Origin of the sequence: Lentibacillus populi (assembly GCA_014642895.1) — a bacterium.
Lineage (GTDB): Bacteria > Bacillota > Bacilli > Bacillales > Amphibacillaceae > Lentibacillus_C > Lentibacillus_C populi.
The window spans coordinates 1-56924 of sequence record BMJD01000025.1 but is presented as its reverse complement, the minus strand read 5'-3'; the positions used below and the strand labels follow the sequence as shown (position 1 = coordinate 56924).

Genomic DNA, 56924 nt, shown 5'->3' with positions numbered 1-56924 from the left:
CTGTCCAACAAACGTAGGAACAGGAATGCGAGCTTCGGTCATGATGCACTTGCCGTCATTAACCATTACGAGGCAGATTAACCGGATGATCCCGGCAATTAATCAGCTTGGGCTTGTTGTCCGGGGGATTTACGGTGAGGGTAGTGAAGCGTTAGGTAACATTTTTCAAATTTCCAATCAGATAACACTTGGTAAGTCTGAGCAGGATATTGTCGGAGATTTGCAAGGTGTTGTTAAACAATTGATTGAGCAGGAACGAAATGCAAGAGCCCGATTAATGGAACAATCAGGAAAACGGCTCGAGGATCGGATTTATCGTTCGTATGGTGTTTTGAAATATAGCCGGATTATGGAATCAAAAGAAGCAGCAGGCTGTTTATCAAATGTCCGATTGGGAATTGATTTAGGCTTAATCAAAAATGTTTCCAGAAATATCCTGAACGAGCTAATAATCCTTACACAGCCAGGGTTCCTTCAACAATATGCAAAGAAGAATCTGACTGCTGACGAACGGGATGTATTGCGGGCATCACTTATTCGAGAACGCTTAAAATTGGAAAAATAATAGTGGGAGGAAACTTGCTTATGATGTTTGGACGTTTTACAGAACGAGCGCAAAAGGTTTTGGCGCTATCACAGGAGGAAGCGGTCAGACTTGGCCACAACAATATTGGAACAGAGCATATTTTATTAGGCCTCGTTCGCGAAGGCGATGGAATTGCAGCAAAGGCATTGCAATCATTAGGTCTTGAAGTTGAAAAAATTCAGCAGGAGGTAGAGCAGCTCATCGGGGTAGGGAAACAGGCCATGCAGACGATTCACTATACCCCTCGTGCTAAAAAAGTAGTGGAATTATCACAAGATGAGGCTAGAAAACTAGGGCACTCCTATGTTGGAACAGAACATATATTACTAGGATTAATCCGTGAAGGCGAGGGTGTTGCTGCCCGGGTGTTAAATAACCTTGGTGTCAGTTTGAATAAAGCGCGCCAGCAAGTATTACAGCTGCTTGGCAGTAACGAATCACAAGCTGGGCGGCAGGGAAGAGGTCAATCAGCAAGTGCAAATACACCAACACTGGATTCCTTGGCAAGGGATCTGACAGCGACTGCTAAAGAAGGAAATATTGACCCTGTTATTGGCAGAACGAAAGAAATCGAACGTGTTATTCAAGTATTAAGCCGCCGGACCAAAAATAACCCGGTATTAATCGGGGAGCCCGGTGTCGGAAAAACAGCTGTGGCAGAAGGGCTGGCACAGCAAATAATCAATAATGAGGTTCCGGAAACATTACGCGATAAACGGGTCATGACCCTTGATATGGGGACCGTTGTTGCCGGCACAAAATACCGTGGTGAATTTGAAGATCGTCTAAAAAAGGTGATGGAAGAAATCCGGCAAGCAGGCAATATTATTTTGTTCATCGATGAATTGCATACATTAATTGGGGCAGGTGGGGCTGAAGGTGCAATTGATGCCTCCAATATTTTAAAACCATCACTCTCTCGTGGTGAATTACAATGTATTGGTGCGACGACACTGGATGAATACCGTAAATACATTGAAAAAGACGCAGCGCTTGAGCGCAGGTTTCAGCCGATTCAGGTTGATGAACCGACACTCGAGGAAACCATTCAGATTCTAAAAGGGCTCCGGGATCGTTATGAGGCACATCATCGAGTAACCATTACCGATGAGGCGATCGATGCAGCAGCGAATTTATCCGACCGTTATATAACGGATCGCTTTTTACCCGACAAGGCAATTGATCTAATTGATGAAGCTGGTTCAAAGGTTCGCTTGCGTTCGTATACGGTGCCGCCTAATTTAAAGGAATTAGAGCAAAATCTGGAAGAGATACGCAAGGAAAAAGACGCTGCTGTACAAAGCCAGGAATTTGAAAAAGCTGCATCGTTACGCGATTCGGAACAACGACTAAGGGAAGAGTTGGAGACAACCAAAAATCAGTGGAAAGAAAAACAAGGTCAGGAAAGTTCAGAAGTGACAGTTGAGGATATTGCCAAAGTCGTCTCCACCTGGACTGGGGTACCTGTTTCGAAATTAACGAAGGATGAAAGTGAACGGTTATTGAACATGGAAGCGATTTTGCATAATCGTGTAATTGGTCAGGAAGAGGCGGTTAAAGCAGTGGCAAAAGCAATTCGCAGGGCTCGTGCAGGATTAAAAGATCCAAAACGCCCAATCGGCTCATTTATTTTCCTTGGGCCTACAGGAGTTGGCAAAACCGAACTTGCTCGTGCCTTAGCGGAAGTAATGTTTGCTGATGAAGATGCCATGATTCGGATTGACATGTCGGAGTATATGGAAAAACATGCTACCTCCCGGCTTGTTGGCTCTCCTCCTGGCTATGTCGGCTATGAAGAGGGCGGGCAGCTGACCGAGAAAGTACGCAGGAAGCCATATTCGGTTGTCTTGCTTGATGAAATAGAAAAAGCGCACCCCGAAGTCTTTAATATTTTATTGCAAGTATTAGAGGATGGACGGTTGACCGATTCAAAGGGCCGGGTTGTTGATTTTCGCAATACCGTATTAATTATGACGTCTAACGTTGGTGCAAGTGAACTTAAACGCAATAAATACGTTGGCTTTAACCTCGGTGAAGAAGGCCAGGAATATAAGGACATGAAGTCTAAAGTAATGGAAGAATTGAAAAAGGCATTTCGCCCAGAGTTTTTAAACCGGATTGATGAGACTATTGTATTCCACTCATTAGAGAAAAAACATATGAAAAATATTGTTACTTTAATGGTACAGCAATTGCAGCGCCGGTTAAAGGACCAGGAAATTGACTTTTCTCTTACCGATAAGGCGTTAGAGAAAATAGCAAATGAAGGGTTTGATCCGGAATATGGTGCACGTCCATTACGCCGATCCATTCAAAAAAATGTCGAGGATTTGCTTTCTGAAGAATTACTAAAAGAAACAATTGCGAAAGGCCAAAAAGTAAAAATCGGATTAAACAATAAAGGTGATTTTATCGTTTTAGCTTAGTAAAACAGCCAGCAGGACCCCTCCTTGCTGGCTTATTCTTTAACCTCTGACATCCGGCTTCCGACATCCGACCTCTGTTATGTGGCATAGTTATGAAAAAAAGTTTATAAAATTGATAGATTGCTGTAACTTTGATGTTACGCAATTCGTATATAATATAGGTTAAGCTGAAAGGAATGGATCCCAGTGGCAAAACGCAAGACGAAATTTGTATGCCAGGATTGCGGCTATGAATCGGCAAAATGGATGGGAAAATGCCCAGGCTGCAATCGATGGAACACGTTAGTTGAAGAAGTGGAAGCAACGGGTAACAGAAGTAGTCATGGACTAGCAAGGGATATAAGACAAGCTAGTAAACCGGAAAAGATAACAGCAATTGAGTCACAGAAGGAACCACGTATTACAACCACGATGAAGGAGTTTAACCGGGTGCTTGGCGGCGGAATTGTCCCAGGCTCGCTTGTATTAATTGGCGGTGATCCGGGTATTGGCAAATCTACATTACTGCTGCAAATCTCCTCACAGCTTGCTGAGAAACAACTGCAGGTACTTTATATTTCCGGAGAGGAATCCGGCAGACAAACGAAACTTCGGGCAGATCGTCTAGGAATAACCGCTGATTCATTGTATGTTTTGTCGGAAACAAATTTGTACGACATTGCCAATCACATTGAGAAGATTAACCCGTCGTTTGTTGTAATTGATTCTATCCAGACCATTTTTCGTGAAGAAGTTACGAGTGCACCTGGAAGTGTATCGCAGGTTCGGGAGTGTACAAGTGAGTTAATGAAAATTGCCAAAACAAACGGGGTTCCGATATTTATTGTTGGTCATGTGACCAAAGAAGGAGCGATAGCCGGACCAAGGATGCTTGAGCATATGGTTGACGCGGTTCTTTACTTTGAAGGGGAGAGGCATCATACGTATCGCATATTACGTGGAGTAAAAAACCGCTTCGGCAGTACAAATGAAATGGGAATTTTTGAAATGAAGGAAGCTGGTCTTCGCGAGGTATTAAACCCTTCTGAAATATTTCTGGAGGAACGGTCACATGGTGCTGCTGGCTCTACGGTTGTTGCGTCCATGGAAGGGACAAGACCTGTACTAGTGGAAATTCAGGCGTTAATTTCTCCTTCGAGCTTTGGAAACCCGCGCAGGATGGCCACAGGGGTTGATGCAAATCGTGTCCCTTTATTAATGGCTGTATTAGAAAAGCGTGTTGGATTAATGTTACAGAACCAAGATGCATATATTAAGGTTGCGGGTGGTGTTAAATTGGATGAACCTGCTATCGACTTGGCGATTGCTGTTGCCATTGCTTCCAGTTTCCGTGATCAGCCCACAAAACCGGATGATATTTTTATTGGAGAGGTCGGTTTAACTGGTGAAGTTAGACGTGTTTCCCGCATCGAACAACGTGTACAGGAGGCAGCTAAACTGGGATTTAAACGTGTCATCTGTCCGGAAAATAACTTGGATGGCTGGACGGTACCTAAATCAATTCAAGTTGTTGGCGTCAAAACAGTGCAGGAAGCATTAGAGGAGGGGATGGGGAGGTAGAATTTTCTGAAACTAAAGCAGAATTTAGTAAAATTAAATTGACACTGTCATTTTATTGTGATAAAATTTTATGTTTACCTAATTGACTAGATTTTACAGCTATGCTATTCTTTATTTATTGTTAGTAGCTATAATTCCATTTTTTAGACTAATTTTTTTAAAAGTAGGTAATACTGAGTGGTGGGAGGTGACAGTGGTGCTGAAAAAAATTGTACATTTATTCTTTCTGATTACAGGTGGTACCATTGGGTATTTATATATACCAGATATCATTAAATTATTAGATTTTACGCAAATGGAATGGGTTCTATCACCATACCTGGGGTTAATAACTGGGGCAATTATTTTGTTTCTATTTTCGTTCTTGGTTGCAGATTACATTGTTGACTTTCTAAGGTGGATTGAGGAAGCGCTGGTGAAGATTCCGGTTGATGATTTGTTTTTTGGCAGTCTGGGATTAATAGTTGGTCTGGTAATTGCGTTTTTAATTAATATTCCGTTGACTGATATTAAAATTGATATTGTGTCACAGGTGCTGCCGCTCTTTATAACCATTCTGTTAGGCTACTTTGGGTTTCAGGTTGGTTTTAGGCGCAGGGATGAATTAAAGAATTTATTTAACTATAATCGCAAAGAACGGGACAAAAAACGGGTTGCAGAAGGCGAAGGAACGGAGCAAAGCCAGCCAAAAGCTAAAATATTGGATACAAGTGTGATTATCGATGGACGGATTGCGGATATTTGTCAAACGAGCTTTTTAGAAGGAACGATTGTAATCCCACAGTTTGTTTTAGGTGAACTGCAGCATATTGCGGACTCATCTGATGCCTTGAAACGTAATCGGGGACGCCGTGGTTTAGACGTATTAAATCGTATTCAAAAGGAATTACCGGTAAAAGTTGAAATTTACGAAGGTGATTTTGAAGAAATTCAAGAGGTAGACAGCAAACTGATTAAACTGGCAAAAGTAATCAACGGAATTGTTGTTACGAATGATTTTAATTTAAATAAGGTATGTGATTTGCAAGGTGTTCACGTATTAAATATTAACGATTTGGCAAATGCAGTGAAGCCGGTTGTTCTTCCTGGTGAAGAATTAATGGTGCAAGTGATCAAGGATGGTAAGGAACAGAATCAGGGGATTGCCTATCTGGATGACGGAACAATGATTGTTGTGGAGGAAGGCCGTGATTATATCGGCAAAACGATTGAGGTACTGATCACAAGCGTTTTACAAACTTCCGCAGGCCGAATGATTTTTGCAAAACCAAAATTACTTGAAAAAGCATTATAAAAGAGGTATAACTTATTAAGAATGGAAAAGTGATAACAGTATATGTTATCGCTTTTTGCATTAAAGCGCGTGTTCAAAAAATCGTGTTTATCGTTTGGTGACTTTTTGAACATCCTCTTAAAGCGAAAGTGTTTCATTAAAATAGAATAATCGTAAAACAAGGAAGGGGTCACACTATGACTAATCAAGTTCGTGTTCGTTATGCGCCGAGCCCAACAGGCCATTTACATATTGGGAATGCTAGAACGGCATTATTTAATTATTTATATGCAAAACATTTTGATGGGAAGTTCATTCTTCGTACCGAGGATACAGATCAGAAGCGGAATGTAGCTGGCGGGGAGGAAAGTCAGTTTTATTATTTGAAATGGCTTGGGATCGAATGGGATGAAGGTGCGGATATTGGCGGAGAATACGGACCATACCGGCAAATGGAGCGGCTGGATATATATCAAAAATATATTGATGATTTGCTGGAAAGGGGATTGGCGTATAAATGCTATATGACGGAAGAAGAACTGGAAGCAGAGCGCGAAGAACAACGCGCGAAAGGCCAGGCACCGAAATATTCCGGTGCACATCGTCATTTAACAGCTGAACAGATGGCAGCTTTTGAACAAGCGGGTCGTAAGCCAAGCATTCGTTTTCGTGTTCCGGATAACACAACATATACCTTCCCGGACATGGTTCGCGGTAACATTACCTTTGAATCAAGCGATTTTGGCGATTGGGTTATTGTCAAGAAGAATGGTATCCCGACATACAATTTTGCCGTTGCAATCGATGACCATCTGATGGAAATCACCCATATTTTACGTGGCGAAGAGCATATTTCCAACACACCGAAACAAATGATGATTTATGAAGCATTTGGCTGGGAAGCCCCAAAGTTCGGGCATATGACGCTTATTTTAAATGAAGAGCGGAAAAAACTAAGCAAGCGTGATGAACACATTTTGCAATTTATTGAGCAGTATCGTAATTTAGGTTATTTACCAGAAACATTGTTCAATTTCATTACGTTGCTTGGCTGGTCTCCAGTTGGTGAGGAAGAAATTTTTTCGAAGGATAAGCTGATTGAGATATTTGATCCAGAACGATTGTCGACATCAGCAGCCATTTTTGATCCACAGAAGCTTAAGTGGATGAATAATGAGTATATTAAAGCGTTGGATCTGGAACAGGTTATTGCGTTAACGATGCCATACCTGATTGAGGCTGGCAAGCTGCCTGAAAATATGGATCAGGAAACGCGTATCTGGGCAGAAAAAGTAATTGCGCTATATAAAGAACAGCTTCGGTATGGTGCGGAAATCGTAGAATTGACAGAGCTATTTTTCAAAGAGCATATTGAATACGACGAAGCATCAATGGAAGTTTTACGTGAGGAACAGGTTCCGGAAGTGTTGCAGGTGTTTGCTGATAAGCTGATTCATTTGGATGAATTTAATAAAGACACGATTAAAGCTGAAATCAAGGCTACGCAAAAAGAAACAAAGCATCGCGGGAAAAAGCTGTTTATGCCAATTCGCGTGGCAACAACTGGTCAAATGCATGGCCCGGAGCTGCCAATGGCAATTGAACTGTTAGGAAAAGACGTTGTGTTGGCTCGTCTGGATAAAATTCTTACACAACTTGGAGCTTAATATGTTCACATTCCGCCCAAAATATAATATAGTAATAATACAATATTGAACGTTGATAAGGAGAAGTAAAAAACGTGCTTTTTACCCAGAGAGAATCACCACCGGCTGCGAGTGATTTTAAAAAGTGTTTTTGAAATGCACCTTGGAGTCCGTTATGGAATTAAATGTACATAACGGCGGTACCCTGCCGTTATCAGAAGCTGAAGTTGGGAGAATATATCTTCAAACAGGGTGGAACCGCGCAAGGTGATGCGTCTCTGTGTAATTCATACACAGAGACGCTTTTTTTAATTTGGCAAGGTGTAGGCGGTATTTAACCAGTTGGAAGTAAATTGATATGTCAATCAAGGAGGTGTTTGAATGGGGATATTCAAACGCATGAAAGAGGATATGGATGTCGTTTTTGAACAGGATCCTGCTGCACGGACTTATTTTGAAGTATTTTTAACTTATTCAGGTTTGCATGCAATATGGTCACACCGAATTGCGCATGTTTTTTATAAACGGAGGATGTTTTTTATTGCCCGGGTTATTTCGCAGGTCAGCCGTTTTTTTACGGGGATCGAAATTCACCCGGGAGCCAAAATTGGCCGGCGGTTCTTCATTGACCATGGGATGGGGGTCGTTATTGGAGAGACCTGTGAAATAGGAGATAATGTTACCGTCTTTCAAGGTGTAACGTTAGGTGGAACTGGAAAAGAGAAAGGGAAACGGCATCCGACGGTTAAGGATAATGCATTAATATCAACAGGCGCAAAAGTGTTAGGATCCATTACAATCGGTGAAAGTGCTAAAGTAGGTGGTGGATCTGTTGTGCTGCATGATGTCCCAGACCATTCGACGGTTGTTGGTATTCCGGGAAGGGTTGTTGTGCAAAATGGAGAGAGGGTCCGTCGTGATTTGGACCACCATAAGCTGCCTGACCCTGTCTTGGGACAATGTGAGCATTTGCAGGCGGAGATCGATTCATTGAGAGAAGAAATAGCCAGGTTGAAGGAAGGGAAGCAAAATGCCGATAACTCTTTATAATACGCTGACGCGAAAAAAGGAAGTCTTTAAACCGCTTCAAGCAGGAAAAGTAAGTATGTATGTTTGTGGCCCAACGGTTTATAACTATATTCATATTGGAAATGCAAGACCAGCCATTGTGTTTGACACGGTCAGAAGGTATTTTGAATATCGCGGATTCGATGTTGACTATGTTTTAAATTTCACGGATGTTGATGACAAAATTATTAAAGCAGCAAAAGAAGCTGGTGAAGATGTTCCTGAACTGGCGAATCGTTTTATTGCTGCCTATTTGGAGGATGTTGGTGCACTAGGTGTGAAGCAAGCAACATTAAATCCGCGGGTAACGGAAACAATGGATGATATCATCGATTTTATCGCAACTCTAATAGATAAAGGATACGCCTATAGTGTTGACGGGGATGTGTATTTTAAACCCCGGGCATTTGACGGATACGGGAAATTGTCTCATCAATCGATCGATGAGCTCAGGTCTGGTGCTCGTATTCAGATTGGCGAGAAAAAGACGGATCCACTTGATTTTGCCCTTTGGAAAAAAGCAAAGCCTGGTGAAATCGCCTGGGACGCACCATGGGGAGAAGGGCGCCCGGGCTGGCATATTGAATGCTCAGCAATGGTAAGAAAATACCTTGGGGATACGATCGATATTCATGCGGGTGGGCAAGATCTGGCGTTTCCGCATCACGAAAATGAAATTGCCCAATCAGAGGCGATGACAGGCGAAACATTTGCCAACTATTGGATGCATAATGGGTATATTAATATTAATAACGAAAAAATGTCCAAATCTCTTGGGAATTTTGTTTTAGCAAGGGAATTAATCGAGGCGCATGATCCACAGGTTGTCCGGTTCTTTATGCTTAGTGTCCATTACCGCAATCCGATTAATTTTAGTGAAGAGCTTTTAAAAGGTGCGGAAAATAGTTTGGATCGTATTAGAACTGCCTATCTTAATTTAGGACACCGAAAACAAACAAGTATGAACCTGGAAAAAAATAATGATCAGTGGCTGGCAAAAATCAGTGAGCTAAGAAAAAGCTTTGAAGCGGAAATGGATGATGATTTTAATACAGCAAATGCAATTTCCGTATTATTTGACTTAACGAAAGAGGCAAATCTCTATTTGGAATCGAACCACACGGCAACGAATGTCATCGAAGCATTCCAAACGTCGATTTCCGATTTACTCGGTATCCTTGGGTTGAGAGTTGAGCAAGAAGAGGAACTATTGGACGAAGCTGTCGAGGCCTTAATTCAAGAACGGATTGAAGCAAGAAGGAACCGCGATTTCGAACGAGCAGATGAAATACGCGATACATTGAAGGAAAAGAAGATTATCCTGGAAGATACGCCGCAAGGGACGCGCTGGAAAAGGGGTAGCAATGGAAATTGATGTAAAGCAGCTTAAGAGTTTAGCCCTTGCCTATATGGGGGACGCCGTTTATGAGTTGCATGTCAGGGAGCACCTGATTCGTTCAGGTCAGGTGCGGCCCAATCAGCTGCATCAGCTGGCGGTCACGTTTGTAGCGGCAAAGTCACAGGCTGATGTCATTTTACATTGGCTGGACAATACATTTTTAACGGAAACAGAAAAACAAGTAGTATCCCGGGGGCGAAATGCCAAATCAGCATCAGTCCCGAAAAACACAAGTGTACAAACGTATCGATACAGTACTGCATTTGAGGCGTTAATTGGGTATCATTATTTATTGGGAAACAACGAACGATTAACTGAATTACTTACAAAAGCCGTTTTGTTTGTAGAAGAAAGGGGCACTTAGGATGGATCAGGAAATGATTATTGGGAAAAACCCTGTTATCGAGGCATTAAAGTCTGGCCGATCCGTGAACAAACTATTGATTTCCGAGCAATTAAACCCAAATACACAGGGGAAGTTACGGCAGCTTGCCAAACATGCAGATACCATTGTGCAAAAGGTCCCCAAAACAAAACTGGACAAGCTTGTAAACGGAAACCATCAAGGTGTTATAGCCTACGTTGCTTCCTATCAATATGCGACAATTGACGATTTGTTTACGGTAGCCAGTACGCGGGGGGAAGCCCCTTTTTTCATTATTTTGGACGAGTTGGAGGACCCGCATAACTTAGGGTCGATTTTACGAACGGCGGATGCTGCCGGTGCACATGGTGTCATTATTCCAAAGCGGCGCTCGGTTGGTCTAACTGCTACCGTTGCCAAAACGGCTGCAGGAGCTTTGGAACATATTCCAGTCGCCCGTGTAACCAATATTGCACAGGCAATGGATGGGTTAAAAGCAAAAAATATCTGGGTCGTTGGTACAGAAGCAGAAGGAACAGAGGACTATCGTTCGCTTGACGGTACGTTGCCAATCGCGGTGGTCATCGGCAACGAGGGGAAAGGGATGAGCCGGCTGGTAAAAGATAAATGTGACTGGACTGTCAGCCTGCCAATGAAAGGGTATGTCTCTTCACTAAACGCCTCCGTTGCCTGCAGTTTGCTTCTATACGAGGTATTTCGGAAAAGGCATCCGCTTGGAGAATGACAGATGGATGTAATCGTTGTTGATGGGTATAACATTATTGGTGCATGGGAAGAACTTCAGCGTCTAAAAGAAAGGGATATGGCGCAAGCGAGAGACCGTTTAATCGAACGGATGGCTGAATATAAAGCATTCACAGGAAACCGGGTTATTATTGTGTTTGATGCTTATTTTGTGAAAGGCATCGCCAGCAAGCTAAATGAATATCAGGTAGAGATCATCTATACAAAGGAAAAGGAAACCGCTGACGAATGTATTGAAAAACTTGTTAAAGATTTAAAAAATGTAGACAACCAGGTATATGTTGCAACCTCTGATTATGCGGAGCAGCAAACCATTTTCGGGCGTGGTGCCTTACGTAAATCAGCCAGGGAGTTAGCTATTGAATTAAAAAATATCGAGGTAGAGATTGAAGAGAGTATTGACCAATATGCAAACGACAAACCACAACTAAAAATACCACTCAAAAAGAATGTCCTGGAAACATTTGAAAAATGGCGGCGAGGGGATAAATAATAGGAATTTGCGTATCGGTTACCCGTAGCCTGTCCAGTCCAGCCGCTTCCGACTCCTGAAAATTCCCTGTTGATGTTTGCAAACGGTTGCGGTATACTGGTTCTATATATGGACTGTTCAGAGTCGGGGGGTCATACTTGGTGAGTGTCAAGCAGATAGAGACAGATCATAAAAGCTTGCAAATGCTTGATGATGATGCGATCATCCAATTGATCCAGAACGGTAATAGTCATGCGCTTGATTTTTTGATTAACAAATACCGAAGTTTTGTCCAAGCAAAGGCACGTACGTATTTTTTAATCGGTGCGGATAAAGAGGATATTGTTCAAGAAGGAATGATTGGTCTATACAAAGCAATACGGGATTTTGATGAGGACAAGCTATCATCATTCAAAGTATTTGCTGAGCTTTGCATAACTCGTCAAATTATCACAGCGATTAAAACAGCTACCAGGCAAAAGCATATCCCGCTCAACTCCTATGTTTCTTTGGACAAGCCAATCTATGACGAGGAATCAGATCGTACATTGCTGGATGTCATCGCGGGGTCGAAAGCAATCGACCCACAGGAACTGTTAGTAAACAGGGAACGGTTTGGTGATATGGAAGATAAGCTATCTGAATTATTGAGCGAATTGGAGAAGCAGGTATTGAATTTATATTTGGATGGACAAACGTACCAGGAAATTTCGGTGGAATTGAAACGTCACGTCAAGTCCATAGACAATGCGCTGCAGCGTGTGAAACGGAAACTCGAACAGCTGATTAATTCGAGCGAAGTCAGCTTGTAGAAGGCGTTGACATTGACTGGCAACAGTGCTACATTAAGTTAGTAACAAAAGCATGCTTCCCTGATAGTAATGCTTTAACGTTATGCTTCACTGCTTTTAAATTTTATAAATGCCTAAGGAGAAAGGCGCTGGAGCCGGACGTTGCCTACTCTGACATGAGCAGAAAGAGTCAGGATTCTTATACTTTCTTACCTAACGAAAAAAACCCGCCAATGGGGTGGTGAAATGAATAAAAAGGTAACATTAGCGTGTACAATATGTTCAAGTCGAAATTATACTACTACTAAAAATGTATCCACTCAACCGACACGCTTGGAAGTACGGAAATATTGCAAAACATGCGGAAAACATACACCGCACCGTGAAACGAAATAAGATAGAACGGCAGGGAGTTTGGGGGTACAAGCATGAAAGTTATTAAGTTTTTTAAAAATGTGTCTCGGGAAATGAAAAAGGTTAGCTGGCCAAAAGGTAAAGAGTTAACAAGTTATACGATAACGGTAATAACAACGGTCGTATTTGTTGCAATTTTTTTCACTTTGGTTGATCTTGGGATTACACAGATATTAGAATTGTTTTAACTGAATAATAATGCTATATTTATGCTATAATGAAAAATAAATAAAACTTTTTTTGAAAACCCGGGTTAACGGGTTTTTTAATATTGTTTTAATATAGGTTGCAAAAAATCCAGCCTGGTTTAGGGTAAGGAATCTATCCGAGCTCCTGCCTCTAACCTCTGGCATTTGAAAAGGGAGGGAAGGGCAAGCGGCTTTGTCCTGTTCTAATGGAGAAAAATTGGTATGTTGTTCATACGTATTCAGGGTATGAAAACAAGGTGAAAACAAATTTGGAGAAACGTGTTGAATCAATGGGCATGGAAGACAAGATTTTTCGTGTAATCGTCCCGGAAGATGAAGAAACAGAAATTAAAAATGGGAAGAAAAAAGTTTCCAAGAAGAAATTCTTCCCTGGCTATGTATTAACAGAAATGATTATGACCGATGATTCATGGTATGTGGTAAGGAATACCCCTGGCGTAACTGGTTTTGTGGGCTCGAGCGGCCATGGATCAAAGCCAACCCCTCTACTGGCTGATGAGGTGGACACTGTTTTGAAACGGATGGGTATGGCTGATCCGGTTACCCAGATTGACTTTGCATTAAAAGAAAATGTAACGGTTAAAGAAGGGCCTTTCGCAAATTTCACAGGAACCATTGAACACATTGACGTCGATAAACAAAAAGTGAAAGTGCATGTTAATATGTTTGGCCGGGAAACACCAGTCGAATTAGACTTCTCGCAAATTGAAAAACTATAACAGCGGCTTCGGGACCTAAGCTGGTGCTTTCAATTTCTGGTCGGCTTAACGTATTGGATTCCAGTGTACTCCAACAAAAAATATGAGACGAGACCTTGCATTATTTGTTGATTCATGCTAAAATTCTTTTGTTATTTATGTCCTCAGTTACTAGAGGAAAATGGCTAATTATGAGTGGGAGGGGCAACCCCTATTACCACATCACGGACTTTAAGGAGGTGTGTCTCGTGGCTAAAAAAGTAATCAAGTTAGTAAAATTGCAAATCCCGGCTGGAAAGGCAACCCCAGCACCGCCAGTAGGACCGGCATTAGGTCAAGCGCAAATTAACATTATGGGATTTTGTAAAGAATTTAATGCGCGTACGCAAGATCAAGCTGGTATGATTATTCCGGTTGAAATCTCGGTTTTTGAAGACCGTTCATTTACATTTATTACAAAAACTCCACCTGCAGCCGTTCTGTTGAAAAAAGCAGCTGGTATTGATACTGCATCAGGTGAGCCGAACCGTAATAAAGTTGCAACAGTAAAACGCGACAAAGTAAAAGAAATTGCGGAAACAAAAATGCCTGATTTAAATGCCGCTGATGTAGAAGCAGCGATGCGCATGGTTGAAGGAACAGCGAAAAGCATGGGTATTGCAATAGAGGACTAATCTTAAAGGCAGAAGTGGCCGTTTAGCAGCCGCTTTAGCCAGACTAATCTGAAAAGCGGAAGCGGCTGTTTAGCGACGTATGGACTGGACTGAGCCGTAGGAGATAAAGGAAACACGGTGAGCTGGAAGCGAGCCGATGTTGACTTATCGTACGGAGGTGAGGGAAGTCCACTAGTCGCTGGCCGCTGGAGCTAGACTAATGCTCATCCGTTTTTACGGTACAGGTTGCGATAATGGGCTTCCACCCTTCGCAGCCTTTTTCGTGAATGGGTGCTTGCGTTAGAATAAAAGTGAGGCAGAGTCAGATTGGTATTTTATGAGCAATCTGACCTCTAACCTCTGGCATCTGGAAAGACACATTCAGCTGTTTTTCCAAGTGGGAGGTCTAACCGCTATAAACCACAAACCATAGGAGGAAATAAAATGGCTAAAAAAGGTAAAAGATATCAAGAAGCAGCAAAGCTTGTTGATCGCTCAAAAGCGTATGAAGTTGATGAAGCTATTGCATTAGTAAAACAAACCGCTAAAGCGAAATTTGATGAAACAGTTGAAGCTGCATTTCGTTTGGGCGTGGATCCGAAAAAAGCGGACCAGCAAATCCGCGGTGCTATGGTGTTACCACATGGTACGGGTAAAACACAACGCGTTCTGGTTTTTGCTAAAGGCGACAAAGTTAAAGAGGCAGAAGCGGCCGGAGCAGATTATGTAGGTGACCAGGACTTGATTAATAAAATTAACCAAGGCTGGTTTGAATTTGATGTCATCGTGGCAACACCAGACATGATGGCTGAAGTTGGTAAACTCGGTCGAGTACTAGGACCTAAAGGGTTGATGCCAAATCCTAAAACGGGAACAGTTACATTTGAAGTGGAAAAAGCTGTTAACGAAATTAAGGCCGGGAAAGTGGAATATCGTGTCGATAAATCTGCTAACATTCATGTCCCTATTGGAAAAATTTCATTTGATAATGAAAAACTGGCTGAAAACTTTGTAGCAGTAATTGAACAGCTTGTAAAAGTAAAGCCTCAAGCAGCAAAAGGCGTTTATATGCGCAATGTATCGGTAACTTCAACAATGGGTCCTGGAATTAAAGTAGATGTTTCTAATTATCGTTAATTATAAAATGATAATTATTGACTTTTAAATTGTGATCAGCTATACTGAATACCGTTATAAAATTGAATACGTTGTACCGTAGACAGCAGGTGCGAGACATTCGCTTAATTTCCCGCCGAGGTCTTTAAGAACAAATACGATCATAATTGATAAAGATTTGTTATACAAAGCCTTCATGTCTGCATGAAGGCTTTTCTATGTCCGGTATGATGAATAATAACAGGAGGTGGAACAATGGCAAATAGCAATATTGTTGCGCAAAAACAACAGGTTGTACAAGATATCGCTGACAAATTTAATGCAAGTCAATCTACACTATTAGTGGATTACCGTGGTCTCGATGTTGCTGAAGTTACGGAATTGCGTAAACAGCTTCGTGAAGCAAATGTTGAATTCAAAGTTTATAAGAACTCCATGGCTCGACGTGCTGTCGATTCAGTTGAACTAGGGGAATTAGGTGAAAAATTGGTTGGCCCAACAGCAATTGCGTTCAGTAATGAGGATGTTATAGCACCGGCTAAAATTCTGAACAAATTCGCCAAAGATCATGATGCATTAGAAATTAAAGGCGGCGTAATTGAAGGGAAAATCGCAACACTTGACCAAATTAAAGAGCTTGCTGATCTGCCAAATTACGAAGGTATGGTTTCGATGCTGCTTAGTGTGCTTCAAGCACCTATACGTAATCTTGCGTATGCTGCGAAACAGGTTGCAGAACAAAAAGAAGAACAAGGCGCGTAATTTTGTGTCTATCGATAGGAAAATACAAATCAATTAAAATGAAATCAGGAGGAAATAAATTATGACTAAAGAGCAAATTATTGATGCTATTAAAGAAATGTCAGTTTTAGATTTAAACGATCTTGTTAAAGCGATCGAAGAAGAATTTGGCGTTACAGCTGCAGCACCAGTTGCAGTAGCAGGTGGAGCAGGTGGCGGAGAAGCTGCTGAAGAACAAACTGAATTTGATGTAGTACTTGAAGGTGCTGGAGCAGCAAAAATTAAAGTTGTTAAAGCAGTTCGTGAAATTACCGGGCTTGGTCTTAAAGATGCAAAAGACTTGGTTGATAACGCTCCAAAAGCTATTAAAGAAGGCGTATCAAAAGAGGAAGCCGAAGAAGTTAAAGGTAAACTTGAAGAAGCTGGAGCAACTGTTGAAGTCAAGTAATACTGGAAAAGGATGTTCAAAAAATCTCCAAATGATAGCGGCGACTTTTGAACACGTACTGAAAGAAAGCTCGTCGAATTAGCGACGGGCTTTCCATATATCTTCTCTGATCTATACATTATAACAAAGTAGGTGCCCGGATGGCTGAGCATTACTTTACACAAAAACCTCAATCTAAAAGTTCACCCGAGACATGGAGTTATCAACTAAAAGGAAGATTATATACATTCACGAGCGATCATGGTGTATTTTCAAGAAATGAAGTCGACTTTGGTTCGCGTTTACTGATCGAGGAATTCATTGAACCGGCTGTTAGTGGCGATTTTCTGGACCTTGGTTGTGGATATGGCCCGATCGGAATTGTCTTGGCAGATCATTTTAAACGAAATGTTAAGCTAGCTGACGTCAATGAACGGGCACTGAAGCTGGCGCAACAAAATGCAGCAATGAATCACGTTGAGAATGTCTCGTTTATAGCAAGTGACCGGTTTGCCAATTTGACAACGTACAAGTTTGCAGCAATCATAACCAATCCACCAATCAGGGCTGGTAAGAAAATAGTTCATGCTATGTTTGAAGAAAGTAAACGTCAACTAGTAGATCATGGTGAATTATGGGTTGTCATTCAAAAGAAACAAGGTGCACCATCAGCTAAAGCGAAATTGCAAACGTTATTTGGCAATGTCGAGGTAGTAGCTCGATCCAAAGGGTATTTTATTTTGCGAGCTGAGAAGTTATAAAATCAAAGCGGAACAGGACTGGTTGGCAAGGTATGCCACGTCCAGCTCCAGTACCCAGCGACTAGTGGACTTCCTTCACCTCCGTACGATAAGTCAACATCGACTCCCTCTGGTCGTCGTGTTTCCTTTATCTCCTACGGTTCAGTCCAGTCCATACGTCGCTAAACGGGCACTTCCGCTTTTGGGTTGACCTTATAATTCCCTTATGTTATTATAATAAAATGCTAACATGGGACTTCCTTTGTCAAGGGAAATTTTCATGAAAAATGAAACGTATATTTCATCGGTAATCGGAGACAATGGTAAAATGTTTGGAAAATCTGCTCCATAACAGACTTTCTGTTAAATGAACATCCTGTATAAGGTTTTTTTATGAAAAGCCTTTTTTCTATTTTATAACTATAAATAATTGCTTTCCCGCCGATGAAAGAGATACAATATCATTCCATCTATACGAAGGAAGGTGTGTGTTTATTCTTTATGATTACCCTTGTGCGGTTTGTCCGGCATGTTTAGTAGTTGGATAATTTGGCAGGATTTATTCACAATTTATGATCCGAAAAACGGGACTGAAGAATAGTATTTGTTTCAGTTTGTGTTTTTCTAATATAAATAGTTATTTTTCAGGAACACTCATGAAAAATGCTTGATTTGAGAGGTGAAGCAGTTGACAGGTCAACTAGTTCAATATGGACGGCACCGCCAACGCAGGAGCTATGCGCGCATCAGTGAAGTATTGGAATTACCAAATCTGATTGAAATCCAAACCGCTTCTTATCAATGGTTTTTAGAAGAGGGGTTGCGTGAAATGTTTCAGGACATTTCACCGATTGAAGATTTCACAGGAAACCTATCATTGGAATTTGTTGACTACAGTTTAGGTGAGCCTAAATACCCTGTTGATGAATCGAAAGAAAGAGATGTGACGTATAATGCTCCGCTTCGTGTGAAGGTTCGTTTAATTAATAATGAAACCGGTGAAGTAAAAGAGCAGGAAGTATTTATGGGAGACTTTCCGTTGATGACGGACACAGGTACATTTATTATCAACGGGGCAGAGCGTGTTATTGTATCACAGCTTGTTCGTTCTCCTAGTGTCTATTATAACGAAAAAATTGATAAGAACGGAAAAAGAGGCATCACAGCAACAGTGATTCCGAACCGTGGCGCATGGCTTGAATTTGAAACAGATGCCAAAGATGTCGCTTATGTCCGAATTGACCGAACACGCAAATTGCCAATTACCGTGTTATTACGTGCGCTTGGATTTGGTACAGATCAGGAAATCGTGGATCTGATAGGTGAAAACGAATATCTTAAAAACACCTTGGATAAAGACAATACGGAAACAACGGAAAAAGCGTTACTGGAAATCTACGAGCGGTTGCGTCCAGGTGAACCACCTACCGTTGATAATGCGAAAAGTCTATTGGTCTCCCGTTTCTTTGACCCTAAGCGTTACGACTTGGCAAATGTTGGCCGGTATAAGATGAACAAAAAGCTGCACATCAAAAATCGTCTATTTAACCAAGTACTTGCCGAGACAGTTGTTGATCAAGAAACTGGTGAAGTTTTGGCACAAAAAGGTGATAGATTAGAACGCAAATTACTAAACAAGCTAATTCCCCATCTGGAAAAAGAAGAGGGAATGCTTGGTGAACAGACGCTGGAGCCGCATGATGGTGTGCTGGAGGATCCAATCCGTGTTCAATCAGTAAAAATTGTGGATCCGACAGACCCGAGTGGTGAACGGGAATTACATGTTATTGGGAATGCAGGAATTGAAAAAGCGGTAAAAAATATCATGCCAGCTGATATTTTATCAGCTATCAGCTATTTCTTTAATTTATTGCATCAGGTAGGCGATACAGACGATATTGATCACTTGGGCAACCGCAGATTACGTTCTGTTGGTGAATTGCTGCAAAACCAATTCCGCATTGGTTTGTCACGGATGGAACGTGTTGTCCGGGAGCGGATGTCCATTCAGGACACATCAAGTATTACACCACAGCAATTAATTAATATACGCCCGGTTATTGCATCGATCAAGGAGTTTTTTGGCAGCTCGCAGCTATCACAATTTATGGATCAAACCAATCCGTTAGCTGAGCTGACACATAAGCGTCGTTTGTCAGCACTTGGTCCTGGTGGTTTAACCCGTGAACGTGCAGGCATGGAAGTGCGTGACGTGCATTATTCCCACTACGGCCGTATGTGCCCGATTGAAACGCCAGAAGGACCGAATATCGGGTTAATTAACTCGTTGTCAAGTTATGCAAGAGTAAATACATTTGGATTTATTGAGACACCATATCGCCGTGTTGATCCTGATACAGGGAGAGTAACGTCGCAAATTGATTATTTGACTGCAGATGAAGAGGATAACTATGTTGTTGCACAGGCAAACGCCCAGTTAACCGATAACGGAAGCTTTGCGGATGAGGAAGTTATTGCTCGTTTCCGCGGGGAAAACACTGCCGTACCAAGGGACCGTATCGATTATATGGACGTATCGCCAAAACAAGTAGTCTCAGCCGCAACAGCGTGCATTCCGTTTTTGGAAAATGATGATTCAAACCGTGCGCTAATGGGTGCTAACATGCAGCGACAAGCAGTACCATTGATGAATCCGGAAGCACCGATTGTCGGAACTGGAATGGAATATGTTTCAGGGAAGGACTCTGGCGCTGCGATCATCTGCCGCCATTCCGGAATTGTCGAACATGTGGAGGCGAAAGAGGTACATGTCCGCCGCGTATCAGACGTAGACGGGAAGGAAGTTAAAGGTGATTTAGACCGGTATAAACTACAGAAGTACATCCGTTCCAACCAGGGAACATGCTATAACCAGCGTCCGATTGTTCGTGCCGGAGACCGCGTGACAAAAGGCGAGATCCTGGCAGACGGTCCGTCAATGGAAGACGGGGAACTGGCTCTTGGTCGTAATCCGTTGGTTGCCTTTATGACGTGGGAAGGCTACAACTATGAAGATGCGATCATTATGAGTGAACGCCTTGTTAAAGATGATGTATATACATCCATCCATATTGAAGAATATGAATCGGAGGCTCGTGATACGAAGCTGGGACCGGAGGAGATCACCCGGGATATCCCCAATGTTGGGGAAGAAGCATTAAAGAACCTTAACGAACAAGGCATTATCCGAATCGGTGCAGAAGTCACTGACGGTGATATTTTGGTTGGGAAAGTAACACCAAAGGGCGTGACTGAATTATCCGCTGAGGAACGTTTGCTTCACGCAATTTTCGGAGAAAAAGCTCGAGAAGTCCGTGACACATCATTAAGAGTACCACATGGAGCCGGCGGAATTGTGCTGGATGTGAAGATTTTCAACCGTGAAGACGGTGATGAATTACCACCGGGCGTTAATCAGCTTGTTCGTGCCTATATTGTCCAAAAACGTAAAATTCACGAAGGCGACAAAATGGCTGGACGTCACGGTAATAAAGGGGTTATTTCCAAAATATTACCAGAAGAAGATATGCCATTTTTACCTGACGGAACTCCGGTTGACATCATGCTTAACCCATTAGGTGTCCCATCGCGAATGAATATTGGACAGGTGTTTGAATTGCATCTGGGTATTGCTGCCAGAAGATTAGGGATTCATGTAGCAACACCGGTATTTGATGGCGCGACAGAAGAGGATGTCTGGGAAACACTGGAAGAAGCAGGGATGCCCAAGGATGCCAAAACAGTTTTGTATGACGGAAGAACAGGCGAACCGTTTGATAATCGGGTTTCCGTCGGAGTCATGTATATGATTAAACTGGCACATATGGTTGACGACAAACTGCATGCCCGTTCAACAGGTCCATACTCGCTTGTTACGCAGCAGCCGCTTGGTGGAAAGGCGCAATTCGGTGGACAGCGTTTCGGTGAGATGGAGGTCTGGGCACTTGAAGCGTATGGTGCCGCATATACCCTTCAGGAAATTTTAACGGTTAAATCTGATGATGTTGTCGGGCGTGTGAAAACATACGAAGCGATTGTCAAAGGTGACAATGTGCCTGAGCCCGGTGTGCCTGAGTCATTCAAAGTACTAATTAAAGAACTTCAAAGTCTCGGGTTGGATGTCAAGATTCTCTCCAGTGACGAAAAGGAAATTGAAATGCGTGAAATTGAGGAAGAAGACACACAAGCAGCAAGCAAGCTTAACCTGGAAGTCGAACAAAATTAAGAACGGAGTGTTGGCTCCTAACTCGAGCCGGCATCTCCTGTTTTACTATAGAATGTGTTCAAAAGGAGAAAAAATGGCCGGGACTGGCAACTGTCGTAATGTCAACAGCCATAGCCAACAGTAGCTCGTCCTGTCACGTTAAAGTTCGAGGCGGTGGGGTTTCGATTGTGGTGAAACAAGCCGACGAGCTTCCATAGGATGTGGTGACTTCAGCTCAGCGCTGACACAGGACATGTCGGTACTTAGTCGAAGATCCCCTATCCTGGTGTGTCATTTTTACCGGACTTTTTGAACATCCTCTATAAATGGCAAATTCGGACACGAAAAGGGAGGTAGACCCCTTGCTAGATGTAAATAACTTTGAGTATATGAAAATCGGTTTAGCTTCATCGGAGAAAATACGTTCTTGGTCATACGGTGAGGTCAAAAAGCCGGAGACAATTAACTACCGTACATTAAAGCCAGAAAAGGATGGGCTTTTTTGTGAGCGGATCTTCGGGCCAACAAAAGACTGGGAATGTCATTGTGGAAAATATAAGCGAGTACGCTATAAAGGTGTGGTCTGTGACCGTTGTGGTGTTGAAGTTACAAAAGCCAAGGTACGTCGTGAACGGATGGGGCACATAGAACTTGCTGCGCCGGTATCACATATTTGGTATTTCAAAGGAATTCCAAGCAGAATGGGACTTGTGCTGGATATGTCACCTCGTGCGCTGGAAGAAGTTATCTATTTTGCTGCGTATATTGTAACCGAACCAGGCAGTACACCGTTGGAAAAGAAACAACTATTGTCGGAGAAAGAATACCGTACTTATTACGATAAATATGGCAAATCTTTCAAGGCGCAAATGGGTGCTGAAGCAATTCGCAAGCTTCTTGAAGATATCGATCTTGAGAAGGAAGCAGATATGTTAAAAGAAGAGCTTAAAACTGCACACGGACAGCGACGGACGCGTGCAATCAAGCGTTTAGAAGTGATTGAGGCATTCCGTAATTCAGGTAATGAACCTTCATGGATGGTAATGGATGTATTACCTGTAATACCACCGGAAATCAGACCAATGGTTCAACTTGACGGAGGTCGTTTCGCCACCTCTGATCTAAATGATTTGTATCGTCGTGTCATTAATCGTAACAACCGGCTGAAACGGTTATTGGATCTGGGTGCTCCAAGCATTATTGTACAGAATGAAAAAAGAATGCTTCAGGAGGCAGTTGATGCATTAATCGATAACGGGCGCCGTGGTCGTCCGGTTACAGGCCCAGGTAACAGACCATTAAAATCGCTATCCCATATGTTAAAAGGAAAACAAGGACGTTTCCGTCAAAACCTGTTAGGAAAAAGGGTTGATTATTCCGGCCGTTCCGTTATCGTTGTTGGTCCGCATCTAAAAATGTATCAATGTGGTCTCCCTAAGGAGATGGCAGTGGAATTATTTAAGCCTTTCATCATGAAAGAGCTTGTTGAAAAAGGATTAGCACATAACATTAAATCAGCGAAGCGAAAAATTGAACGTGTCCATCCAGAAGTGTGGGATGTACTGGAAGATGTGATTAAAGAACATCCAGTATTGCTTAACCGTGCACCAACACTGCACCGTCTGGGTATTCAAGCATTTGAACCGACATTGGTCGAAGGGCGGGCTATTCGTTTACATCCGCTTGTATGTACAGCATACAATGCCGACTTTGACGGTGACCAGATGGCGGTACACGTACCATTATCTGCTGAAGCACAAGCAGAGGCACGTATTTTAATGCTCGCTGCACAGAATATTTTAAATCCAAAAGATGGGAAACCAGTCGTTACACCATCACAGGATATGGTTTTAGGTAACTATTATCTAACGCTTGAACGCGAAAATGCGATTGGTGAGGGTACTGTATTCCGAGACATTAATGAAGCACTGCTATCCTACCAAAATGGTTTTGTGCATTTGCATACGAGGATTGCTGTGCATGCATCAAGTGTAAACAATAAAACCTTTACAGAAAAACAACAAAATCAGTTGCTCCTAACAACAGTAGGCAAATTGATTTTTAATGAAATTTTATCCGATTCGTTTCCGTATATAAACGAACCAACCAAAACGAATTTGGAAATTCGTACTCCGGAGAAATATTTCGTGGAAAGCGGAACGGATATCAAGGAAGAGATTAAAAAACGTGATCTTATCAAACCATTTAAAAAAGGATTCCTTGGTGATATTATTGCGGAAGTATTTAAGAAATTTAAAATCAGTGAAACATCGAAAATGCTTGACCGCATGAAGGATCTTGGTTTCAGTTACTCCACAAAGGCAGGAATGACCGTTGGTGTATCGGATATTGTGGTGTTAAAAGAAAAAGAAGAAATTCTTGAAGAAGCACAGAATAAGGTAGATAACGTGTTAAAACAGTTCCGCAGAGGGTTAATTACGGAAGAGGAGCGGTATGATCGTGTTATCGCCATTTGGTCACAAGCGAAGGATAACATTCAGGATAGATTAATGGAGTCATTGGATAATCGAAACCCTATCTTCATGATGAGTGATTCCGGGGCTCGGGGTAATGCTTCCAACTTCACACAGCTTGCAGGTATGCGCGGTCTGATGGCTAACCCGGCCGGCCGTATTATCGAATTGCCGATCAAATCAAGCTTCCGTGAAGGACTAACGGTGCTGGAATACTTTATTTCGACGCACGGAGCAAGAAAAGGCTTGGCTGATACAGCATTGAAAACAGCCGACTCCGGATACCTGACACGCCGTCTTGTCGATGTAGCGCAAGATGTCATTGTCCGTGAAAATGACTGTGGAACCGATCGTGGCTTAACGGTAACAGCATTAATGGATGGTACCGAAATGATCGAGCCACTTATTGACCGCCTAATTGGCCGAACCGCATTCGAAACAGTTCGCCATCCGGAAACAAATGAGGTCATTGTTGAGTATGATACAGTGATGTCAGAGGATCAGGCCAAACAAATTGTGGAAGCGGGTATCGAGCAAGTAACGATACGAACAGCATTTACATGTAATACAAAGCATGGTGTATGTAAAAAATGCTACGGTCGTAACCTGGCAACCGGGGCTGAAGTTGAGGTTGGGGAAGCGGTAGGAATTATCGCTGCACAATCCATTGGTGAGCCTGGTACCCAGCTAACGATGCGTACATTCCATACTGGTGGGGTTGCCGGAGACGATATCACCCAAGGTCTTCCGCGTATCCAGGAACTTTTTGAAGCCCGTAATCCAAAAGGGCAGGCAGTCATTACAGAAATTTTTGGAACGGTTAAAGAAATTAAAGAAGTGAAAGACAAACAGGAAATTGTTATTCAAGGTGAAGTAGAAGAAAAGTCTTATGCAGTACCGTACAATGCGCGACTTAAAGTGTCTCTCGATGATGAAGTTATTGCCGGACAGGAGCTGACAGAAGGTTCTGTTGATCCGAAAGAGCTTCTTCGTGTTCAAGGAGTTGAAGGTGTACAGGATTATCTATTACGTGAAGTTCAACGCGTATACCGCATGCAAGGGGTAGAAATTGGTGATAAGCATGTAGAGGTAATGGTACGGCAAATGCTTCGTAAAATTCGTATTATGGATAATGGAGATACCGACGTATTGCCTGGTTCATTACTTGAATTCCATCAGTTTAAAGATGCGAACTATCAGGTCTTAAAAGAGGGCAAGCAACCTGCTGTAGGCAAACCTGTTTTACTCGGAATTACGAAAGCTTCATTAGAAACTGACTCGTTCCTATCTGCCGCGTCCTTCCAGGAAACAACTCGTGTCCTGACAGATGCTGCAATAAAAGGAAAACGTGATGAACTTCTGGGACTGAAGGAGAACGTCATTATTGGCAAACTTGTTCCAGCTGGGACAGGAATTGACCGGTACCGCAAAATTGAAGCGGCTCTGGATGAACCACAAGAGGAAGTACAAGAAGAGGAAGCAGTACAGTAAATATTAATGGATGAAGAACAAGTGATGGAGTAATCGGAAGCACAAAAGTTTGTTAATGTTGTTGACATTAAAAAAAGACAATGATAATATATTCAAGGTGCTTCCGATTATACTTGTTTGCTTTGGAGGATATATGGATGTCTTATGAAAAAGTAACTCAGGTTCGATCACGCTTAATAATCGGTGTAAAGCAGACGCTTAAAGCCATGAGAAATGGCACCATAAGTGAAGTGCTTATTGCAAATGATGCAGATCAGCACATGACACAAAATGTGGTGAATGTTGCTGAGGAACTTGGTATTCCCGTCGAGCGTGTAGATTCGATGAAAAAACTTGGGACAGCTTGCGGAATAGATGTCGGTGCATCGACCGTAGCAATTAAACGAGATTAGTTTTGGTGAGGGGCCCCTCACGAAAGCTTTGTTTTTTGCTAAAAAATGAACCACCTGGATATGTGGTATTACGGAATACACGAACATTGGTGGTTTTCATGATCTATTTTTACTCAGATCGTACTTGGAAAGGAGGAAAAAATATGCCAACAATTAATCAGCTTGTACGCAAAGGCCGTGTGAGCAAGACAAAACAATCTGACTCACCAGCACTTAACAAAGGATATAATAGCTTTAAAAAATCTTTGACAGATCAATCATCTCCACAAAAACGTGGTGTATGCACTCGTGTTGGTACATTAACACCAAAGAAACCGAACTCGGCGCTTCGTAAATATGCACGTGTTCGTTTATCAAACAACATTGAAGTAACTGCATACATTCCAGGAATTGGGCACAACCTGCAAGAGCATAGTGTTGTACTAATTCGTGGTGGTCGTGTAAAAGACTTGCCAGGTGTTCGTTACCATATTGTTCGTGGTGCACTTGATACTGCAGGTGTTGAAGGACGTGCACAAGGACGTTCTAAATACGGCACGAAAAAACCGAAAAAATAAACAGCATGATAGAGAGATGCAGATTCAGGAAAGGAGGGGGACATATGCCACGTAAAGGACCAGTACCTAAACGCGATGTCTTGCCGGATCCACTATACAAATCAAAATTAGTAACTCGTTTAATCAATCAAATTATGGTTGACGGAAAACGGGGGAAAGCACAAAAGATTCTTTATAATGCATTTGAACTTGTTGGTGAACGAAGCGGGCAAAATGCAATGGAAGTATTTGAACAAGCGATGAAAAACGTTATGCCGGTACTTGAAGTACGTGCACGCCGTGTTGGTGGCTCAAACTACCAGGTACCAATGGAAGTACGTCCGGAACGCCGTCAAGCATTGGGGCTGCGTTATATCGTTAACTACTCACGCCTGCGCGGAGAGAAAACAATGGAAGAACGTCTTGCAAATGAAATTTTGGATGCATCAAACAATACTGGTGCATCTGTTAAAAAACGTGAAGAAATGCATAAGATGGCAGAAGCAAACAGAGCATTTGCTCACTATCGCTGGTAAAACCTTACTAAAAGTTTTAGACAGGAAGGAGAAGAATACATGGCAAGAGAGTTCTCCTTGGAAAAGACACGCAATATTGGTATTATGGCTCATATCGATGCAGGAAAAACCACAACGACAGAGCGTATTCTTTTCTACACAGGACGTATTCATAAAATTGGTGAAACACATGAAGGTGCTTCCCAAATGGACTGGATGGAACAGGAGCAGGAACGCGGAATTACCATTACTTCCGCGGCAACAACTGCCCAATGGAAAAACCATCGTATCAACATTATCGATACACCGGGGCACGTAGACTTTACAGTTGAAGTTGAGCGTTCATTGCGTGTACTTGATGGTGCAGTAACAGTTCTTGATGCACAATCAGGTGTTGAGCCACAAACAGAAACAGTGTGGCGCCAAGCTACAACATACGGTGTACCACGTATTGTGTTTATTAATAAAATGGATAAAATCGGTGCAGATTTCTTGTACTCTACAGGCACACTAAAGGACAGATTGGGTGCAAATGCCCATCCGGTTCAGCTGCCAATTGGTGCAGAGGACGATTTTGAAGGGATTATCGACCTTATTGCAATGGAAGCCTATTATTATGAAGATGATTTAGGTACACGTGCTGAGTCGCGTGAGATTCCTGCGGAGTATAAGGATAAGGCGGAAGAGCTTCGCGATTCATTAGTTGAGGCTGTATCAGAAATTGATGAAGACTTAATGATGAAATATCTTGAAGGCGAAGAAATCTCTAATGATGAATTAAAAACCGCAATTCGTAAAGCAACATTAGCTGTTGAATTTTACCCGGTATTCTGTGGTTCAGCATTTAAGAATAAAGGTGTTCAATTAATGCTTGATGGTGTGCTTGATTACCTGCCAGCACCAACAGATGTACCGCCGATTGAAGGGATCCTTCCAGATTCAGAGGAAAAAGTAACTCGTCCATCAGACGATAATGCGCCATTCTCAGCATTGGCATTTAAAGTCATGACAGATCCATACGTTGGTAAGTTAACATTCTTCCGCGTATACTCGGGTACATTGGATTCGGGCTCATATGTGAAAAACTCTGTAAAAGACAAACGTGAACGCGTGGGACGTATTCTACAAATGCACGCCAATTCACGTCAAGAGATCTCAACGGTCTATTCCGGTGAAATTGCTGCAGCAGTTGGTTTGAAAGATACTGGAACAGGGGATACGCTTTGTGACGAAAAAGATTTGGTAATCCTAGAATCAATGGAATTCCCGGAACCGGTTATCTCCGTCGCCATCGAACCTAAAACAAAGGCTGACCAGGATAAAATGGGAATTGCACTTGGAAAACTAGCTGAGGAAGATCCAACATTTAAAACGGAAACAAACGCTGAAACCGGTCAAACAATTATTTCCGGTATGGGTGAACTTCACCTTGATATCATCGTTGACCGTTTGAAACGGGAATTCAAGGTTGAAGCAAATGTTGGTGCTCCGCAAGTTGCGTACCGTGAAACTTTCCGTGCTGGCGCTGATGTTGAAGGTAAGTTCATCCGGCAATCAGGTGGTCGTGGACAATACGGACATGTTTGGATCAAATTTGAGCCAAACGAAGAGGGAGCAGGCTTTGAATTTGAGAATAAAATTGTTGGTGGGGTCGTTCCGCGAGAATACATTCCAGCCGTTGAGGCGGGAGTTAAAGAAGCGATGGAGAACGGTGTGCTGGCTGGCTATCCGTTAATTGATGTAAAAGCATCATTGTTTGACGGAAGCTATCATGATGTTGACTCTAACGAAATGGCATTTAAAATTGCTGCCTCAATGGCACTGAAAGCAGCAAAAAACAAATGTCAGCCAGTTCTTCTTGAGCCGATTGAGAAGGTTGAAATTACGATTCCTGAAGAATACATGGGTGACATCATGGGTGACGTCACATCCCGCCGTGGACGCGTGGAAGGTATGGAAGCGCGTGGACCTGTCCAAATGATTAAAGCATTTGTACCACTTTCCGAAATGTTTGGTTATGCAACAGCATTACGTTCAAACACACAAGGCCGTGGACAATACACCATGCATTTTGATCATTATGAAGAGGTACCAAAAAGCATCTCGGAAGAAATTATCAAAAAAAATGCTGGTGAATAATTGATTTTTTGATAAATCTAAAGTATAACTTTAGTGAAGGCTAGGAAATAACGATACAATGTTATTTCCCGGCTGTAAAAATACTTAAAAACGTTCACTTAATTAAAGGAGGAAATATAAATGGCTAAAGAAAAATTCGATCGCTCGAAAAGTCATGTAAACATTGGAACAATCGGTCACGTTGACCATGGTAAAACGACGTTAACTGCTGCAATCACTACTACATTGCACAAAAAATCTGGTAAAGGTACTGCAATGGCTTATGATCAAATCGACGGTGCGCCAGAAGAAAAAGAACGTGGAATTACAATCGCAACATCTCACGTTGAATATGAAACAGATACTCGTCACTATGCGCACGTTGACTGCCCAGGACACGCTGACTATGTTAAAAACATGATCACTGGTGCTGCACAAATGGACGGTGCTATTCTAGTAGTATCTGCTGCTGATGGCCCAATGCCACAAACTCGTGAACATATCCTCTTGTCACGTAATGTTGGGGTACCTGCAATCGTAGTATTCCTTAACAAATGTGACATGGTTGACGATGAAGAACTATTAGAATTGGTTGAAATGGAAGTTCGTGATCTATTAACTGAATATGACTTCCCTGGTGATGATGTACCGGTAATTAAAGGTTCTGCACTAAAAGCGCTTGAAGGCGATGCAGACTATGAAGCTAAAATTTTTGAATTAATGGATGCTGTTGATGAATACATCCCAACACCAGAACGTGACAATGACAAACCATTCATGATGCCTGTTGAGGACGTATTCTCAATCACTGGACGTGGTACGGTTGCAACTGGTCGTGTAGAACGCGGTCAAGTTAAAGTCGGTGACGAAGTTGAAATTATCGGACTTAACGAAGCACCAGGAAAAACAACGGTAACTGGTGTAGAAATGTTCCGTAAGCTGCTTGACTATGCTGAAGCTGGTGACAACATTGGTGCACTTTTACGTGGTGTATCCCGTGAAGACATCAATCGTGGCCAAGTGTTAGCTAAACCAGGTTCGATTACACCGCATACTAACTTTAAAGCAGAAGTTTATGTATTATCAAAAGAAGAAGGTGGACGTCATACACCATTCTTCGCAAACTATCGTCCACAATTCTACTTCCGTACAACAGATGTAACTGGAGTAATCCAACTTCCAGAAGGAGTAGAAATGGTAATGCCTGGTGACAACATCGAAATGACTGTTGAGCTTATTTCACCAATCGCTATTGAAGACGGTACTCGTTTCTCTATCCGTGAAGGCGGACGTACTGTTGGATCAGGCGTAGTAACAACAATTGAAAAATAATCGTGTTAGTAAAATGCAGGTAGCGTGACGACGCTGCCTGCATTATTTTTTGCTGGAATTATCCTAAACATACAATATTTGATCTTTGGTTGTCCTCTAAAAGATTATTGCTTTTCTCAAGAAATGAATATTAATTTGTAGTTGATATAAACTGCGACGTAATGAAATTTTCGAGTGCCTCATACGGCCGCTCCGGAAAAACACTGCGCTTTCCGTGGGGGCTGATGAGCCTTGAGCCTCCTCGTGCTGACGCACTGCGGGGTCTCATCTAGGCCTCTGCTCCCACAGGAGTCTCCGTGTTTTTCCTCCGCTGGGATAGTATTTGTTCATCAATAATTAGCGATTGTAATAAATGAAATTCTTGTGTGAACAGCTAAAACAGTCCGGGTGAGCGGAGGGCGGTGACTCCTGCGGAAACAGCACGAGTCCGAAGACCCCGCAGAGTGGTTTTCTCTAGGAGGCTGAGGCCGTGCCCGCGGAAAGCATCCGCCCGGAGTGATCCCGGACGGCGGCAACAGCACATACCTAATCGGAAATCACCCTCCCTTACGTCGCAATATATCAATAACAACAAACTGCACCAAATGAGTCCTAATTTCCAATCGTCAAATTTCCCAACAAAAAAATCCTCTGATCCCTTGCAATCACTAGAAAAAGTTTGTATAATACATAAATGTGCAATCTGATAGTATATTACCAAAAAAGGTTGCATTGGCCGCGTTTTTTCTATATAATAAGAACGTTGGTCACAAAAGGCGATGATGTGAAAGGTTGTTGACACACCCGGCCCCTTTGCCATGGCGAGTGGGTTAAGAAATTTTCACGGAGAATGTCTATTATAAAATGGGCGTAAAGGAGGGAAAATAATGGCAAAAGAGAAGATAAGAATCCGTTTAAAGGCGTATGATCACCGTATTTTGGATCAGTCCGCAGAAAAAATTGTAGATACTGCGAAACGTTCTGGAGCAGCTGTTTCCGGTCCAGTTCCTTTACCTACAGAAAAATCTGTTTATACGGTGTTGCGTGCGGTGCATAAATACAAAGATTCACGTGAGCAATTTGAAATGCGCACACATAAACGGTTAATCGACATTGTTAATCCAACACCACAAACGGTTGATTCGTTAATGCGACTTGACTTACCATCCGGTGTGGATATTGAAATTAAACTATAATAAAGGATGTACAAATAGGAGGTGTAACGGATGGCGAAAGGAATCTTAGGTCGTAAAATCGGCATGACTCAGCTTTTTTCTGAGGACGGAGAATTGATCCCTGTAACAGTAATTCAGGCTGAGCCAAACGTAGTCTTACAAAAGAAAACATTAGAAAATGATGGATATAAAGCACTGCAGATCGGTTTTGCTGATGAAAAGGAATCACGTACAAATAAAGCGGAAAAAGGTCATGCTGAAAAAGCAAACACAACCCCTAAGCGCTACGTTCGTGAAATCCGTAACGCGGATCCTGATGAATATGAAGTAGGTCAGGAAATTAGCGTAGAAGTATTTCAGTCCGGCGATAAAATTGATGTAACTGGAACTTCAAAAGGGAAAGGGTTCCAAGGCGTAATTAAACGCCACAACCAACAACGCGGACCAATGAGCCACGGATCTCATTTCCATAGAGCCCCGGGTGCAATGGGTGATATTGATCCAATGCGAGTTTTTAAAGGGAAAAAACTGCCAGGCCAAATGGGTGGCGAACAAGTAACGATCCAAAACCTTGAAGTAGTTAAAGTAGATGCAGAACGCAATCTATTATTAATTAAAGGAAATGTTCCTGGTGCAAAAAAATCATTCGTAAAAGTCACGAGTGCAATAAAGGCTAACTAATCATAGATACGAAGGGAGGATATGTCATGCCTAAAGTAGCACTATTTAAACAAGACGGTACTCAAGCGGGAGATATGGAATTAAATGATTCTGTTTTTGGTATTGAACCAAACACTCACGTATTACACGAAGCCGTCGTCATGCAGCGTGCATCAATAAGACAAGGTACGCACGATGTGAAAAATCGGTCTGAAGTACGCGGCGGTGGTCGCAAACCGTGGCGTCAAAAAGGAACTGGCCGTGCCCGTCAAGGTTCGATTCGTTCACCACAATGGGTAGGCGGCGGAACAGTCTTTGGCCCGACACCACGCAGCTACAGTTATAAATTACCGAAAAAGGTTCGTCGCTTGGCACTTAAGTCTGCATTGTCTTCTAAAGTTAAAGAAGAAAATCTGGTAGTTCTGGACAGCATTGCAATCAATGCACCTAAAACAAAAGAAGTAGTTAAAATGTTAGATGCACTAAATGTTGGCACAAAAGCATTAATTGTTACTGCTGAAAAAGATGAAACAGTAATCCGTTCAGCTAATAATCTTCAGTCAGTAAAAGTAATTACTGTAGAAGAAGTGAATGTATTAGACTTGCTTATGCATGACAAGCTGATTCTGACGAAGGATGCGGCTGAAAAAGCAGGGGAGGTGCTTGCATAATGAAAGATCCACGTGATATTATTAAGCGCCCTGTCATTACGGAGAATTCTGCCGACTTAATGGCTGAGAAAAAATATACATTCGAGGTAAGCCCCAAAGCAAACAAAACAGAGATCAAAGATGCTGTTGAACTTGTTTTTGGAGTGAAGGTCGAAAAGGTAAATACAATGAATCAAAAAGGTAAATTCAAGCGAATGGGCAGATATGGCGGATACCGTCCGAATCGCAAAAAAGCTATCGTACAGCTTTCAGAGGATAGTAAAGAACTAGACTTCTTTGAAGGCTAAGAAAGTTAAGTGAAGGAGGGAAAACAAGATGGCGATTAAAAAATTCAGACCAACTTCAAATGGTCGACGTAATATGTCAGTATCGGATTTTGCCGAGATCACGACAGACAAACCAGAGAAATCCCTGTTAAGCCCGTTGTACAAACGTGGTGGCCGTAATAACCAAGGGAAATTGACTGTTCGTCATCAAGGCGGTGGTCACAAGCGTCAGTACCGGATTATTGACTTCAAACGTGATAAAGATGGAATACCAGGACGCGTTGCTACTGTTGAGTATGATCCAAACCGCACTGCAAATATTGCATTAATTCATTATGCTGATGGGGAAAAACGTTATATTTTAGCTCCGAAAGGACTTAAAGTAGGACAACAAGTGGAATCAGGTAAAAATGCTGATATTAAACTTGGAAATGCACTCGCATTACAAGATATTCCCGTTGGTACCGTAATTCACAATATTGAATTAAAGCCAGGAAACGGTGGGCAATTAGCTAGATCTGCTGGTGCTGAGGCACAAATTCTTGGTCGTGAGGGTAAGTATAGCCTGGTTCGTTTAGCTTCCGGAGAAGTTCGTTTAGTCCTTTCAACTTGCCGTGCAACAATTGGTCAAGTCGGCAACTTGGAACATGAGCTTATCCGTGTTGGTAAAGCAGGTCGTGCGCGCTGGTTAGGCAAGCGCCCAACTGTACGCGGATCTGTTATGAATCCAAACGATCACCCGCATGGTGGTGGTGAAGGACGCGCGCCAATCGGCCGTAAATCACCAATGTCACCTTGGGGTAAACCTACACTTGGATATAAAACGCGTAAACGCAATAAGCCGACAGATAAATTTATCGTTCGTAAGCGTAAAAAATAACGGAATAATGGACGGGAACTACAGCCCCGTCTCTTAATTGCGAAAGGAGGTTTATCCATGGGTCGCAGCTTAAAAAAAGGACCTTTTGCAGATGACCATCTAATGAAAAAGATTGAGAAGTTAAATGAGGATGACAAAAAACAAGTAATAAAAACTTGGTCTCGTCGTTCCACAATATTCCCTACTTTTGTTGGGCATACAGTTGCTGTTTATGACGGACGTAAACATGTTCCAGTTTATATAACAGAAGATATGGTCGGACATAAATTAGGTGAATTCGCGCCAACCCGTACGTATAAAGGGCACGCTGGCGATGATAAGAAAACAAAACGCTAATGAGAGGAGGCACTCTACATGCAAGCTAAAGCCGTTGCGAAATCCGTTCGTATTGCTCCTCGTAAAGTACGTTTAGTCATAGATTTAATTCGAGGAAAAAATGTTGGTGAGGCAATTGCAATTTTGCGTCACACCAGGCGCGGTGCTTCTCCAGTCGTAGAAAAGGTTCTTAACTCTGCAATTGCAAACGCAGAACACAACTACGAGATGGACACTGATAATTTAGTGGTATCGGAAGCATTTGTAAACGAAGGTGCTACATTGAAACGTTTCCGTCCACGTGCACAAGGACGCGCAAGCAAAATTAACAAACGCACAAGCCACATTACAGTGGTTCTAACAGAAAAGAAGGAGGGATAGTCAGTGGGTCAAAAAGTAAATCCAACCGGTCTTCGTGTCGGTATCATTCGTGACTGGGAGTCAAAATGGTATGCTGGCAAAGACTATGCAGACTTACTACATGAAGATATTAAAATCAGAGAATATCTTGAAAATCGATTGCGTACAGCTGCTGTTTCTTCTATCGAAATTGAACGTGCAGCAAACCGTGTAAATATTACAATTCATACTGGTAAACCTGGTATGGTAATTGGAAAAGGCGGTTCAGAAGTAGAAGCTCTGCGCAAATCATTAAACAGCTTGACTGGCAAACGTGTTCATATTAACATTGTTGAAATTAAAAAAGTCGATTTGAATGCAACATTGGTTGCTGAAAATATTGCTCGTCAATTAGAAAACCGTATCTCTTTCCGCCGTGCGCAAAAACAAGCAATTCAACGTGCGATACGTGGAGGAGCAAAAGGAATCAAAACTCAAGTTTCTGGACGTCTAGGCGGTGCAGATATCGCTCGTGCGGAACATTACAGTGAAGGAACCGTACCACTGCACACATTGCGTGCTGATATCGATTATGGTACAGCGGAAGCAGACACTACTTATGGAAAACTAGGTGTCAAAGTGTGGATTTATCGTGGAGAGGTCCTTCCAACAAAAACGAATAAATAAGGAAGGGGGCAGATGCATTATGTTAATGCCTAAACGTGTAAAATATCGCAGACAACATACCGGTCGTATGAAAGGCCGTGCAAAAGGTGGAACATCAGTAACATTCGGTGAATATGGTTTGCAAGCACTTGATGCTTCTTGGATTACAAGCCGTCAAATCGAGGCAGCCCGTATTGCTATGACACGTTACATGAAACGTGGTGGTAAAGTTTGGATCAAAATTTTCCCAGACAAACCATACACGAAAAAGCCACTTGAAGTTAGAATGGGTTCCGGTAAAGGTGCTCCTGAAGGCTGGGTAGCTGTAGTGAAGCCAGGAAAGATCATGTTTGAAATCGCTGGTGTACCTGAAGAAGTGGCACGTGAAGCATTGCGTCTTGCTTCTCATAAACTGCCGGTTAGAACAAAATTCGTAAAACGTGAAGAAATTGGTGGTGAAATCAATGAAGGCTAACGAAATCAGAGAACTAACCACTGCCGAAATTGAACAAAAAGTGAAAGCTTTAAAAGAGGAATTATTTAATTTACGCTTTCAACTAGCAACCGGACAATTGGAAAACACTGCACGAATCCGTGAAGTTAAAAAGTCTATTGCGCGTATGAAAACAGTTGTACGCCAACGTGAAATCAGCGTAAATAACTAACTGAAACAAGAGAGGAGGCAGCCTAAAGCATGACAGAACGTAATAATCGTAAAGTATACACAGGCCGTGTTGTATCAGATAAGATGGATAAAACAATAACTGTTTTAGTTGAAACGTATAAATTTCACAAATTATACGGTAAGCGTGTTAAATACTCGAAGAAATTCAAAACACATGATGAAAATAACCAGGCAAAAACGGGTGACATTGTTCGCATCATGGAAACTCGTCCGCTTTCAGCTACGAAACGTTTTCGTTTAGTTGAAGTCGTAGAAGAAGCGGTTATTATCTAATTAAAGTTCGCTCGGAAGGTATTCCGAAGGGAGGTCTAAAAGCGTATGATTCAACAAGAAACTCGCTTAAAAGTTGCAGATAACTCTGGTGCACGTGAAGTTTTAGCAATTAAAGTATTAGGCGGTTCAGGACGTAAAACGGCTAATATTGGTGATGTTATTGTTTGCTCGGTCAAACAAGCAACACCAGGAGGCGTTGTTAAAAAAGGCGAAGTGGTTAAAGCTGTTATTGTTCGCAGTAAATCAGGTATGCGCCGCAAAGATGGATCGTATATTCGTTTTGATGAAAATGCTGCCGTAATCATCCGTGATGACAAAAGTCCAAGAGGTACACGTATCTTCGGACCAGTTGCTCGTGAATTACGTGATGCAAAATTCATGAAAATCGTATCTCTAGCTCCAGAAGTTTTATAAAGCGAAAATGTTAAGCCTTGTCAAGGAGGTGCGTCAAGCATGCATGTAAAAAAAGGTGATAAAGTAAAAGTCATTTCCGGTAAAGACCGCGGAAAACAAGGTACTATATTAGAAGCATATCCGAAAAAAGAACGTGTACTTGTTGAAGGAATTAACATGATTAAAAAACACGCCAAGCCTTCTCAAGATAATCCACAAGGTGGGATCCTCAATCAGGAAGCACCAATTCATGTTTCTAATGTAATGCCAATCGACCCTAAATCCGGTGAACCAACTCGAGTTGGCTATGAAGAACGTGACGGCAAAAAGATCCGCATCGCTAAAAAATCCGGTGAAGCGTTAGATAAGTAATTTGCAGGCGAAAGGAGGGCGCTCGTGATGAATCAACTTAAACAAAAATATCAGGATGAAGTATTACCATCCTTGATGAATAAATTCAATTATGAATCCGTCATGCAAGTACCAGCAATCGAAAAAATCGTTATTAATATGGGTGTTGGTGATGCAGTTGCAAACTCAAAAGCATTGGATAGTGCAGTTGAAGAACTAGCTTTAATTTCTGGGCAAAAGCCGGTGGTAACCCGTGCCAAGAAATCAATCGCTGGCTTCCGTCTCCGTGAAGGAATGCCAATCGGTACAAAAGTTACGCTTCGTGGTGAACGGATGTATGAATTCCTGCAAAAGCTTATTGCGGTTTCATTACCACGTGTACGTGACTTCCGAGGAATCTCAAAAAAAGCTTTTGATGGCCGCGGTAACTACACATTAGGTGTAAAAGAACAGCTGATTTTCCCAGAAATTAATTATGACAAAGTAAACAAAGTGCGTGGTATGGATATTGTTATCGTAACAACATCCAATACCGATGAAGAAGCGCGTGAACTGTTGGCTCAGCTAGGCATGCCTTTCCAAAAATAGTCTTTAAGAGCTAATAAAAGGAGGGAAAATGGTGGCTAAAAAATCAATGATTGCGAAACAAAAACGTCCACAAAAATATCAAGTACGTGAATACACACGTTGTGAGCGCTGTGGCCGTCCACATTCTGTAATTCGTAAATTTAAATTATGCCGTATTTGTTTCCGTGAACTTGCCTATAAAGGTCAAATTCCTGGTGTCAAAAAAGCAAGCTGGTAAACCCCGTTTCGGGAAGGAGGTAATGAGTAATGGTTATGACAGATCCAATCGCAGATATGCTAACTCGTATTCGTAATGCTAACATGGTAAAACATGAAAAGTTGGAGCTTCCAGCATCCAAAATAAAAAAAGAGATCGCTGATATCCTGAAACGTGAAGGATTCGTGCGTGATTATGAATTCATTGAAGATAACAAACAAGGTCTATTGCGTATTTTCCTTAAATACGGTGCAAATAGCGAACGAGTAATTACAGGTATCAAACGTATCAGTAAACCAGGGCTGCGTGTTTATGCAAAAGCAGACGAAGTGCCACGTGTACTAAACGGTTTAGGCATCGCAATCGTATCAACATCCAAAGGTGTGCTATCTGACAAAGAAGCACGCACGCAAGCTGTTGGTGGCGAAGTTATTGCCTATGTCTGGTAATGAACATTTTTGAATTAAGGAGGTGCATGGAATGTCTCGTATAGGACTGAAGCCAATACAAGTTCCAGATGGTGTGGAAGTTAAATTTGATGGAAATACCGTTACAGTAAAAGGTCCAAAAGGTGAACTAGCCAGAAGTTTCGATAGTGATATGAAAATTGTTATGGAGGATAACGTTATAACAATTGAACGACCAAGTGATCATAAGGATCACCGTGCATTACACGGAACAACCCGCAGCCTGATCGCCAACATGGTTGAAGGAGTTTCGAAAGGATTTGAAAAGAAACTCGAAATTATTGGGGTTGGATATCGTGCACAAAAACAAGGGAATAAAGTTGTGATTAGCGCAGGGTACTCCCATCCAGTAGAAATCGAACCCGAAGATGGTATTGAAATTGACGTTCCTAAAAACACTCAATTGACTGTTAAAGGGATTGATAAGGAATTGGTTGGTGCTGTTGCTTCAAACATCAGAGCCATTAGACCACCTGAACCGTATAAAGGGAAAGGTATTCGCTATGAAGGTGAATATGTACGTCGTAAAGAAGGTAAAACTGCTAAGTAAGGTTAGTTAGGGTAGAGAAAGGAGTGACCTAAATGATCACAAAGCCTGACAAAAATGTGGTACGCAAAAAAAGACATATGCGAGTTCGTAAAAAACTGTTTGGAACTGAACAGCGCCCGCGTCTAAACGTGTACCGTTCAAATAAACACATTTACGCACAATTAATTGATGATACAAAAGGTCTTACATTAGCAAGTGCTTCTACGAAAGACAAGGAATTAACACTAGAAGCTTCCGGCAATGTAGAAGCTGCTAAACAAATTGGTGAATTGATCGCAAAACGTGCTCAGGATAAAGGTTTCAAATCAGTTGTGTTTGATCGCGGAGGCTACCTTTATCATGGTCGTGTAAAAGCTTTGGCAGATGCTGCAAGAGATGCAGGTCTTGAATTTTAATCGATAAAGGAGGGACATACATGCATAATAGTATTGATCCGAACAAATTAGATCTTGAAGAACGTGTTGTTACAATCAACCGTGTTGCAAAAGTAGTGAAAGGTGGACGCCGTTTCCGTTTTGCTGCATTAGTAGTGGTTGGCGATAAAAACGGTCATGTAGGTTTTGGTACTGGTAAAGCACAGGAAGTACCAGAAGCGATTAAAAAAGCCGTTGACGATGCGAAGAAAAACTTGATTGAAGTACCTATTGTAGGCACAACAATCCCACACGAAATCAATGGACGTTTTGGTTCTGGCAATGTGCTAATGAAACCAGCCACTGAAGGTACTGGAGTTATTTCCGGCGGACCAGTTCGTGCTGTCTTAGAGCTTGCGGGTGTTGGTGACATCTTAACAAAATCACTAGGAGCAAATACACCAATTAATATGATTCGTGCTACTTTAAATGGACTAACAAACTTAAAACGCGCGGAAGAAGTTGCTAAACTGCGTGGAAAGTCTGTAGAAGAACTGTTAGGATAAGGAGGGAAACACTATGTCTAAAAAATTAGAAATCACCCTCAAGCGCAGTGTTATTGGTCGAACAGAAGGGCAAAAACAAACTGTTCAAGCATTAGGACTTAAAAAAATTCAGTCAACCGTTGTTCGGGAGGATACCCCATCCGTTCGTGGAATGATTAATAAGGTATCCCATCTTGTAACGGTTAAAGAGGTTTAATAAAACATTAGCGTAAAGGGAGGTGCTCGCATGAAACTTCATGAATTGAAAGCATCAGAAGGAACTCGCAAAAGCAGGAATCGTGTAGGACGCGGAACGTCTTCTGGTAACGGAAAAACTTCCGGCAGAGGGCAAAAAGGTCAAAAAGCACGTTCAGGCGGCGGTACACGTCCGGGTTTTGAAGGTGGCCAAATGCCATTATTCCAAAGCTTGCCGAAACGCGGCTTTACGAATATTAATCGTAAAGAATTTGCTATTGTAAATCTGGATGCATTAAATCGTTTTGAAGACGGCACAGAAGTTACACCTGAGCTATTACTTGAAGAAGGTGTCGTAAGCAAACTGAAAGCTGGCATTAAGGTGCTGGGTAAAGGTGCTATCGAAAAGAAACTGACAGTAAAAGCTCATAAGTTCTCTGCTTCAGCGAAAGAAGCTATTGAAGCAGCGGGCGGTCAAACCGAGGTGATTTAATGTTCCGTACAATCTCCAATTTTATGCGCGTGGGTGATATCAGACGGAAAATCGTTTTTACATTATTGATGTTAATCGTCTTCCGTCTCGGTACATTTATCCCTGTGCCATATACGAATAAAGAAGCAATTGATTTTATGAACCAGCAAAATGTTTTTGGGTTTCTAAATACATTTGGCGGCGGAGCACTGCAAAATTTCTCCATCTTTGCAATGGGAATTATGCCTTACATTACCGCCTCCATTATTATGCAATTACTTCAAATGGATGTTGTACCTAAATTTGCTGAATGGAAAAAGCAAGGGGAAATGGGACGCAAAAAGCTTGCCCAGATAACCCGTTATGGAACAGTTATCTTGGCATTCATTCAGGCGATTGCAATGTCAATTGGATTTAATGCGATGGCCGGCGGGCAGTTAATTTCCAACCCCGGAATCCTGACATTCCTTGTCATTGCAGTTGTGCTTACAAGCGGAACGACATTTTTAATGTGGCTTGGTGAACAGATTACGGCAAACGGTGTAGGAAATGGTATCTCCATCCTGATCTTTGCTGGTATCGTGGCCGCGGTTCCGAATGGCGTAAAACAACTGTATATCCAGTATTTCGATAACCCTGGTGATGAATTGTTTATTAATATCGTCATCGTTGTGTTAATTGCATTGGTTATCGTTGCAGTAACGGTTGGAGTTATTTTTATCCAGCAAGCATTGCGCAAAATCCCAATTCAATATGCAAAAAAACTTGTCAATCGTTCACCAGTAGGCGGACATTCCACACATTTACCACTTAAAGTAAATGCTGCGGGAGTTATTCCGGTAATATTTGCTATTGCATTTATTATGGCACCCCGAACCGTTGCCGGATTATTCGAGAATAAGTTCGCGACAACAGTTGAAAACATTTTTGATTACACCCAGCCAATTGGGATGATCATTTATGTTGTATTAATTATTGCGTTCACATATTTTTATTCGTTTGTGCAGGTCAATCCGGAACAAATGGCGGAGAACTTGCAGAAGCAGGGGGGATACATTCCAGGAATCAGACCTGGAAAGAAGACAGAAACGTATCTTACCCGTGTGTTGTATCGTCTTACGTTTGTAGGATCGATCTTCCTGGCAGCTGTTGCTGTTTTACCTATGATTCTAGGGAAAATTGGGAACCTGCCTACAGCAGTACAAATCGGCGGTACGAGTTTACTGATTGTTGTTGGTGTCGCACTGCAAACAATGAAGCAGCTGGAGAGTCAGCTGGTCAAACGACACTACAAAGGTTTTATCAAGTAAAAACTTGTTGCACAGCCCGAGAGCGAGGGGAAAACAGTTGAATTTACTTTTAATGGGTCTTCCTGGTGCTGGTAAGGGTACACAGGCAGAAAAAATTGTTGAAAAATACAACATCCCTCATATCTCAACAGGAGATATGTTCCGTTTAGCAATAAATGAAGGAACAGAGCTTGGCAAAAAAGCAAAGGAATTTATGGATCAAGGTGCACTTGTTCCGGATGATGTTACAATTGGTATTGTTGATGAGCGCTTGCGCAAAAACGATTGTGAAAATGGTTTTCTATTAGATGGGTTTCCACGAACAATTGCACAAGCCGAGGCACTGCAATCGCTGCTAACGAACATGAATAAGGCGATTGATCATGTCGTCCATGTTGATGTACCAGAAGAAAAATTAATGGAACGTTTAACTGGTCGCAGAATATGTCCGACATGTGGTGCAACTTATCATGTGCTTTTTAATCCTCCGAAACAAGCGGGAGTATGTGATAAGGATGGCTCTACCTTAATCCAGCGGGATGATGATAAAGCCGAAACGGTGAAAAATCGTTTAGATGTTAGTATCAACCAAACAATGCCACTTTTAGATTATTATCAGGATAAAGGAAACCTTGTAACGGTAAACGGGGATCAAGAAATTGATAAAGTTTTCCAGGATATTCAAGTGGCAATAGAAAATTAAGGATTCTGCCTTATATGGATGCAATTCTGTCTGTTAAAATGTATAATATAACAGTGTGTATTTTGGGTAGCACACTGATTACGTGATATAGAAGTGACACAGGAAGTTGATTCATGAGAACTTTAAAACCTTTAACCAAAAGGTATTCATTAAATATAAGCCTAAGTGAAGGTGATCGTTGTGGAGGAAGCTGACTCGGTTCCGCAGATGGGTCAAGTTGTTCGAATTGCGCAAGGACGTGAGGCTGGCCAATATGCGGTAGTCATAAAAATGGTTGACGAACGGTATGTCTTACTAGCGGATGGGGAAAAACGTAAATATGATCGACCAAAGAAAAAGAATTTACATCATATTGAAGTTATGGATTATATATCTCCAGAAGTCCAAAACAGCCTTCTAGAAACTGGTCGTGTCACAAATGGGAAATTACGGTTTGCCATAGCTAAATTTGTCAATGAGGTTGTGACTGATTTGAAGAAGGGAGATCAACACGATGGCGAAAGACGATGTAATTGAAGTGGAAGGTACCGTAACAGAAACATTGCCAAATGCGATGTTTAATGTCGAGCTTGAAAATGGCCATACAGTTTTGGCCCATGTGTCTGGTAAAATTCGTATGCATTTCATTCGTATCTTACCAGGTGATAAGGTAACGGTAGAACTCTCCCCATACGATTTAACAAGGGGACGAATTACGTACCGTTACAAGTAATAGTGAGCTCCGATCTAAAAGGAGGTAAAGATGATGAAAGTAAGAGCATCTGTAAAACCAATTTGCGAAAAATGCAAAGTCATTAAACGCAAGGGTAAAGTAATGGTGATTTGTGAAAATCCGAAACACAAGCAAAAACAGGGCTAATCAGAGGTCAGAAGTCCAGAGGCCGGATTGGAACAAATCGGCGAGTGAGCCGATTTGTGGATATATTTAAAAATCAGGAGGTGCTAAAATTTTATGGCACGTATTGCAGGTATTGATATTCCACGTGATAAACGTGTGGTAATCTCATTAACCTATATTTATGGTATTGGGAAAAACACTGCACAAGAAATCCTTAAAGAAGCAGGCGTTTCAGAAGACACTCGTGTACGTGATCTTACAGAGGATGAATTGGGTAAGATTCGTAAAGCAGTTGACGGATACACAATCGAAGGTGACCTTCGCCGTGAAGTATCGCTTAACATTAAACGATTGATTGAGATTGGCTCATACAGAGGAATTCGTCATCGCCGGGGACTTCCCGTACGCGGACAAAAAACAAAAAATAATTCCCGTACTCGTAAAGGTCCACGTCGTACGATTGCAAACAAGAAAAAGTAATGTGAAGGAGGGTAAAATCAATGGCTCGTAAAACCAATACACGTAAGCGTCGTGTAAAAAAGAATATTGATACAGGTGTAGCACATATTCGTTCTACGTTTAACAATACGATTGTAACGATTACCGATGTTCAAGGTAATGCGATTGGCTGGAGCTCTGCAGGTGCATTAGGCTTTAAAGGTTCTCGTAAGTCAACACCATTTGCTGCACAAATGGCAGCTGAAACAGCAGCCAAATCGGCTGTGGAAAACGGCATGAAAACATTGGAAGTAACGGTAAAAGGCCCTGGTGCCGGTCGTGAAGCTGCTATCCGTTCGCTTCAGGCAGCTGGCTTAGAAGTTACAGCCATTCGTGACGTAACTCCAGTTCCTCACAATGGTTGTCGCCCACCAAAACGTCGTCGTGTATAAATTATACCGTATAGAATTTGTCACCCTGTCTATAATGGGTTATGATGGCTAAAAGTGTAAGGCAAAAGTGGAAGACTCTTTTTTGTACTTTAAGGAAGTATAAGTTTTTATACGATTAAAGTATAAGAAAAATTTCGGCACCCGCTATGATGGACGGGTAAAAACCTGAGTTTTTCTAAAAATACCTTAACCAACAGCATCTGAGTTGACAGAGAGTACAAAAGAAACCAATAGTGCAGAAACGCCAACTGCCTATTTGAGGAATTTCGGTTAGACCCCTTAAGTCTAACCGGGGTTTCGACGTTTTGAAGGAGGGTTTTATTGAATGATCGAAATTGAAAAACCAAGAATAGAAACGGTAGAGATCAGCGATGATGCCAAATTTGGAAAATTCGTCGTCGAACCGCTTGAACGTGGATATGGTACTACTCTAGGAAACTCCTTGCGTCGTATCCTATTATCCTCACTTCCAGGCGCTGCTGTAACGTCCGTTCAAATTGATGGTGCGTTGCACGAATTCTCAACAATTGATGGCGTTGTTGAAGATGTAACGACTATCATTTTGAATTTGAAGAAGCTTGCTCTAAAAATTTACTCTGACGATGAGAAAACATTAGAGATTGATGTGCAGGGAGAAGGAAAAGTAACGGCTGCAGATCTAACATATGATAGTGATGTAGAAGTATTGAATCCGGAACTGCCTATTGCTACGGTTAGCAGTAAAGGAAGCCTGCATATGAAAATTACCGCAGAACGCGGTCGCGGCTATCGTCCAGCAGAAGCAAACAAACGTGATGAACAGCCAATTGGTGTTGTTCCAATTGATTCAATCTTTACACCCGTATCACGTGTCACCTATCAAGTTGAAAATACCCGTGTAGGTCAAGTTGCAAACTACGATAAATTAACGATGGATGTATGGACAGATGGAAGCACTCGTCCAGAAGAAGCAGTTTCTTTAGGTGCCAAAATCTTTACCGAGCATCTTAATATTTTTGTGGGTTTAACAGACGAAGCGCAGAATGCGGAAATCATGGTCGAAAAAGAAGAAGATCAGAAAGAAAAAGTAATGGAAATGACAATCGAAGAACTTGATCTGTCTGTCCGATCATATAATTGTTTAAAACGTGCTGGAATTAATACAGTTCAGGAGCTTTCAAATAAATCGGAAGAAGATATGATGAAAGTACGTAATTTAGGCCGTAAATCACTGGAAGAAGTCAAGGTAAAACTGGATGATCTTGGCCTAGGCTTACGTAATGATGACTGATCTTTTATAGACACCTTTAGAATTGGAGCAATACGCTGGAGCTTATCACAAGCACTACGCAGATGTTCAATTATCTATTATTAGTTCCCAGCAACAGGAAAAGGGAGGGATAGTCCATGGCTAGAAAACTAGGTCGTACAACAGACCATCGTATGGCATTACTTCGCAACCTTGCATCTGATTTGATTATTCATGAGCGGATTGAAACAACAGAAGCAAAAGCGAAGGAATTGAAATCGGTAGTTGATAAAATGATTACGCTTGGAAAACGCGGTGATCTTCATGCACGCCGTCAAGCTGCAGCATTTTTATACAACCAGGAAGCAAACGAAGATGAAAGTGTTATTCAAAAACTTTTCGGTGACGTTGCCGAGCGCTACGAAGATCGACAAGGTGGATACACACGTGTTCTTAAGCTAGGTGAACGTCAAGGTGACGGAGCAAAAATGGCAATTATCGAACTAGTTTAATGAAACATGAGCGCGTTAAGGGCAGGACTGAATCTCTTCCACGAGGTGAATCCAAGCCCTTTTTTTGTGTATAATGGTGATAGAAAAGTGCAGCGGGGCCGTTTAGCGACGTATGGCATAAGCAAGGGACCGCAGAGCGCCCGCACTTTGGCGCTCGGAGTGTCCATTGCTTATGGCAGTAGTCGCTGGCCCCACGCGCAACTGAGTCAAGGAAAGGTGAAAGGTTGAGACGACTCGGATGATACAGGGCATCGAACCAAGGATGAGTATATCAACCGCAGGAGCGCAGAAACATCGGCCGGAGCGCAAAAACATCGACTGGAGCGAGGAAACATCGACCGGAGCGCAGAAACATCAGCCGGAGAGCGGAAACATCGGCCGGAGCGCGGAACATCAGCTGGAGAACGGAAACATCAGCCGGAGCGAGGAAACATCGGCCGGAGCGCAGGAACATCAGCCGGAGAGCGGAAACATCGACCGGAGCGAGGAAACATCAGCCGGAGCGCAGGAACATCAGCCGGAGAGCGGAAACATCGACCGGAGCGCAGGAACATCAGCCGGAGAGCGGAAACATCGACCGGAGCGCAGGAACATCAGCCGGAGCGCAGAAACATCGGCCGGAGAGCAGGAACATCAGCCGGAGAGCGGAAACATCGACCGGAGCGAGGAAACATCAGCCGGAGAGCGGAAACATCGACCGGAGCGCAGAAACATCAGCCGGAGAGCGGAAACATCGGCCGGAGCGAGGAAACATCAGCCGGAGCGCAGGAACATCGACCGTAGAGCAAGAGCATCAACCAAAGCACGATAACTCATCCCGAGGACGTAGACATAGACTGGAGAGCTGGATTATCAATTAATTCACACCCAGGCCATGAGCTAGAGGAGGAATTCACATTTTGAGAAAAAAATTGATTGAGTTTAGAAATGTATCGTTTCGATATGGAGATGAGGAGCCTTGGGTGTTAAAGAATTGTTCGTTTGAAGTCTATGAAAATGAGTGGCTTGCCATTATTGGCCATAATGGTTCCGGAAAATCGACTATTGCCAAGTTAATGAATGGCCTTCTGTTTCCGCAAGAGGGTGAGATTATCATCAATGGGCAACAGGTAACGGAGGAAACGATCTGGGATGTCCGAAAAGATGTCGGAATGGTTTTCCAGAATCCGGATAATCAATTTGTCGGGACAACGGTACAGGATGACGTTGCGTTCGGTATGGAAAACCGCGGATTCCCGCGTGAAGAAATGATAAAGCGGATTGAACAGAATTTAACAGCTGTCGGGATGCAGGATTACCGATTGACAGAACCGCACAGGCTTTCCGGTGGGCAAAAGCAGCGCGTGGCAATTGCTAGCGTTTTGGCAGTTTCGCCTAAGGTACTTATTTTGGACGAGGCTACCGCGATGCTTGATCCAAAAGGGCGCCAGGAAATTATGCGTACTGTTTCCAATGTTAGAGCGGAGCATGCACTTTCGTTAATAACGATCACCCATGATTTGCGTGAAGTTGTACAAGCAGAAAGGGTAATCGTGATGAACAGTGGTGAAATCTGGGATGAGGCAATACCACGGGAGATTTTTTCGAAAAAGGATGCATTAAGGGAAATTGGACTTGATGTGCCATTTGTCGCTATTTTAACGGATGAACTGAAGAAGACTGGAATGACGATAACAAATGAGCCACTAAATCAAGAGGAATTGCTGGAGGATCTATGGACATTACATTTGAGAACGTAAACTACATTTACCAACAGGGTACCCCATTTGCCCATAAAGCAATTAAGGACTTATCTTTTCATATACCATCGGGATCATTTGTAGCTATAATTGGTCATACTGGTTCAGGTAAATCAACGTTAATTCAACACTTAAACGGTTTAGTACACCCGAGTGCGGGAACCGTCACAATCGGAAATTACCGTCTTACTAATGATGAAAAGCCAAAAAACATGAAAGAATTACGCAGCAAAGTTGGGGTCGTGTTCCAATATCCAGAGCATCAACTATTTGAAGAAACAGTAGAAAAGGACATCGCATTTGGTCCGGAAAACTTTGGTGTTTCCAAAGAGGAAATTGCTAAACGGATTCAGGAGATTATTCCGGCGGTTGGTTTATCCGGAGAGATGCTGAAACGCTCACCGTTTGATTTAAGTGGCGGCCAGATGCGCCGGGTGGCCATTGCAGGTGTATTAGCGATTAAACCGGATGTGCTTGTACTTGATGAGCCAACAGCCGGATTAGATCCACGCGGGCAAAAGGAAATCATGAACATGTTTAAGGAATTGCACAAAAAGGAAGGGTTAACCACCGTACTTGTGACACACAGTATGGAAGATGCCGTTCAATATGCCGACCATGTGATTATTTTAAATAAAGGGACGAAATACATGGAGGGAAGGCCTGAGGATGTATTAACACAGCAAGAAGCATTAAATAAGGTCCAGCTTGATGTTCCAGAAGCGGTTCAGTTCCTTTTAAATTTTGAAAAAAGGTTCGGCATAAAAATTCCTTTCCAACGTCAAACAACCGAAGAGATTGCACGGGATGTACATCGGTATTTACAAGGGGGCGGCGAGAATGAGTAACTCCCTTATTATTGGCCAATATGTTCCGGGGAATTCGATTATCCACCGGTTAGATCCCCGCACAAAAATTACGATCATTTTTTTCTTTGTTTTTGTCGTGTTTTTTGCAAATTCATTGCTTAGCTATGCTATTTTAACAGCTTTTGCCCTGGCTAGTGTGGCAACAACTCGAATTCCCATTAAGTTTATCGTGAAAGGGTTAACGCCTGTCTGGTTTTTAATTGTTTTCACATTTTTACTGCATTTATTTGTAACCAAGGAAGGAACGGTTGTAGCTGAAGTATTCTCCTTTAAAATATATTCTGGGGCACTTATCCAGGGAATTGCTATTTCGATGCGGTTTTTCCTGCTGATCTTAATTACATCGTTATTAACCTTAACAACAACACCGATCGAAATTACCGATGCGATTGAGGATATGCTTCATCCACTGAAAAAAATCAAATTTCCAGTGCATGAGCTGGCACTAATGATGTCAATATCATTACGGTTTATCCCGACGCTGATGCAGGAAACGGAAAAAATCTCACGGGCACAAGCATCGCGCGGAGTTGACTTTAAGACAGGACCAATTAAAGAACGCGCCAAAGCCGTTGTACCCTTATTGGTACCATTGTTCGTCAGTGCATTTAAACGGGCCGAGGAGCTGGCGATGGCGATGGAGGCACGTGGCTATCATGGCGGGGAAGGCCGAACAAAACTCCGGGAATTAAGGATAGAAAAACGGGATATAGCGATTTACGTATTATTTTTATTTGTAATTGCAGGGTTATTTTTAACGAGAAATTACTAGTAAGGGGCTGGGGCGAAATGGAAAAGATAAAGTGTGTGATCAGCTATGATGGTTCCGGTTTTGCCGGATTTCAAATCCAGCCCAAGAAGCGAACTGTTCAAGGGGAGTTAGAGAAGGCCCTTATGACAATACACAAGGGGGCGCATGTCCGAATTCAGGCCTCTGGACGTACGGATACGGGCGTGCATGCCAAGGGACAGACGATCCATTTTGAAACACCGTTTACCATACCGGAGGCGAATTGGAAGCGGGCGCTTAACACGCTTTTGCCGGGTGATCTTTATATAAATGAGGTAGAAAAGGTTCCGTCATCATTTCACGCGCGATATGATGTAATAGAGAAGGAATACCGCTATTATGTCTGGAATGAAAAAGAGACGGATGTTTTCAAGCGTAACTATGCATATCAATTCCCTTATGCATTGGATATAAAAGCGATACAGGACGCTTGCAGCTATTTGGAGGGGGAGCATGATTTCACTACATTTTCCTCGGCAAAAGCTACGACAAGAGGGAGCAAGGTAAGGACACTCTACCAGGCATCATGCGAGAAACGCGGAAGTGAAATTGAATTCATTTTCCGGGGAAGCGGCTTTTTATACAACATGGTACGGATAACCGTTGGCGTATTGCTTGATATTGGCCAAGGCAGACGTAGAGCAGGAGAAATTCCCTATCTTATCGAACAAAAGGATCGCCGGCTTGTTGGGGAAACGATACCACCTCAAGGGTTGTATTTGTGGAGGGTCAGGTATTGACTGAGTGTGATAGTATAATATGGTCAGAAAACAAGATGAGAATAAAGAAGCGGAAAAAGTCCCGCTAAGACTTGACATTTGGCCCCTAGTTGGTATACTATGATTTATGGCATTTTATTTCTAAACCATGATTAGCCCCGGAAACTAATTATGTTAAATATAGGAATAACAACGGAAACGAATGAAATATGGAGGGAAACCATCATGCGCACAACTTTCATGGCGAATGAAAATAATATCGAACGCAAATGGCTTGTTGTGGATGCTGAGGGCCAACGTCTTGGTCGTTTAGCAAGTGAGGTTGCTGCGATCCTTCGCGGAAAGCATAAACCAACTTACACACCACATGCTGACACAGGTGATAATGTCATCATTATCAACGCTGAAAAAATCGAACTTACAGGCAACAAAATAAATGACAAAAAATATTACCGTCATTCAGGCCATGTTGGCGGATTAAAGGAACGTAATGCATACGAAATGCGTACGAAATACCCTGAGCAAATGCTTGAGCTTGCCATCAAAGGTATGCTTCCAAAAGGTCCACTAGGCCGTAAAATGGGTAAAAAATTGCACGTATACAGAGGTTCTGAACACAATCATCAAGCACAAAAACCAGAAGAATATACGCTTCGTGGATAATTAAAAGGAGGTTACTCAATTGGCACAAGTACAATACTACGGCACAGGCCGTCGTAAAAAGTCAACTGCACGTGTACGCTTAGTTCCAGGAACAGGCCGTGTAGTGATTAATGACCGTGATGCAAAAGACTATTTTCCATATGAAACACAATTATTAATATTAAACCAACCACTTGCGGCAACAGAAACACAAGGCACATATGATGTCTTGGTAAAAGTTCATGGTGGAGGATTCACTGGCCAAGCTGGTGCTATCCGCCACGGAATCGCTCGCGCACTCCTTGAAGCCGATCCAGAATACCGTGCTTCATTGAAGAGCGAAGGATACTTGACTCGCGACGCACGCATGAAAGAACGTAAGAAATACGGTCTTAAAAAAGCCCGTCGTGCACCACAGTTCTCAAAACGTTAAGCAAATTAGAAAAAACTATATCAAAAAACCCTTTCTCCATTGGTTCCGAGGAAGGGTTTTTTGTTTTACTTACTTCTCCGCTTTATCATCAGATACCCTTGGCTTCTTCACTTTCCCTGACTCCGTCTCTGTCAATTTTCCTTCGTCAATTGACGACTTAAATTGAAATGAATCATCATCCAGTTCATCATCTATCTCCGCAATCACAAGTGGATAGGTGAGCACTTGGATGTTCATGCTGCCCTTTTTTGGTTTGGTCTCTTCATAGCTGACAGTAATTTTATGATTACCTGCTTTCGATTCTGGTGAGGTTACTTGCTGTATTTGCTCAACCTTCACATCAAATCCGCCTGATGACTTTTGTCCAAGCATAACAATTACATATGTCTTGCCGTTTACATGGAAAACTTTATTCGCTTTTTCTGCCCGATGTTTCGCAATCCATTTTTGAACCTTGTCTGGTGCATCCTCAACATTGATTGTCTTAAATGGAATTTCCGTAACGTCCCTTTTCATTGGTATCTCCTCCTCAGTGTTTGAATTGTCCTTTATTGCATCCGATCCGCACCCGGGTAGGGATATACTTAGAAATATAACGATCATCAAACAATGCACAAGACTCCGCCTCATTTTAAGAATACCCCTTTCTGTTACATACCCTTTTTCCTATCACCGACCTGTCTTAGCTCCATCATACTTGACATTTAGACATATGTATAGTGCAGTATTTTTTACCAGCATTAAATTATTTAGTTGAAACCTTTATCCATGTTAAACTGTATAATAATTAAACAGAAAGGAGGAAAAAGATGTTTAGAAAAATACTAAAACAGCTTAATCGCGGCAGCAGCGAGCGCAGACATCGCCGCTATCATGGCGGCAGCAGCAGTAAGCGAGGACGCCATTATTATCACAGTGGCAGCAGCAGTAAGCGACGACACCACTATTATCACAGTGGCAGCAGCGGGCAGCATAGACACCATCCAATGAGCGGCAGTAAACGTTACAAGCGGAGAAGCTGGGGAAGCAGCAGCTAGTGTCCTCCTTTTGCTTTAATTGCAGCATGCAGATCTGTCTGAATTTCACTAGAATTCGAATAAGGACGAAGCAGCCGGAGTAACCTTTTCAGTAAATGAACCGTTTCATCCGCCAAAGAAAGTTCTTCTGTCCAAGGGAGAGCTTTTTTACTTTTGGAAGAATACGTCGTGTAAAGCAAATATAAAAGAATATCACCTAAATCATAATAATCCTGCAGTTTCATCTCCATAATAGCTTTACGAGAATAGACCGGACCATCTGAAGCAACATGTTTTGCCAACCCAAAATCGATTAAAAAAGGCTCGTCATTTTTCAGCATAATATTTGGAATCCGTAAATCCAGATGATAAATATCTTTTTTATGCAGATAATCAATTAACTCGAGTAAATGAGCAAGGAAGAGCAGTGATTCTTTCTCATTAAACGTTTTTTTCTTAAAAAAAATCTGCTTGTCCAGATTATCCCCTTCCATGTAGCTCATAACATAAAAGAAATTACCGTTATGCGAAAAGGATTCATACAACGTTGGCATATTTTTATGTTCCAGCATACGTAATACAGCAATTTCCTTGTTAAAGATGTCAACCTCATTACGTTTACGCTGCTTGCTTGGCCGAAGCTGTTTAAGCCCTTTATTCTCCATGGTTTTCAAATCTTTGCAAAGATAAACAATACCATAGCTTCCAGTTCCGATAAGATCCAGAACCTGATAACTATCCTGTAAAACTGTCCCTGTTTGGAGTGGTTTGTCAACAAAATACTGATAGGTTTTTCTTATAAAACGTAAGATATGCACGACAATCACCTCGATCCAGAATCAGTCATTACTTTAATGACATATTTTGAATACTATTATACATGAAAATGGGACAGGCGAGCTTGGAATAATAAAAACAAACATTCTCCCTAAATCAAATGCCATTTTAGACTAGGGCAACGAATGGTTACCACACAAACACACCCATCCAAAATTCGACTTAACCAAAGACGATTTCTACCGTTAAGTGAGGGTAGTTTTCTTCTTTATAGCTAAAACATAGTCATTTTTCCCTAATATTTTCAAAACGCGTAAAAGTTGTAGAATTTTGTTATAGCTTGCGTTAAAATTGAAGTAATATAACGTTTAGAAAAGTCACTCAAAAAAGGAATGTAGCTTATGACCTACCACATCAACCTAATAAAACTCCTTTTTTCTATGGATGACCATTTATATCGAATTAATAAGGCAGAAAAAATCCAAGCTTTATGGAAATGGTGTTCACTTCTTTGCCTATTCAGTATCATTATATATGGCTGGATGGCGTTACTTGGGATTGGTTCCGATTTTATATCAAGTCATGCAACTGCATTAAACGCAACGGAATATGAGTTAAGCAAATTAGGCTTTGTTATTGGCCGGGGTTTGTACGCTATTTTGCTAACTGCTATTATCTTATTTCTTTCGGCACTTATCTTTTATTCCATAACCGGTATACCTTTTCGTAAACTGATCATTATGCAGCAGGTTGTGCTGTTAATGATGCTTGTCGAACGGGTTTTATGGATACCGCTGATGCTTTACTGGGGCCTGGATTGGTATGTTTCCCCATTGTCATTTGGCATTATCGCCTCTTATTTTACCGAATATCAGTGGATCATCTATTTTTTTGGTGCAATATCATTATTTCAATTATGGATTATCGGCTTTCAGGTCAAATTTTTACGTTACCTGTCTCCAATCAAACGACGGTGGATTTGGCTTACTGTCATTCTTTTACATATATTCTATTGGGCTGCAGCTGCTTCCTTGGCCTTGATTGATAATCATTTGGTAAGGGGGTGGTTTGGTTGAACCGGAGAAAAGTGATCCTTTTATGTGTAACTCTATTCGTTGGAATCAATAGTATATTACTAGTCATGGATGATAAAAAAGTAGAAAGAAAATCGTATGTGAGGGAATGGTCGAGAATAATAACTGCGGATATGTATGAAAAAATGCATAAACCAGGTGTCTTGACTCCAGTGGAAGAAAACAATGTCTACTTCAATGAAAAGATGGGGACCTTCGGGGAATTTTTACTGGAAGAAGGGGCAAAGGTAAACGTGGGCGATGCATTGTACACCTATCAGGTTCCAGACTATTATGCAACGAAAGCACAGCTAGAAAGTGAAGTGGATACGATTAACGGGGAAATTGCGGCAATCGAGCAGGCAATGTCGTCCATTTCAAATTACCAGATTCCCAAGATTGAGATGGTATTTGGGGATGGCAACGAAAAGGAAAATAGGGAAGGTAGAAAAACAACCATTCCGTCTGCCGATGCAGAATATATGAAGGAGCAATATGTAACCGAAAAGGAAAATGAACTGGCGCAAAAAAATGCTCAGTTGAAAAGTGTGCAAGCACAGTTAACCGAATTGGAAATGAGTGGGGATACAATTACGGTAGAAAGTCCGTTTCAGGGGAATGTAACGAATGTTTCAGATTCGCTGGATGATCCAATCATAACAATTGAATCGACCCAATTACATGTAACGGGTGAATTGACAGAAAAAGAGCGAATGGTGCTGGAGCAGGGGATGCCTGCAGAAATAAGCCTTTCAGAAAATAATACGGTTTTACAGGGGACTGTTCAGGAGGTAAGTGATTCCCCTAAAACAGTTGCCTTACAAGGAACAAGTTTGTACCCATTTTATGTGTCATTTACGGATGAAGCTAAAGATGAAAAGGATACGGAACAATTATTACCTGGCTATCATGCCGACATGGCAATTACAACAAATGAATCGGCAAATGCTACGGTTGCACGGGAGGACGCCGTTTTCGGCAAAACGCTATGGAAGATGACAAGTGAAGGTAATCTAGTCAAGCAAAAGATAACAACCGGTATTCATATGAATGAACAAATCGAGATTACTAAGGGCGCCAAACCTGGAGAGTGGGTGGCCAAAGATCAAAAGCGTCAATTTCGCTCCAACGTTACGTTTATTACACCATTGAAAATCAACCATATTCACTGGAAGCAATTTTTCAAGCAAGGGAATTGGAAGAAGGATGTTGTGACTGGGTTGTTGACGAGGTAAAGGGGAATATTTTCGAAAATGAAACAAGATAAGCCTTTTAAAATTGTAAGGGTTTATTTTGTTTCGTTTTTTATTCAATGGAATGGGAATATCGTAAAGAGTAAATAGGGAGGTTTATATGATCTGACGTATTCATAGCCACGGCTCCATAAACGATAATCCAGTTATCCAATTCCAGTCATAAACGCGAGCCTTGTCCCATAAAATAGTTCAAGCAGAGTGAATAAGGAGCGAATGAGATATGGGACGTGCTGGCAAAGTTGTGAGCTGGGGGGCAGGTTTAGTACTTTTAGCATTTTTAATTAATGTTCCAATTCAAATGTCGGAACAAACATGGGAAACATGGTCACTCCCGCTTGCAGGCAAAACAATCGTAATTGACCCGGGACATGGCGGACCGGATGGTGGAGCAGAAGGAAGAGATGACACACAGGAAAAAGACGTTGCGCTTGCCGTTTCTAAAAAACTGCAAGACTATTTGCAGCAATCAGGTGCACTTGTATATTTAACAAGGGAAAAGGATACGGATTTAGCGGAAAGTGGGACGAAGGGATTGTCACGGAGAAAATCGGAGGATATCCGCAAACGCCTTGCATTTATCCATGAAAAGAAAGCTGATTTTTATGTAACGGTTCATTTAAATGCTATCCCTTCAGCCAGATGGAGTGGTGCACAAACATTTTATTATCCAAAGTTTGAAGAAAGCAAACATTTGGCAAAAATGATTCAGTCGGAAATCATACGTAATCTTGAAAACACGAAACGAACCCCTTTAGCCATTAATGGGATTTATCTTCTAAAACACGCTGAAGTTCCCGGGGCTTTAGTAGAGATTGGCTTTTTATCGAACGAGCATGAACGGGAGTTGCTAAAACAGGATGAATACCAGCTGAAAATGGCTGGCAGTATATATGAGGGTATTTTGCGGTATGTGACGGAGGATGTGGAAGAGGAAGAGAAATAAGGGGTATTCATTTAAACATTGGCTGTTTTCTCAATGATTGTTGCTTTTAGCGACTTCATAACAAATTTCATAACAAGTGAATTTTCTGATATAATAGATATGAAGAATTCTAAAAGTATGAAACCTTTTGCGATTATAATCGTATTTCTTTTAAGACAATTTGTAAGGAGGTGAATAACCTTGGGGTTAATATTTGATTTGCTCAATCTTGCTGTTTATGTACCTTTTCTAAAGGTTAATGAAGAAGATATAGGTAGGAACCTAACGCATTTAAAAAAACATCAATGGTTTCAAAACTATCTTAATGATGAGAAGTATAGGGAACTAATCATTTACAATAAAAACGTACGTCAAACTATTGGGAAATTTAAAACCAAGAATTCCTATAACATTAGATGTGAAAAAAAATTACACAAAGTATTACTTAATGTTGCCTAACAGAAATAAAATGACCTCTAATTAGGGTCTTTTTTTTGCAGTTCTATAGATTTCAACTGTTGCGTAGTTAGATTTTTGACACGCTGAAATAAGCATTTGTTCTACACGTTTGTCAAATGCTAAATCTTTACCTAAATCAAGCCAACGGAACCAATAAAGGTAATTATCCAAGTATTTAGTTGCTACTAAGGGCAATTTATTTTTATATGAAATAAGAGCATCAACATCATCCTCTTGATATTTCCGGATTAACCCCCGAATTTTGGACAATAACACTCTTAAACTAGCTTTTCCTTAAAATTACGTTATTTTCTCCAGTTTATCTTCTTCTTTTGTCCGC

General features: G+C 41.9%; 69 protein-coding genes, 1 pseudogene and 2 other annotated features (1 of these 72 running past the window's edge). Of the genes and pseudogenes, 67 read left to right on the top strand and 3 right to left on the bottom strand.

All coding sequences use genetic code 11. The features are described from left to right. The 63 genes from mcsB to rpsI form a co-directional block, all read left to right on the top strand. Positions 1 to 565 carry the 3' portion of a protein-arginine kinase McsB gene (gene mcsB / locus IEX12_RS14575; RefSeq protein WP_102414316.1) on the top strand. Its footprint begins 500 nt before the window's first position, so 565 of the gene's 1065 nt are visible here — the last part of the coding sequence; its start codon lies off the left edge, out of view; the stop codon is at positions 563 to 565. A gap of 20 nt (positions 566 to 585) precedes the next feature. Next, positions 586 to 3012: an ATP-dependent protease ATP-binding subunit ClpC gene (gene clpC / locus IEX12_RS14570; protein WP_088051802.1), complete on the top strand. Its 2427-nt coding sequence runs from the start codon at positions 586 to 588 to the stop codon at positions 3010 to 3012. 186 nt (positions 3013 to 3198) lie between these two features. Beyond that, complete coding sequence (radA, locus tag IEX12_RS14565) at positions 3199 to 4572, top strand: DNA repair protein RadA (RefSeq protein WP_088051803.1); 1374 nt, start codon at positions 3199 to 3201, stop codon at positions 4570 to 4572. A gap of 196 nt (positions 4573 to 4768) precedes the next feature. Continuing rightward, positions 4769 to 5866 (top strand): PIN/TRAM domain-containing protein, encoded by a 1098-nt coding sequence (locus IEX12_RS14560; RefSeq protein WP_088051804.1) that lies wholly within the window; start codon positions 4769 to 4771, stop codon positions 5864 to 5866. A gap of 176 nt (positions 5867 to 6042) precedes the next feature. Continuing rightward, positions 6043 to 7512 (top strand): glutamate--tRNA ligase, encoded by a 1470-nt coding sequence (gene gltX / locus IEX12_RS14555; protein ID WP_088051805.1) that lies wholly within the window; start codon positions 6043 to 6045, stop codon positions 7510 to 7512. A 43-nt stretch (positions 7513 to 7555) separates the two neighbouring features. Further along, positions 7556 to 7774, top strand: a binding site (T-box leader). Between the two features lie 98 nt (positions 7775 to 7872). Further along, positions 7873 to 8541: a serine O-acetyltransferase gene (cysE, locus tag IEX12_RS14550; protein WP_188725420.1), complete on the top strand. Its 669-nt coding sequence runs from the start codon at positions 7873 to 7875 to the stop codon at positions 8539 to 8541. Then, positions 8522 to 9934 carry a cysteine--tRNA ligase gene (cysS, locus tag IEX12_RS14545; RefSeq protein WP_102414319.1) on the top strand — a complete coding sequence of 471 codons (1413 nt, stop codon included), beginning with the start codon at positions 8522 to 8524 and terminating at the stop codon, positions 9932 to 9934. Before cysE ends, cysS begins: the two co-directional genes overlap by 20 nt. Continuing rightward, a complete protein-coding gene (locus IEX12_RS14540) occupies positions 9924 to 10322 on the top strand; it encodes a Mini-ribonuclease 3 (RefSeq protein ID WP_088051807.1) in 399 nt (132 codons plus the stop codon). The genes cysS and IEX12_RS14540 overlap by 11 nt, the downstream gene beginning before the upstream one ends. A 1-nt stretch (position 10323) precedes the next feature. Then, positions 10324 to 11067 carry a 23S rRNA (guanosine(2251)-2'-O)-methyltransferase RlmB gene (gene rlmB, locus IEX12_RS14535; RefSeq protein ID WP_102414320.1) on the top strand — a complete coding sequence of 248 codons (744 nt, stop codon included), beginning with the start codon at positions 10324 to 10326 and terminating at the stop codon, positions 11065 to 11067. 3 nt (positions 11068 to 11070) lie between these two features. Beyond that, on the top strand, positions 11071 to 11580 hold the full coding sequence (locus IEX12_RS14530) for an NYN domain-containing protein (protein WP_102414321.1): 510 nt from the start codon (positions 11071 to 11073) through the stop codon (positions 11578 to 11580). A gap of 140 nt (positions 11581 to 11720) precedes the next feature. After that, the gene (sigH, locus tag IEX12_RS14525) at positions 11721 to 12371 is read left to right on the top strand and encodes an RNA polymerase sporulation sigma factor SigH (RefSeq protein WP_188725419.1); all 651 of its coding nucleotides are present in this window, start codon (positions 11721 to 11723) and stop codon (positions 12369 to 12371) included. Between the two features lie 225 nt (positions 12372 to 12596). Next, positions 12597 to 12746 (top strand): 50S ribosomal protein L33, encoded by a 150-nt coding sequence (gene rpmG, locus IEX12_RS14520; RefSeq protein WP_102414323.1) that lies wholly within the window; start codon positions 12597 to 12599, stop codon positions 12744 to 12746. Positions 12747 to 12778: 32 nt separating this feature from the next. Next, positions 12779 to 12952: a preprotein translocase subunit SecE gene (gene secE / locus IEX12_RS14515; protein WP_102414324.1), complete on the top strand. Its 174-nt coding sequence runs from the start codon at positions 12779 to 12781 to the stop codon at positions 12950 to 12952. Positions 12953 to 13158: 206 nt separating this feature from the next. After that, positions 13159 to 13692: a transcription termination/antitermination protein NusG gene (nusG, locus tag IEX12_RS14510; protein ID WP_088051812.1), complete on the top strand. Its 534-nt coding sequence runs from the start codon at positions 13159 to 13161 to the stop codon at positions 13690 to 13692. 227 nt (positions 13693 to 13919) lie between these two features. Next, on the top strand, positions 13920 to 14345 hold the full coding sequence (gene rplK / locus IEX12_RS14505; RefSeq protein WP_140392735.1) for a 50S ribosomal protein L11: 426 nt from the start codon (positions 13920 to 13922) through the stop codon (positions 14343 to 14345). Between the two features lie 423 nt (positions 14346 to 14768). Next, the gene (gene rplA, locus IEX12_RS14500) at positions 14769 to 15461 is read left to right on the top strand and encodes a 50S ribosomal protein L1 (protein WP_088051813.1); all 693 of its coding nucleotides are present in this window, start codon (positions 14769 to 14771) and stop codon (positions 15459 to 15461) included. Between the two features lie 58 nt (positions 15462 to 15519). Further along, positions 15520 to 15668 (top strand) — a sequence feature (ribosomal protein L10 leader region). A gap of 27 nt (positions 15669 to 15695) precedes the next feature. Then, positions 15696 to 16202 (top strand): 50S ribosomal protein L10, encoded by a 507-nt coding sequence (gene rplJ, locus IEX12_RS14495; RefSeq protein ID WP_088051814.1) that lies wholly within the window; start codon positions 15696 to 15698, stop codon positions 16200 to 16202. Positions 16203 to 16263: 61 nt separating this feature from the next. Next, positions 16264 to 16629 (top strand): 50S ribosomal protein L7/L12, encoded by a 366-nt coding sequence (rplL, locus tag IEX12_RS14490; RefSeq protein WP_088051815.1) that lies wholly within the window; start codon positions 16264 to 16266, stop codon positions 16627 to 16629. Positions 16630 to 16769: 140 nt separating this feature from the next. Beyond that, the gene (locus tag IEX12_RS14485; protein ID WP_155554878.1) at positions 16770 to 17369 is read left to right on the top strand and encodes a class I SAM-dependent methyltransferase; all 600 of its coding nucleotides are present in this window, start codon (positions 16770 to 16772) and stop codon (positions 17367 to 17369) included. Positions 17370 to 18036: 667 nt separating this feature from the next. Next, positions 18037 to 21573, top strand: coding sequence for a DNA-directed RNA polymerase subunit beta (rpoB, locus tag IEX12_RS14480; protein ID WP_188725418.1), 3537 nt, complete (start codon positions 18037 to 18039; stop codon positions 21571 to 21573). Between the two features lie 341 nt (positions 21574 to 21914). After that, entirely contained in the window at positions 21915 to 25517 is a 3603-nt protein-coding gene (rpoC, locus tag IEX12_RS14475; RefSeq protein ID WP_155554880.1) for a DNA-directed RNA polymerase subunit beta', read from the top strand. A gap of 137 nt (positions 25518 to 25654) precedes the next feature. Next, on the top strand, positions 25655 to 25909 hold the full coding sequence (locus IEX12_RS14470) for a 50S ribosomal protein L7ae-like protein (RefSeq protein ID WP_155554881.1): 255 nt from the start codon (positions 25655 to 25657) through the stop codon (positions 25907 to 25909). A gap of 143 nt (positions 25910 to 26052) precedes the next feature. Then, on the top strand, positions 26053 to 26466 hold the full coding sequence (gene rpsL, locus IEX12_RS14465; protein ID WP_088051820.1) for a 30S ribosomal protein S12: 414 nt from the start codon (positions 26053 to 26055) through the stop codon (positions 26464 to 26466). 44 nt (positions 26467 to 26510) lie between these two features. Further along, entirely contained in the window at positions 26511 to 26981 is a 471-nt protein-coding gene (gene rpsG, locus IEX12_RS14460; RefSeq protein WP_088051821.1) for a 30S ribosomal protein S7, read from the top strand. A 39-nt stretch (positions 26982 to 27020) separates the two neighbouring features. Next, a complete protein-coding gene (gene fusA / locus IEX12_RS14455) occupies positions 27021 to 29099 on the top strand; it encodes an elongation factor G (protein WP_155554882.1) in 2079 nt (692 codons plus the stop codon). A gap of 120 nt (positions 29100 to 29219) precedes the next feature. Next, entirely contained in the window at positions 29220 to 30410 is a 1191-nt protein-coding gene (gene tuf / locus IEX12_RS14450) for an elongation factor Tu (protein WP_088051823.1), read from the top strand. 866 nt (positions 30411 to 31276) lie between these two features. Beyond that, the gene (rpsJ, locus tag IEX12_RS14445; protein ID WP_088051824.1) at positions 31277 to 31585 is read left to right on the top strand and encodes a 30S ribosomal protein S10; all 309 of its coding nucleotides are present in this window, start codon (positions 31277 to 31279) and stop codon (positions 31583 to 31585) included. 30 nt (positions 31586 to 31615) lie between these two features. Beyond that, positions 31616 to 32245 carry a 50S ribosomal protein L3 gene (rplC, locus tag IEX12_RS14440; protein ID WP_088051825.1) on the top strand — a complete coding sequence of 210 codons (630 nt, stop codon included), beginning with the start codon at positions 31616 to 31618 and terminating at the stop codon, positions 32243 to 32245. A gap of 26 nt (positions 32246 to 32271) precedes the next feature. Then, positions 32272 to 32895: a 50S ribosomal protein L4 gene (gene rplD / locus IEX12_RS14435; protein WP_088051826.1), complete on the top strand. Its 624-nt coding sequence runs from the start codon at positions 32272 to 32274 to the stop codon at positions 32893 to 32895. Next, positions 32895 to 33182 (top strand): 50S ribosomal protein L23, encoded by a 288-nt coding sequence (gene rplW, locus IEX12_RS14430; RefSeq protein ID WP_088051827.1) that lies wholly within the window; start codon positions 32895 to 32897, stop codon positions 33180 to 33182. The genes rplD and rplW overlap by 1 nt, the downstream gene beginning before the upstream one ends. A gap of 28 nt (positions 33183 to 33210) precedes the next feature. Then, positions 33211 to 34041 carry a 50S ribosomal protein L2 gene (gene rplB / locus IEX12_RS14425; RefSeq protein ID WP_088051828.1) on the top strand — a complete coding sequence of 277 codons (831 nt, stop codon included), beginning with the start codon at positions 33211 to 33213 and terminating at the stop codon, positions 34039 to 34041. Between the two features lie 57 nt (positions 34042 to 34098). Next, positions 34099 to 34377 carry a 30S ribosomal protein S19 gene (gene rpsS, locus IEX12_RS14420; protein WP_088051829.1) on the top strand — a complete coding sequence of 93 codons (279 nt, stop codon included), beginning with the start codon at positions 34099 to 34101 and terminating at the stop codon, positions 34375 to 34377. An 18-nt stretch (positions 34378 to 34395) separates the two neighbouring features. After that, positions 34396 to 34737: a 50S ribosomal protein L22 gene (rplV, locus tag IEX12_RS14415; RefSeq protein WP_088051830.1), complete on the top strand. Its 342-nt coding sequence runs from the start codon at positions 34396 to 34398 to the stop codon at positions 34735 to 34737. A gap of 3 nt (positions 34738 to 34740) precedes the next feature. Further along, complete coding sequence (gene rpsC / locus IEX12_RS14410) at positions 34741 to 35382, top strand: 30S ribosomal protein S3 (protein ID WP_088051831.1); 642 nt, start codon at positions 34741 to 34743, stop codon at positions 35380 to 35382. A gap of 19 nt (positions 35383 to 35401) precedes the next feature. After that, positions 35402 to 35836 (top strand): 50S ribosomal protein L16, encoded by a 435-nt coding sequence (gene rplP, locus IEX12_RS14405; RefSeq protein ID WP_088051832.1) that lies wholly within the window; start codon positions 35402 to 35404, stop codon positions 35834 to 35836. Continuing rightward, positions 35826 to 36026 carry a 50S ribosomal protein L29 gene (gene rpmC, locus IEX12_RS14400; protein ID WP_088051833.1) on the top strand — a complete coding sequence of 67 codons (201 nt, stop codon included), beginning with the start codon at positions 35826 to 35828 and terminating at the stop codon, positions 36024 to 36026. Before rplP ends, rpmC begins: the two co-directional genes overlap by 11 nt. Positions 36027 to 36055: 29 nt before the next feature. Continuing rightward, positions 36056 to 36319 carry a 30S ribosomal protein S17 gene (gene rpsQ, locus IEX12_RS14395; protein ID WP_088051834.1) on the top strand — a complete coding sequence of 88 codons (264 nt, stop codon included), beginning with the start codon at positions 36056 to 36058 and terminating at the stop codon, positions 36317 to 36319. A 45-nt stretch (positions 36320 to 36364) separates the two neighbouring features. Next, positions 36365 to 36733, top strand: coding sequence for a 50S ribosomal protein L14 (gene rplN, locus IEX12_RS14390; RefSeq protein WP_088051835.1), 369 nt, complete (start codon positions 36365 to 36367; stop codon positions 36731 to 36733). Positions 36734 to 36772: 39 nt separating this feature from the next. Beyond that, entirely contained in the window at positions 36773 to 37084 is a 312-nt protein-coding gene (rplX, locus tag IEX12_RS14385) for a 50S ribosomal protein L24 (protein WP_088051836.1), read from the top strand. Between the two features lie 27 nt (positions 37085 to 37111). After that, positions 37112 to 37651 carry a 50S ribosomal protein L5 gene (gene rplE, locus IEX12_RS14380; RefSeq protein ID WP_088051837.1) on the top strand — a complete coding sequence of 180 codons (540 nt, stop codon included), beginning with the start codon at positions 37112 to 37114 and terminating at the stop codon, positions 37649 to 37651. 31 nt (positions 37652 to 37682) lie between these two features. Continuing rightward, on the top strand, positions 37683 to 37868 hold the full coding sequence (locus IEX12_RS14375) for a type Z 30S ribosomal protein S14 (RefSeq protein ID WP_019375521.1): 186 nt from the start codon (positions 37683 to 37685) through the stop codon (positions 37866 to 37868). A gap of 29 nt (positions 37869 to 37897) precedes the next feature. After that, positions 37898 to 38296 carry a 30S ribosomal protein S8 gene (gene rpsH / locus IEX12_RS14370; RefSeq protein ID WP_088051838.1) on the top strand — a complete coding sequence of 133 codons (399 nt, stop codon included), beginning with the start codon at positions 37898 to 37900 and terminating at the stop codon, positions 38294 to 38296. 31 nt (positions 38297 to 38327) lie between these two features. After that, a complete protein-coding gene (gene rplF, locus IEX12_RS14365; protein ID WP_088051839.1) occupies positions 38328 to 38864 on the top strand; it encodes a 50S ribosomal protein L6 in 537 nt (178 codons plus the stop codon). A gap of 32 nt (positions 38865 to 38896) precedes the next feature. Continuing rightward, positions 38897 to 39259: a 50S ribosomal protein L18 gene (gene rplR, locus IEX12_RS14360; RefSeq protein ID WP_088051840.1), complete on the top strand. Its 363-nt coding sequence runs from the start codon at positions 38897 to 38899 to the stop codon at positions 39257 to 39259. 20 nt (positions 39260 to 39279) lie between these two features. Then, on the top strand, positions 39280 to 39783 hold the full coding sequence (gene rpsE / locus IEX12_RS14355) for a 30S ribosomal protein S5 (RefSeq protein ID WP_088051841.1): 504 nt from the start codon (positions 39280 to 39282) through the stop codon (positions 39781 to 39783). Between the two features lie 13 nt (positions 39784 to 39796). After that, positions 39797 to 39979 carry a 50S ribosomal protein L30 gene (rpmD, locus tag IEX12_RS14350; RefSeq protein ID WP_088051842.1) on the top strand — a complete coding sequence of 61 codons (183 nt, stop codon included), beginning with the start codon at positions 39797 to 39799 and terminating at the stop codon, positions 39977 to 39979. Between the two features lie 30 nt (positions 39980 to 40009). Further along, the gene (gene rplO, locus IEX12_RS14345; RefSeq protein ID WP_088051843.1) at positions 40010 to 40450 is read left to right on the top strand and encodes a 50S ribosomal protein L15; all 441 of its coding nucleotides are present in this window, start codon (positions 40010 to 40012) and stop codon (positions 40448 to 40450) included. Then, a complete protein-coding gene (gene secY, locus IEX12_RS14340) occupies positions 40450 to 41739 on the top strand; it encodes a preprotein translocase subunit SecY (protein WP_088051844.1) in 1290 nt (429 codons plus the stop codon). The genes rplO and secY overlap by 1 nt, the downstream gene beginning before the upstream one ends. 37 nt (positions 41740 to 41776) lie before the next feature. Next, positions 41777 to 42421: an adenylate kinase gene (locus IEX12_RS14335; RefSeq protein WP_188725417.1), complete on the top strand. Its 645-nt coding sequence runs from the start codon at positions 41777 to 41779 to the stop codon at positions 42419 to 42421. A 180-nt stretch (positions 42422 to 42601) separates the two neighbouring features. After that, entirely contained in the window at positions 42602 to 42937 is a 336-nt protein-coding gene (locus IEX12_RS14330; protein WP_088051846.1) for a KOW domain-containing RNA-binding protein, read from the top strand. Further along, positions 42915 to 43133 (top strand): translation initiation factor IF-1, encoded by a 219-nt coding sequence (infA, locus tag IEX12_RS14325; RefSeq protein WP_010095735.1) that lies wholly within the window; start codon positions 42915 to 42917, stop codon positions 43131 to 43133. Before IEX12_RS14330 ends, infA begins: the two co-directional genes overlap by 23 nt. A 33-nt stretch (positions 43134 to 43166) precedes the next feature. Then, a complete protein-coding gene (gene rpmJ / locus IEX12_RS14320) occupies positions 43167 to 43280 on the top strand; it encodes a 50S ribosomal protein L36 (protein ID WP_010095733.1) in 114 nt (37 codons plus the stop codon). A gap of 93 nt (positions 43281 to 43373) precedes the next feature. Continuing rightward, positions 43374 to 43739, top strand: coding sequence for a 30S ribosomal protein S13 (gene rpsM, locus IEX12_RS14315; protein ID WP_088051847.1), 366 nt, complete (start codon positions 43374 to 43376; stop codon positions 43737 to 43739). A 20-nt stretch (positions 43740 to 43759) separates the two neighbouring features. Beyond that, on the top strand, positions 43760 to 44149 hold the full coding sequence (gene rpsK / locus IEX12_RS14310; protein ID WP_077324021.1) for a 30S ribosomal protein S11: 390 nt from the start codon (positions 43760 to 43762) through the stop codon (positions 44147 to 44149). A gap of 325 nt (positions 44150 to 44474) precedes the next feature. Next, a complete protein-coding gene (locus IEX12_RS14305; RefSeq protein ID WP_088051848.1) occupies positions 44475 to 45419 on the top strand; it encodes a DNA-directed RNA polymerase subunit alpha in 945 nt (314 codons plus the stop codon). A 116-nt stretch (positions 45420 to 45535) separates the two neighbouring features. Next, a complete protein-coding gene (gene rplQ, locus IEX12_RS14300) occupies positions 45536 to 45889 on the top strand; it encodes a 50S ribosomal protein L17 (protein WP_088051849.1) in 354 nt (117 codons plus the stop codon). 238 nt (positions 45890 to 46127) lie between these two features. Beyond that, positions 46128 to 46700, top strand: coding sequence for a hypothetical protein (locus IEX12_RS14295; protein WP_188725416.1), 573 nt, complete (start codon positions 46128 to 46130; stop codon positions 46698 to 46700). Between the two features lie 88 nt (positions 46701 to 46788). Next, a complete protein-coding gene (locus IEX12_RS14290; protein WP_155554886.1) occupies positions 46789 to 47628 on the top strand; it encodes an energy-coupling factor ABC transporter ATP-binding protein in 840 nt (279 codons plus the stop codon). Further along, complete coding sequence (locus IEX12_RS14285; protein WP_088051852.1) at positions 47604 to 48476, top strand: energy-coupling factor ABC transporter ATP-binding protein; 873 nt, start codon at positions 47604 to 47606, stop codon at positions 48474 to 48476. The genes IEX12_RS14290 and IEX12_RS14285 overlap by 25 nt, the downstream gene beginning before the upstream one ends. Beyond that, complete coding sequence (locus IEX12_RS14280; RefSeq protein WP_088051853.1) at positions 48469 to 49269, top strand: energy-coupling factor transporter transmembrane component T family protein; 801 nt, start codon at positions 48469 to 48471, stop codon at positions 49267 to 49269. Before IEX12_RS14285 ends, IEX12_RS14280 begins: the two co-directional genes overlap by 8 nt. Positions 49270 to 49286: 17 nt before the next feature. Next, complete coding sequence (gene truA / locus IEX12_RS14275) at positions 49287 to 50027, top strand: tRNA pseudouridine(38-40) synthase TruA (RefSeq protein ID WP_088051854.1); 741 nt, start codon at positions 49287 to 49289, stop codon at positions 50025 to 50027. Positions 50028 to 50231: 204 nt separating this feature from the next. After that, positions 50232 to 50669 (top strand): 50S ribosomal protein L13, encoded by a 438-nt coding sequence (rplM, locus tag IEX12_RS14270; RefSeq protein WP_088051855.1) that lies wholly within the window; start codon positions 50232 to 50234, stop codon positions 50667 to 50669. A 19-nt stretch (positions 50670 to 50688) separates the two neighbouring features. Next, positions 50689 to 51081, top strand: a complete 393-nt coding sequence (gene rpsI, locus IEX12_RS14265) for a 30S ribosomal protein S9 (protein ID WP_088051856.1) — start codon at positions 50689 to 50691, stop codon at positions 51079 to 51081. Between the two features lie 69 nt (positions 51082 to 51150). On the opposite strand, the gene IEX12_RS14260 is transcribed toward rpsI, so the two are convergent. Continuing rightward, the gene (locus tag IEX12_RS14260) at positions 51151 to 51597 is read right to left on the bottom strand and encodes a protease complex subunit PrcB family protein (RefSeq protein WP_188725415.1); all 447 of its coding nucleotides are present in this window, start codon (positions 51595 to 51597) and stop codon (positions 51151 to 51153) included. 517 nt (positions 51598 to 52114) lie between these two features. Further along, positions 52115 to 52915, bottom strand: a complete 801-nt coding sequence (locus tag IEX12_RS14255; protein ID WP_286171163.1) for a protein kinase domain-containing protein — start codon at positions 52913 to 52915, stop codon at positions 52115 to 52117. A 360-nt stretch (positions 52916 to 53275) separates the two neighbouring features. Here IEX12_RS14255 and IEX12_RS14250 point away from each other — a divergent pair, with 360 nt between their 5' ends. From IEX12_RS14250 to IEX12_RS14235, 4 genes are all read left to right on the top strand, one after another. Beyond that, the gene (locus IEX12_RS14250) at positions 53276 to 53950 is read left to right on the top strand and encodes a hypothetical protein (protein WP_188725414.1); all 675 of its coding nucleotides are present in this window, start codon (positions 53276 to 53278) and stop codon (positions 53948 to 53950) included. After that, positions 53947 to 55182, top strand: a complete 1236-nt coding sequence (locus IEX12_RS14245; RefSeq protein WP_188725413.1) for an efflux RND transporter periplasmic adaptor subunit — start codon at positions 53947 to 53949, stop codon at positions 55180 to 55182. The genes IEX12_RS14250 and IEX12_RS14245 overlap by 4 nt, the downstream gene beginning before the upstream one ends. Positions 55183 to 55423: 241 nt before the next feature. Further along, complete coding sequence (gene cwlD / locus IEX12_RS14240) at positions 55424 to 56146, top strand: N-acetylmuramoyl-L-alanine amidase CwlD (RefSeq protein WP_188725412.1); 723 nt, start codon at positions 55424 to 55426, stop codon at positions 56144 to 56146. 180 nt (positions 56147 to 56326) lie between these two features. Then, the gene (locus tag IEX12_RS14235) at positions 56327 to 56584 is read left to right on the top strand and encodes a hypothetical protein (protein ID WP_188725411.1); all 258 of its coding nucleotides are present in this window, start codon (positions 56327 to 56329) and stop codon (positions 56582 to 56584) included. A gap of 21 nt (positions 56585 to 56605) precedes the next feature. Here IEX12_RS14235 and IEX12_RS14230 read toward each other — a convergent pair. After that, positions 56606 to 56770, bottom strand: a pseudogene (locus IEX12_RS14230) (IS1595 family transposase); the annotation flags it as partial. Between the last annotated feature and the right edge of the window lie 154 nt (positions 56771 to 56924).

What these genes read in the sequence shown, in the direction of transcription:
- clpC (WP_088051802.1), top strand. Translation starts at nt 586, where the DNA reads ATGATGTTTGGACGTTTTACAGAACGAGCGCAAAAGGTTTTGGCGCTA.
- gltX (WP_088051805.1), top strand. Translation starts at nt 6,043, where the DNA reads ATGACTAATCAAGTTCGTGTTCGTTATGCGCCGAGCCCAACAGGCCAT.
- cysE (WP_188725420.1), top strand. Translation starts at nt 7,873, where the DNA reads ATGGGGATATTCAAACGCATGAAAGAGGATATGGATGTCGTTTTTGAA.
- cysS (WP_102414319.1), top strand. Translation starts at nt 8,522, where the DNA reads ATGCCGATAACTCTTTATAATACGCTGACGCGAAAAAAGGAAGTCTTT.
- IEX12_RS14540 (WP_088051807.1), top strand. Translation starts at nt 9,924, where the DNA reads ATGGAAATTGATGTAAAGCAGCTTAAGAGTTTAGCCCTTGCCTATATG.
- rlmB (WP_102414320.1), top strand. Translation starts at nt 10,324, where the DNA reads ATGGATCAGGAAATGATTATTGGGAAAAACCCTGTTATCGAGGCATTA.
- IEX12_RS14530 (WP_102414321.1), top strand. Translation starts at nt 11,071, where the DNA reads ATGGATGTAATCGTTGTTGATGGGTATAACATTATTGGTGCATGGGAA.
- rpmG (WP_102414323.1), top strand. Translation starts at nt 12,597, where the DNA reads ATGAATAAAAAGGTAACATTAGCGTGTACAATATGTTCAAGTCGAAAT.
- secE (WP_102414324.1), top strand. Translation starts at nt 12,779, where the DNA reads ATGAAAGTTATTAAGTTTTTTAAAAATGTGTCTCGGGAAATGAAAAAG.
- nusG (WP_088051812.1), top strand. Translation starts at nt 13,159, where the DNA reads ATGGAGAAAAATTGGTATGTTGTTCATACGTATTCAGGGTATGAAAAC.
- rplA (WP_088051813.1), top strand. Translation starts at nt 14,769, where the DNA reads ATGGCTAAAAAAGGTAAAAGATATCAAGAAGCAGCAAAGCTTGTTGAT.
- rplJ (WP_088051814.1), top strand. Translation starts at nt 15,696, where the DNA reads ATGGCAAATAGCAATATTGTTGCGCAAAAACAACAGGTTGTACAAGAT.
- rplL (WP_088051815.1), top strand. Translation starts at nt 16,264, where the DNA reads ATGACTAAAGAGCAAATTATTGATGCTATTAAAGAAATGTCAGTTTTA.
- IEX12_RS14485 (WP_155554878.1), top strand. Translation starts at nt 16,770, where the DNA reads ATGGCTGAGCATTACTTTACACAAAAACCTCAATCTAAAAGTTCACCC.
- IEX12_RS14470 (WP_155554881.1), top strand. Translation starts at nt 25,655, where the DNA reads ATGTCTTATGAAAAAGTAACTCAGGTTCGATCACGCTTAATAATCGGT.
- rpsL (WP_088051820.1), top strand. Translation starts at nt 26,053, where the DNA reads ATGCCAACAATTAATCAGCTTGTACGCAAAGGCCGTGTGAGCAAGACA.
- rpsG (WP_088051821.1), top strand. Translation starts at nt 26,511, where the DNA reads ATGCCACGTAAAGGACCAGTACCTAAACGCGATGTCTTGCCGGATCCA.
- fusA (WP_155554882.1), top strand. Translation starts at nt 27,021, where the DNA reads ATGGCAAGAGAGTTCTCCTTGGAAAAGACACGCAATATTGGTATTATG.
- tuf (WP_088051823.1), top strand. Translation starts at nt 29,220, where the DNA reads ATGGCTAAAGAAAAATTCGATCGCTCGAAAAGTCATGTAAACATTGGA.
- rpsJ (WP_088051824.1), top strand. Translation starts at nt 31,277, where the DNA reads ATGGCAAAAGAGAAGATAAGAATCCGTTTAAAGGCGTATGATCACCGT.
- rplC (WP_088051825.1), top strand. Translation starts at nt 31,616, where the DNA reads ATGGCGAAAGGAATCTTAGGTCGTAAAATCGGCATGACTCAGCTTTTT.
- rplD (WP_088051826.1), top strand. Translation starts at nt 32,272, where the DNA reads ATGCCTAAAGTAGCACTATTTAAACAAGACGGTACTCAAGCGGGAGAT.
- rplW (WP_088051827.1), top strand. Translation starts at nt 32,895, where the DNA reads ATGAAAGATCCACGTGATATTATTAAGCGCCCTGTCATTACGGAGAAT.
- rplB (WP_088051828.1), top strand. Translation starts at nt 33,211, where the DNA reads ATGGCGATTAAAAAATTCAGACCAACTTCAAATGGTCGACGTAATATG.
- rpsS (WP_088051829.1), top strand. Translation starts at nt 34,099, where the DNA reads ATGGGTCGCAGCTTAAAAAAAGGACCTTTTGCAGATGACCATCTAATG.
- rplV (WP_088051830.1), top strand. Translation starts at nt 34,396, where the DNA reads ATGCAAGCTAAAGCCGTTGCGAAATCCGTTCGTATTGCTCCTCGTAAA.
- rplP (WP_088051832.1), top strand. Translation starts at nt 35,402, where the DNA reads ATGTTAATGCCTAAACGTGTAAAATATCGCAGACAACATACCGGTCGT.
- rpmC (WP_088051833.1), top strand. Translation starts at nt 35,826, where the DNA reads ATGAAGGCTAACGAAATCAGAGAACTAACCACTGCCGAAATTGAACAA.
- rpsQ (WP_088051834.1), top strand. Translation starts at nt 36,056, where the DNA reads ATGACAGAACGTAATAATCGTAAAGTATACACAGGCCGTGTTGTATCA.
- rplN (WP_088051835.1), top strand. Translation starts at nt 36,365, where the DNA reads ATGATTCAACAAGAAACTCGCTTAAAAGTTGCAGATAACTCTGGTGCA.
- rplX (WP_088051836.1), top strand. Translation starts at nt 36,773, where the DNA reads ATGCATGTAAAAAAAGGTGATAAAGTAAAAGTCATTTCCGGTAAAGAC.
- rplE (WP_088051837.1), top strand. Translation starts at nt 37,112, where the DNA reads ATGAATCAACTTAAACAAAAATATCAGGATGAAGTATTACCATCCTTG.
- rpsH (WP_088051838.1), top strand. Translation starts at nt 37,898, where the DNA reads ATGGTTATGACAGATCCAATCGCAGATATGCTAACTCGTATTCGTAAT.
- rplF (WP_088051839.1), top strand. Translation starts at nt 38,328, where the DNA reads ATGTCTCGTATAGGACTGAAGCCAATACAAGTTCCAGATGGTGTGGAA.
- rplR (WP_088051840.1), top strand. Translation starts at nt 38,897, where the DNA reads ATGATCACAAAGCCTGACAAAAATGTGGTACGCAAAAAAAGACATATG.
- rpsE (WP_088051841.1), top strand. Translation starts at nt 39,280, where the DNA reads ATGCATAATAGTATTGATCCGAACAAATTAGATCTTGAAGAACGTGTT.
- rpmD (WP_088051842.1), top strand. Translation starts at nt 39,797, where the DNA reads ATGTCTAAAAAATTAGAAATCACCCTCAAGCGCAGTGTTATTGGTCGA.
- rplO (WP_088051843.1), top strand. Translation starts at nt 40,010, where the DNA reads ATGAAACTTCATGAATTGAAAGCATCAGAAGGAACTCGCAAAAGCAGG.
- secY (WP_088051844.1), top strand. Translation starts at nt 40,450, where the DNA reads ATGTTCCGTACAATCTCCAATTTTATGCGCGTGGGTGATATCAGACGG.
- infA (WP_010095735.1), top strand. Translation starts at nt 42,915, where the DNA reads ATGGCGAAAGACGATGTAATTGAAGTGGAAGGTACCGTAACAGAAACA.
- rpmJ (WP_010095733.1), top strand. Translation starts at nt 43,167, where the DNA reads ATGAAAGTAAGAGCATCTGTAAAACCAATTTGCGAAAAATGCAAAGTC.
- rpsM (WP_088051847.1), top strand. Translation starts at nt 43,374, where the DNA reads ATGGCACGTATTGCAGGTATTGATATTCCACGTGATAAACGTGTGGTA.
- rpsK (WP_077324021.1), top strand. Translation starts at nt 43,760, where the DNA reads ATGGCTCGTAAAACCAATACACGTAAGCGTCGTGTAAAAAAGAATATT.
- IEX12_RS14305 (WP_088051848.1), top strand. Translation starts at nt 44,475, where the DNA reads ATGATCGAAATTGAAAAACCAAGAATAGAAACGGTAGAGATCAGCGAT.
- rplQ (WP_088051849.1), top strand. Translation starts at nt 45,536, where the DNA reads ATGGCTAGAAAACTAGGTCGTACAACAGACCATCGTATGGCATTACTT.
- IEX12_RS14295 (WP_188725416.1), top strand. Translation starts at nt 46,128, where the DNA reads ATGATACAGGGCATCGAACCAAGGATGAGTATATCAACCGCAGGAGCG.
- IEX12_RS14285 (WP_088051852.1), top strand. Translation starts at nt 47,604, where the DNA reads ATGGACATTACATTTGAGAACGTAAACTACATTTACCAACAGGGTACC.
- IEX12_RS14280 (WP_088051853.1), top strand. Translation starts at nt 48,469, where the DNA reads ATGAGTAACTCCCTTATTATTGGCCAATATGTTCCGGGGAATTCGATT.
- truA (WP_088051854.1), top strand. Translation starts at nt 49,287, where the DNA reads ATGGAAAAGATAAAGTGTGTGATCAGCTATGATGGTTCCGGTTTTGCC.
- rplM (WP_088051855.1), top strand. Translation starts at nt 50,232, where the DNA reads ATGCGCACAACTTTCATGGCGAATGAAAATAATATCGAACGCAAATGG.
- IEX12_RS14260 (WP_188725415.1), bottom strand. Translation starts at nt 51,597, where the DNA reads ATGAAAAGGGACGTTACGGAAATTCCATTTAAGACAATCAATGTTGAG.
- IEX12_RS14250 (WP_188725414.1), top strand. Translation starts at nt 53,276, where the DNA reads ATGACCTACCACATCAACCTAATAAAACTCCTTTTTTCTATGGATGAC.
- cwlD (WP_188725412.1), top strand. Translation starts at nt 55,424, where the DNA reads ATGGGACGTGCTGGCAAAGTTGTGAGCTGGGGGGCAGGTTTAGTACTT.